We start from the raw sequence: 57671 nt of genomic DNA, 5'->3' as shown, positions 1-57671 counted from the left end.
CAACTCTTTTAACTAGTTAAATTATTTGTAGCATTCTTTTTTAGACCTCATGTTATATACACTATCGAATAATTGAAAATTAACAACAATTAATCGGTATAAAAATTGATATTTTAGTTAGTTAAGTAAAATTGCAATTGTATAACCCTGAAGTAGATTGCTTGAATTATCCATTATTGAAGGATAATAAATAATTACCTCTCCCTTTTAGGGAGAGGATTGACTAATAAGGAAAAAATTTATTTTTTGCCCCTTTCAAAGGGAGGCTTTAAACCTGAATTATTTAATTATTTAATTGTTTAATTGTTTCGGTAAAATTAGTTATGGATATTCAAAACGCTGAAAAAAATTTTTACCGAAAAATAAAGTCTAAAGCCTCTCCTTTTTAAGGAGATAAAAAAATATTTGGTTCATTAATTTCAATCCCGATGGTGAGCGCCGTGAGTTACTGATAACTGATAACTGATAACTGAAATGACACTGGTTTGTGGCTTAATTTTCAACATCTTCATCTTAAGGTTTATTGATATACATCTAATTAATAAATCTTATTTAAAGCTATCAGTGAGTCTAGATGATTTTTAACTTATAGTGATGATTAATTATTTATATAAATTCAGATTTTGAGTTTCTCAGTCGATGATTTCAGAAGCTAAATCTAATGGTTTTATGCCTACAAATACAAGGATTTGGCTGAATGTTGTGATTGATACTTTGCACAAAAATTCTATCAGTTAACCTAAAGTATCTGGTATAGAAGGCCAGTTGAAATATGTGCTAAAAATATAATTAGGTTTATACTATTTCACAAAGTTAAACATCAAAAATTTATCAAAACTTAACAGACTCTAAAATCTTAGGGATGTGGTGATAGGAGGATAACTGTGTTTCTGAGACTTGCAGAACAACATCGTCAATTTGTACAAGACCTAGTAATGAACTTACAAGCTCTAGCAATTGTGCTGGAGAAGAGAGGATATTTGGCATCCTGTTACACTTGTGGAGGTCAAATGAATAGTGCATCATTTATGGTCAGTCTAGGAGAAAATCATCTGATTCGCTTTCTCGTATCAGATTATGGTATCACATGGACAGAGATGCGGGATGACCGAGAATTAATGAAATTAGAAGGAGCTGAAGCTATTAGTCAGCTACAAGAATTAGCTGATTTGCTGAAAAATCAGATTCACTCTTCTGAAACACCCAATCAAATTCGGCAGGAAGATCTAAGCTTAAATAAGGCCATTTAGTGTAAGAGTTATCCTGCGTTCAACCTTGGAGTTATAACGCAGACTTAACATCTCAAGGAATTTACCACCATGTAGATATAGCTAAAATAAGTATACTTTACAAAAATTAATAAAATTTATATTTCTATGAACTATATATTAATATTTTATACAATAAAAATCAAAAATTAACCAAGATTAATGAATAACGATGATTCCATCTACGGGAAAATGTCTTGAGTAAGTATAAAAATTTGCAAGTGAATAACTCTTATAACCCAGACAATCAAAGCTAGTTAGTTGCTAAAGTTAAAACTTGGATCAACCGGATGTTAATCTATAGATATAGGTGCGACTCGTTGGCTAGTCAAGATTGCTGAAAAGCAAGTATATCTAGCCGTCCATGACTAATCTTAAAGGAGGTTAAATATTTGGTCATTGGATAACTCTTATCTCCTTCGAGGTGAAATTCCTCCGCCCCGTTGTCTGGGTAGAAAGCATAGACCACACGGTAGCGACTGAACATCAATCCGTGAAGCTGGTTTAAAAGCGGGAAAATACCAGTTACCGAGGAACGATACCGCAAGCAAAGGCTGACAAGTGGACGAATAGGAAGGTAATTAAACTCTCGTTAATAGAGACCACTCCAAAGGTAGCTATGGAGTGTAGGACGAAAGTCAGGGGGTCAATGGATAACTTTATCTATGTGAGGTTGTCAGCAACCATATCGAATCCTTCGGGAGAATTTACCCCACTAAATCAGCCGTAATAAAGGAATAAGGGAACGAGGAAACCTCTCTAAGACACCTAAGAATATAGGTCTAAATCTTAGGAAACCATTCAAGGTCAATCTACGCTATGGACGTAGGTTTTAGAGAGAGTAGGATTGGGTAAAAAGCTTACGAGCAGACGTACCCACTGTTAGACGTAATGTAAGGTAGCAATTAGCGATGAATATAGCTAAAACACTAAAAAGACGTTTAGGAAACCCTAAACCATTTTTAAGCGTGGCATGGGATACAGACGATATACCAGACCCGGTTTGTATTAATCCAAATCTTAAATGGAGAGATATTAATTGGAGACGGGTTGAGAAGAATGTATTTAAGTTGCAAAAGTTAATTTACAGGGCATCCAGCCGTGGCGAAATCCGCACGATGCGTAAATACCAACGACTTCTGACCAAAAGTTATTACGCCTTGTTGCTAGCTGTTAGGCGCGTGACCCAAGATAACCAGGGTAAGAAAACTGCCGGAATAGATGGTATAAAAAATCTACCTCCTATGCAGAGACTTAACCTAGTTGAAATGTTGAATTCACGCTACCTCAAAGCAAGTCCAACCCTGAGAAATCTGGATACCAAAACCAGGGAGAGATGAAAAACGTCCATTAGGCATACCCACTATGTATGATAGAGCGTTACAAGCTCTGGTTAAGTTAGGTATGGAACCAGAATGGGAAGCACACTTTGAACTTAACAGCTATGGTCTTTTCCGGAGGTCAACACATGATGCTATTGCAGCTATCTATCTCAGCATCAACAAAAAGCCAAAATATGTGTTGGATGCGGATATATCCAAATGTTTTGACCGAATTAACCATGACGCACTTTTGGAGAAAGTGGGTCGAACACCTTACAGACGATTAATCAAACAATGGTTAAGAGCTGGTGTGTTTGACAATAAACAATTCTCAAACACTGTGGAAGGTACACCACAGGGAGGGGTAATTAGTCCCCTACTAGCAAACATCGCCTTACACGGTATGGAGGAAAGGCTAAAAGAATTTGCCAAAACTATCAACATGAAAGACAAAAAAGGTTGGCAGATAAATCAGAAAAGTAAAATGCAAAGCCTTTCCCTAATACGCTATGCTGATGACTTTGTTATCCTACATGAAAACATCAAAGTAATCCTGCAAGCTAAAGCCGTAATACAGGAATGGTTAAGTCAGATAGGATTAGAACTAAAACCAGAAAAAACCAGAATTGCCCACACCCTGAAGGAATATGAAGGAAACAAACCTGGATTTGACTTCTTAGATTTTACAATCAGGCAATGGAAAGTTAAGTCAACCGAACAAGGATTTAAGACACTTATTAAACCATCTTCCAAGAGTATTAGAACTCATTATCGGAAATTGGCGGATATATTTGACTCTCACAAAAACGCCTCTACCAAGGCTTTAATAGCCAAATTAAACCCGGTAATAAGAGGATGGGCTAACTACTTCTCCGCTGTAGTCAGTAAAGAGGCATTCAGTAAAATGGATATGCTTATATGGAAAAGATTATGGAGATGGACAAGTAGAAGGCATCCAAATAAGTCGGCTAAATGGGTGAAGAAAAAGTATTTTCCCAAAATTAAGGATGACAACTGGCTGCTTAATGATGGCGATTATATACTAAACCGACACTCTGATGTTCCCATTGTAAGGCACATCAAAGTTAACGGTAATAAATCCCCATTAGACGGCGACTGGACTTATTGGAGTAGTAGAATTGGCAAACATCCGGGCGTAAGGAAAGAAGTCACAACTCTGTTAAAACGGCAGAAAAATAAATGCGCATTTTGTGGACTAACCTTTAGTCCGACTGACCTTATGGAAGTTGACCATATAAAACCAAGGTCTGAAGGTGGTGACAACACACTCAAAAACAAAAAATTGTTGCACCGACATTGCCACGACAGTAAAACTGCTTTAGATAATAAAACATATCCAAAATTTAAGGCACAGGACTTACCTGATCAGTATATATGGATTGACGATATGTTAACTTTGAAACAGGATGTACCCATGAAAAGGGACGTTTAAGAGAGGAGCTGTGATGAGGTGAAAGTCTCACGTCCAGTTCTGAAGACGAGTCGGTTTGGTAACAAACTGGCTTAGTTTAACTATTAAGTTAAAAATTTAACATTAGCTGGACACAAATTACTACTAAGGAAGTATACAGACGTCTGGCAAAATAGGAGAGTTGATTGCAAAATATGAGTCTTTTAGAATCTCAATGGCAACATTTCTTTGTAGACACCAATAATATTCGCCTACATTGTGTTACTCAAGGTGAGGGAGAATTAGTCGTACTCCTTCATGGTTTCCCAGAATTCTGGTATTCTTGGCGGTATCAAATGCCTGCATTAGCGCGTCATTTCAAGGTTGTAGTTCCAGATTTACGAGGCTACAATGATTCCGAAAAACCAGATAATGGTTATGACTTAGATACTTTAGCTGCTGACATTCAAGGACTAATTGAACGTTTAGGTTATGTTAAGGCCCATATTGTTGGCCATGATTGGGGAGGGGCGATCGCATGGCACCTAGCTCAAAAATTTCCTCAATATTTGAACCGTCTAGCAATTTTGAACGCTGCTCATCCACAGAAACTGATTCAAGAATTGTCGGGAAATGTAGATCAAATACGCAGAAGTTGGTATATATTCGCTTTTCAAGTTCCTGGAATTCCAGAATGGGTAATTCAGCAAAACTTAGGAGAATTTATCAAAGGACTTTTCCAAGGACAAGCAATTCGTAAAAGTGCCTTTACTACTGAAATTACTCAAATTTATCAAGCAGCTTTGGAAAAACCAGGAGCTTTAGTCGCTGCAATTAATCACTATCGTCAATTTCTTTTACCTCAAAACTGGCTGAGAAACTTTAATCCGAAGCCACAAAAAGTTACAGCACCTACTTTAATTTTATGGGGTAAAGAAGATTATTTTTTAAGTCAAAAACTTACAGAAGGTTTAGATAAGTTAATTGCTGCTCCTTTCAGGTTAAAAGTTATTCCGGATTGTGGTCATTGGATTCAGCAAGAAGTACCCCACATAGTAAATCGAGAGTTGCTGAATTTCTTGGGGAAAAAATAATCAAAAACCTGGTTTGTATTAGTATATATCAGTATTGTAGGATATCTCAATAGGGCTTGCTGAAAAAGTCTAATTGTAAAGGCAGGGAGTAGGGAGTAGGGAGTAGTTAAGACTCAAGAGTTGGAGGGAGTTATAGAGAAGCTCGTTGGAAAAATCATCCCTTAATTTTTCGGCCTCCCGTTAGCCTAAAATCCTAAATTTTTGAATCTTCAAGACCTAATAGCTGGCACTTTTTCGATACGTAAAAAGGCTGAAAGCTCTATCTTGAAAAGCTTTCATATTTAATCAGCAAACCCTAAATAGGGTTTACAGAAAAAGTCTTATAAGTAAGGGTAGGAGTCAGGAGTTAGGGGAATTATCTCAACGTTGGTTGAAGACCCGCGCTCTCCCGTAGGGGAGCTAGGGCATGAAAACCAATCAATCTTGCGGTTTTACAAAAAGTATTTTAAAATACAAATGTTACTCAACCAAAAACCAAGGTTGAGACTACTATGTGCGACTCGTTGGTTAGTCAATCAAGTCGCCGTTCGCGTAGCGTCCCGGAGGGAAGGGACACCCGGAGACGTTAAACGGACACAGAGGAAGCTTGATTACTGGCAAGCCAGCATTTTCTTCCGGTGAGGTGTCAACCCGCCTTGAGTCATTCGTTCAGCAAAGGTCAGTTTGGATGATGGATGGGAATCCCCCGCTGTCTCCTAAGAGCAGCGTCGGGAGGATGTCAAAGAGCAGGTAGTTAGAAGATCCCTTAATTTTTCTGTCCTTGTCTGCCCAAAATGCTAAGAGACTATTGATAGAAGGAATATTAAATCGAGGCGTAGTAGGGCGTCTAGACTAAAATTGTGTGTAAAAAACCTAACCCCCCAACCCCACAACTCAGGGGTTGGTTAACTTCTGACATCTGACATCTGATTTCTGGCTTCGTTAAGTATCATAGGGGGTTTGGAGACCAAACCCCTACAAAACTTGGAATTTTTGGCAATATCGTGTCCTACCCCTACCAACCAAATTTTTCAGCAGACCATAGATATAGTAGAGGGTTTGGAGACCAAACCCCTACAAAACTTGGAATTTTTGGCAATATCGTGTCCTACCCCTACCAACCAAATTTTTCAGCAGACCATAGATATAGTAGAGGGTTTGGAGACCAAACCCCTACAAAACTTGGAATTTTTGGCAATATCGTGTCCTACCCCTACCAACCAAATTTTTCAGCAGACCATAGATATAGTAGAGGGTTTGGAGACCAAAACCCCTACAAAACTTGGAATTTTTGGCAATATCGTGTCCTACCCCTACCAACCAAATTTTTCAGCAGACCATAGATATAGTAGAGGGTTTGGAGACCAAACCCCTACAAAACTTGGAATTTTTGGCAATATCGTGTCCTACCCCTACCAACCAAATTTTTCAGCAGACTATAGATATAGTAGAGGGTTTGGAGACCAAACCCCTACACAACTTGAAATTTTTGGCAATACTGATGGTAAAATTCACTTCTCTTGCTTAATCAATCAGAAAGTTGCCCGCTTATGTGGGAGCTTTTAAAGCCAATTTTTCGGTCAAGCTAAAATTTACTCTTCCTCTAGAATTTCATCTTCGTCATCTTCGTCCTCTTCTATTTCATCAACCCGTGCCACAGAATTAGCTGAAACCACAGCACCCTCACTTAACTGTGCCCGGACTTTATCCTCAATTTTTCTAGCAAAGTCAAGATTTTCTTCCATATAGGCAATAGCTTTTTCTCTACCTTGAGCAAAATTACTTCCTTCGTAGCTATACCAAGCACCTTTACGTTTAATTACATCTGTCTCTTCTGCTAAGTCAATAATACAACCAACATTAGAAATTCCTTTACCAAAAATAATATCAAATTCAGCAATGCGGAACGGAGGAGCAACCTTATTTTTAGCAACCTTTACCTTGGCATGAATACCATATTCCTCTGAAGATTTCTTCAAAGTTTGTGTACGACGAATATCAAGTCTGACCGAAGCATAAAATTTTAGAGCATTACCACCAGTAGTAGTTTCTGGATTACCATAAACAACACCTATTTTTTGGCGAAGTTGGTTGAGGAAAACTACTGTACAACCAGATTTACCAATATTACCTGTAATTTTTCGTAGTGCTTGACTCATTAAACGAGCTTGGAGACCCATGTGAGAATCTCCCATATCTCCCTCAATTTCAGCTCTTGGCACCAATGCTGCTACTGAGTCAACAACCACAATATCAACAGCTACAGAACGAACCAGGTGATCGACTACTTCCAAGGCCATTTCACCAGTATCAGGTTGAGATACCAATAAATTTTCAATATCTACTCCTAATGCAGCAGCATAAGTAGGATCTAGAGCGTGTTCCGCATCTACAAAAGCTGCTATACCTCCAGTTTTCTGAGTTTCGGCGATCGCGTGCAATGCCAAAGTCGTTTTCCCAGAACTTTCTGGCCCATAGATTTCAATAACTCTGCCCTTGGGTAAGCCTCCTCCCAATGCCAAATCTAAGGTCAGTGCCCCACTAGGGATTGTTTCTACCTTCATGCGGGTAGCATCTCCCAAACGGACAATTGACCCTTTTCCAAAACTTTTTTCTATGGTTTTGAGGACTGAATCTAAAGCTTTTTGTCTTTCTTTATTATCTGTAGCTGAAGGCATTTGTTTTTTCCCTATTTAAAATTAATAACTATATAATAATGGCTACCCATGTAGGTAGATGTAATTTTTCGGAATTAATTATCAGTTCGATATTCCATAATGTCTATTTTTTTGTTTTTTTATGTAGATTTATGTAGAGCTAAACAAACAAAAAAATTCTCAGGGAAATTACTTCTAATACTTAGCTTAACCCTAAAGGGGTGACAAGCAAGGTGAAAACTTTTTGGGATCAAATTTTTAGCCAACCTGCCTCCAGAAAAAATAAGGGGAATGGGGAATAAGGATGGAGTATTAATTTACTTACTGGCGATCAACTCGCTTGAATACTCTCCTGGATCTTCTGAATTCTGAAGCCAGTTACACAAGCGCATCTATCAGAATAATATTGCTCAAAACCATTGTTAACTAAGACTTACAGACAGTCTCTCACCATACCCATAACTTAACCAAAAACTTTTTCTACCAATAGTTGACTTTCTTTGTAAAAATGCTATATCCTATAACTATGCGCTATTTTTATATCAAGTAGAGTACACATTTCTAGGCACTCGAAAAAGTTTGGCGACCCGACGAGTGCCTTATTAGCCATAAATAAAAGTTTTTAAAGCTTTTATCTCAATTTGAATAGAGCATTTGCAAATACCGTAAACAGTATTTTAGGAAATGTGTGTATACCGAGTGAACCTGGGTATATTATTAATTTACCTATCTTTTACGTGTTTGGCAATAGAGAAATTACTGAATTTATAGGTAAATTATGCTACCCAAGAGAAAGCTTGCTTCAATTATTATAGACATTGTTGAGTTAACAGCAGCAATTCTAGCCTTATCTGTTTACACCACTTGGATTTTAGGCTTTTTGCTTTTTCCCACGTGTACAATCTGTATAGTCTATAAATATTTTAGGTAGATATACGGTCAATATATCTAAAATCAGATACAAAATTAATGTATCAAATATAACATCAAGGCCCTAAAAGTAGGCAGTAAAAGTTATTAATGCTGCCTACAAATAAAAAAAATAAATGTAGCTACTTTGGATAAATGTAGCTACTTTGGATAACTATCAAATACATATTCTTCAAAATTAAAGCGTATTTCAGGTTAATTCTGCCTACAAATAAAATAAATGTAGCTACTTTGGATAACTATCAAATACATATTCTTCAAAATTACAGCATATTTCAGGTTTATGAGATACAGTACCAACAGTGAAAAATAGTGTTTGAAGTGATTAGTATCTCTAACAAGAGTGATGCTAAGTTGTATTATATTGACCATCTTTGCCGTGATAGGCTAAAACCGAAATCAAAAAAAATTTAGTTCTGACCATCATAATTCTGTGGAGTTAAACTATGGTGAGTAGACAGATCACAACTAATTAGGTCAGGTCGGTGTTAAAATTTGTTGCTATGTAAAAAAATGTAAATTACCCTCAAATTATCTGTAGATCAAAGCTTAGAGTTAATTGACAAAACTTAATGTAGTTAAGCTTTTTTGTGCATACCTACTTATATCCTACTAAATTGTAAGGTACATCCAGAGTTGGCAAAAGAAATAAATGCCACAATGGAAAAATTTGCAAATGGTCAGTAAAAGCTAACTATGTGGGATATAGTGAAGAGCTACGAAAAGCTAGCATCATAATTTTTAATTTAATGCCTGGTAGTTTACCCATTAATATTATCTGAACATAATGCCAAAAAATATTCCATTTGTTGACCTCAAACTCCAACATCAACCACTGAAAATTGAACTAGAAAATTCTATTCAGGAAGTATTAGAAAGAGGAGATTTTATACTCGGAAAAGCAGTAGAAAAATTTGAGTCTTCATTTGCAGCAGCTTGTGGAGTTGAAAATGCCATTGGAGTTGCTTGTGGCACAGATGCCATAAAACTTGGACTTCAAGCTTGTGGTGTTGCTCCAGGAGATGAGGTAATTTTACCAGCTAATACATTTATTGCTACTTTAATAGGTGTACTTCATTCTGGTGCTACCCCAGTGTTAGTAGACTGCCATGCTGAAACTGCCTTAATTGACTTGGAAGCTGCTCAAAAAGCTGTTACATCTAAAACTAAGGTAATATTGCCAGTACACCTTTATGGTCAAATGGTAGCTCCTACCGAACTTAAAGATTTTGCTCAAGCTAATAATCTAATTATATTTGAAGATGCAGCCCAAGCCCATTTAGCAGAAAGAGAAGGATATCGTGGTGGAAGTATCGGTATTGCTGCTGGGTTTAGCTTTTATCCCAGTAAAAATTTAGGTTGTTTTGGGGATGGAGGAATGGTTCTTACTAACGATCTAGAGGTGGCAAGTAAAATGCGAAGTCTCCGTAATTATGGAGCGCCTCGTAAATATGTCCATGAGGAACCAGGTACTAATAGTAGATTGGATACTATACAGGCTGCCGTACTAAATGTCAAACTTCCTTACTTAGAAGGTTGGAATAGCGATCGCAACCAAGCAGCTCAAAAATACGATACCCTCCTCAGTCCCATGAAAGAGAAAGGTATTATTCCAATACAGAATTTGAGTGGTACTGGTCATATTTATCATTTATATGTGATTCGAGTCACTGACAAATCTCCAATTGACCGGGATACGCTGAAAGAGAAATTAGGAGCAGCAGGAATTTCTGTGGGTATTCATTACCCTATACCCTGTCATCTCCAACCAGCTTACGAAAATTTAGGGTACAAAAAAGGAGATTTTCCTAATAGTGAAACTTTAAGTCAACAGATTTTGTCTTTACCTATCTATCCTGTAATTAGCGAAGAACAAATTAATCACGTTGTTGAAACAATTACTCAAATTATTGATAAGTAATCGTTTCACGAAATTCAAAAGTCAAAAGTCAAAAGTCAAAATTCACAAAAAAGGAATATTTCACGAAATTCAAAATTCAAAAGTCACAAAAAAGGAATATTTCACGAAATTCAAAAGTAAGAAAAAAGGAATAATTTAAGCAAGGAAATTATTTAAGATTATAAGTGGTAAGTATTCAGCCATCAGCATCAGGTTTATAGAACCTATTTAAAATCTCCTTGCCTAATTATCGAACTTACAGTTTCTTGGTTTAATAATTATTGGCATAATAGTTCTCACTTGGCTATTACTAAAAAATCAGGTCTAAAGCCTCTCCCTTTTAAGGAAAAAAAAGCTGTTTATTCAGCATGAAAACTGAAATAGTAACTGCGAGCTAGATTAATGCTTAAAGTAATTATTAACTGCATTGATTTTCAATTCAGGGTGTTATCATAAAACTATAATCTAAAACTAAGTAATTTTAATTATTCTATTAATAAATAGAGAAATATAATATTATTTTTCATAAATATAAAAGTTCAAAAACAGTTTAGTTTATGTTTGATTTTAAATCCAAAAATTAACTGTTTAAATAGTAATCAATAGAACCAAAAAAAATGCAAACTCCTCGAAAATTTCCTATTGCCATTGAGCAAAATTTACTGACAATAGCGATCGCTGCTTTAATATTTCTGATGTATGCTCCGCTCATCATATATTGGTATGATGGGTGGCTAAATAAAAGTATCAGCATAGAACATGAATACTTTAGTCATGGAATAATAGGTTTACCTTTTGCTGGTTATATTGCTTGGAATAATCGCCAAAAATGGGAAAACTTACCAGATATTTCTCATCCCTTGGGAGGAGTATTATTAGGAATTGCAGGAGTTTGGTATATCAGTGGGATTCCAGACTTAATAAACTTATCTTTTCCAATAATATTGGCGGGAATTTGCCTTTGGTTTAAAGGGATACCTGGTTTAAAATTAATGGGTATGCCATTACTCTTTATTTTGCTTGCTAGTCCTAATTATATTCCCTATTTAATTGAACCTTATGCCTTACCTATACAGAAGTTTATTGCTACAGTTGCCGGGTTTATTTTGACTCAGTTGAACATGGAGGTTATTGTTGAGCAAATATATTTATATGTCGGGGATAGAATTGTTGAGGTTGCACCCCATTGTGCAGGTTTAAAAATGTTATTTACCAGTCTCTATGTTTCTCTAATGTTACTTTATTGGACTGGGGCTATAGCGAGTCGCGCTAAGACAATTTTTTTACTGGTTAGTACAGTATTAATTAGTGTCAGTGCAAATATTGTGAGAAATACTGTACTAACAATTTTTCATGGTACAGGACAGGATGAAGCTTTTCATTGGTTACATGATGGATGGGGTGGAGATATGTATTCTGCCTGTACATTGATTTTATTGTTTCCAATTATGAATTGGATAGATGATTATTTCACAAATTCAGTTGATTCTCCAAATGAATCTGATACATAGACTAATTTACTAAACTAGACTGACGCACCAAAGGAAACCGGTTTTATTGCCCTGATAATTCTTTTTCAAATCAATAAATTTCGTTGGTAAACCCGGTTTTTGCGTAAGTCATAATTAAATTAAAAGTATATTTTTGAGATTTGCTTTAACTGAAGTAAATCTCAAAAAATTGATAAAATTCAAGAGAGTTTTATGATGATTTATAGTTTAAAAAAATTACATAAATATCAACTTTCAAAAGTAATATTAGTTGTACTTCTGTTAATTGTTTTAGTAGTAGGCGCTGTTCCTGGTTATATAACAGGAAAATGGTCATGGAAAAATACACCCCAAATGACTAATTTCAAAGACTTAAAACAAATAAGAGAAAACGGATTAACTATTTCTGATTGGGAAACAATATCCCATCAAAAAATACCAATTGCTGACCATAAATGGTTGCTACAAAAAGTTGAACAGGATAATCGATCTGTAATTTTGTTTCTGTTAACTCCCAGTGGACCAAAAGACAAACCTCAAGTAGAATGGATGGATATAAACGGCTTTAATCGCTGGAAAACAGATTCCCATAAACGAGTTAAATTTACTTTGGAAATAGCAGACAATGGGAATGTAACTACAGTCTCAGAAAAGCAATCTTCTAATATAGAAGCTAGATTCTTTCGAGGTTGGACAAATAAACAAACTTATGCAGTGATGCAGTGGTATGCTTGGCCTGGAGGCGGAAGTCCAGAAACTGGTGATTGGTTTTGGCAGGATAGATCGGCTATGCTATCTAAAAAACGCTTACCTTGGGTAGCAGTAAATATTCTATTTCCTATCGAACCGTTAGGAGATATTGAACCCTATCTGCCACAACTTATATCCATAGGGCAAAAAATTCAAGCATCACTGATGATAGAAGCGTTCAAATAATCGTTAGACGTCTCCGAAAATTAAAAATAGAATCAATTCTTATCCAGAAATTATCAATTACTTCTTCCTGTTCCCTGTTCCCTGTTCCCTGTTCCCTGTTCCCTCTTTTCCGGAGAGGTCTGTTAAATATGACGAACCAAAATTAGTTATATCGTTTCACAAAAGTCAAAACTCAAAAGTCATAAGTTAAGATTATATTGGCTGAAAAGTTTAAATAACAAAAATTTTGGCGATTATTTCTGATAATCAAGGTCAAATTATTTATCACATTTAAAATTTCCTATGGTTTAATTTGGCTGATATTTAATATTATAATTATTTTCTTTGCTATAAATTTTCAGATATTTTTACCATTTTTTATTTTGGCTATGTTTGAATTAGTAATTGGAATTATTTTTGTGTTCTTAAAGATCGCTTTTGAACAGATTATTTGACATTATAACTTTGAAACTATTTGTGACATCCTGAAAGTAAAATGGTATAACTCTGGCAAGATACACGATTTTCATGGGATAGGATTGTTATAATATATAGATACTGGGGGATAAGAGGGAGAGAAATCAGGTTAGGAATTTAAGTTTTTTCCCAAAATTTTAGCCTAGACTCCTGATTAGGGCGAGCAAATATTTGCCGACCCTACAACAAAAACTTAATTACACAAAGCAACTTCAAAGCTTATGATTAATCACCATTCTCGAAAGTTAATTTCTTTATCCTTAGCCAACTTTTACTCTAGTACAATAATATTTTCCTTATCTGGGTTAGTGTTTCCCAAAACTGCTTATGGGCAACTCCAATTACCTAATAACTCTCAACAAAATATTCCACAAACTAACATAAAATCTCCATCTATAGGTTCTCCACCCTTAGATCCTAACTTCGACTCAGACCCAGATTTACGATTAAGACGTTACTTACTTGGACCAGGAGACCAACTTTCGATTCAAGTTCAAAGATTTCCTGACCTAAATGCAGCAACAATTATAGGTCCAGAAGGTACTATTCAAATGCCTCTCATCGGAACTATATTACTGCAAGATTTAACTATATTAGAAGCAATAGCAAAAATTACCTCTGAGCTAAGTAAATTTATCATTAATCCAGAAGTATCTATATCTTTAGTTGTGCAACGTCCAGTCCGAGTTACAATTGCTGGAGAAATTACAAGACCTGGTTATTATCCAGTAGGAGGAAATTATCAAATTTCAGATGCTTTATCAGCAGCAGGTGGCACAACTTTTACAGCAGACCTACGGAATATAGAAGTGCGTCGAACATTAGCTGATGGTTCTGTAGTTAGTCAGATAGTAAATATTTTAACCCCACTACAAGAAGGTGGTTCTCCTCCTGATTTACGTTTAGAAGATGGGGATGTGGTAATTATACCTTCTCAGAGATCTATTACACCCCAAGAGAAAGACAGAGAATTACTCACTAATTATAGTCAGGCAGGAGCTGTAGCTACTGGTATTGTTACTGTGAATGGAGAAGTAACTCGACCTGGTTATTACCCTGCAAATCAGGTATCTTCTGCTTTATTAGCTGCTGGTGGTGCTTCTCTGACTGCTGATCTACGACAAATTTTAATTCGCCGTACATTAGGTGATGGTAGTGTAGTTGAGGAAACAATTGATTTATATACTCCTTTGCAAAATTCTACTGAGTTGCCCAATATTCCTTTAAAGGATGGGGATGCTGTGATTGTACCCACATTACAACGAGGGTCAGACTTTGGTTATGATCGGGAGTTAGTTAGTAAATCGACTTTGAGTCAACAACAAATTACTATTCGTATTTTTAGTAATCCTAATGATACCTTGGCGACTACTAATCTCCCGAATGGTAGCAGATTAATAGATATTCTCAATGGTATAGTATTAGATTCGGCAGATTTGAAAGGAATTAATTTAATTCGATTTGACAAAGAAAAAGGGAAAATAGTTAGGCGGGAGCTGAATGGAGAAAAAGCCATATTTGGCGATGATTCTCAAAATATTTTACTTCAGAATGAGGATATAATTGTTATCGATCGCACTTGGATAGATCAAATTACCAATCAATTTGAGAAATATACACTTCCGATCAGAAGTTCACTGGAATTAGTGTTGTTTTTCCGGTCTTTACAACAAGATACCTCTAACTTATTCTTTGGTGGTGGTGGTGGTGGTGGCAATAATCGTCGTAGAAATAATAATTAGGGAGTAGGGAGTAGGGAGTAGGGAGAAGTAATTGATTTTATTATTATCGGATATGAGCTTTGTTGCATGAAAGTAGCGATTACCCACAAACTCTTTCTACTCCATGTGTTGGCTTGAGAACAGTCTGTATACAGCGACGATTATTGCACTTACTACAATTATAATTCTGGTGATCATGCTTTGATTATCTAGCTTATTTTAAATTTTGTTACCATACAACAAAGTTGCAGTGTTACCGTATTCTAAGCCTTCTTTATTTTCCCAGGCTAAGTTAATTGCTATACGTTTGTATTGATCGCTATTTAATTCAGTAACTGCTTCATAAAACCGATATAAAACGTCACATAACGTGATATTTTACTGTTTACTTCCTGCTTCAACTGAGGCCGTCGGCGGTTACTCATCCACAGACATTGACGGTCAAGCCGACCGCATTTCTTAAATTTATACTTGCGTTCAAATCTCGGTCTATTGACAACCCACACTCTGGGCAATCATAAGTTCTCAGGTTTAATGGCATATCTTGGACGTGACCGCAGTTAGAGCAAGTTTTTGATGATGGAAAAAATCTATCAACAACTACTAGCTCAGAGCCGTACCACTGAGTTTTATACTCAAGCTGTCGCCTAAATTCATAAAATCCTTGATCTGCAATTGATTTAGCTAGTTTGTGATTAGCTAGCATTCCAGATACATTTAGGTCTTCTATGACAACACTGCCGTGGTTCTTGGCTAAATGTGTTGTTAATTTATGAAGTCCATCTTTACGGATGTTAGCTACTCGCCTATGTAGCCTAGCTATCTTCTGTTGTGCTTTTTGCCAGTTAGCTGAACCAACCTTTTTATTGCGGTTAAGGTATTGTAACTTAGAGAGCTTGCTTTCAAATTTCTTGTACGATTTAGCACCAGGAAAAACAACTCCTGTGCTTAAAGTTGCTAAGGTTTTTACTCCTAAATCAACACCTACAACTTCAGTAGTTTTTGGAGTTGAAATTGGAGTAAATTCATAACTCAAACTTAAGTACCAATCACCTGCCTGTCTACTAATGGTAATTTTTTTAGTTGTTGCTTCAACGGGTTCATAAGTTTTGACCATACCAATAAAAGGTAATTTGTGATTCCATCCATTTAGTTCTATTAGTTTTGCACAATTATCTATTGTGAATGAATCATGTTTACCTTTCTTCTTAAACCTTGGGTGTTTTCCTAATCCTTTAAAGAACCTCTTAAATGCTTCACCTAAGTTTCGGAAAGCATACTGATAAACTTTAGACGACAAGTTTTTCATCCAAGGATAAAGTGGTTTTGTGTGATTGGTAAAAACCTCTCTCAACTTACGAGCATTTGGCTTGTAACCTTTCTGATAGGCAGCATTCCACAAACTTAAACCCCAGTTATAACACCACCTCGAATAGCCAGCGTGTTGAGCCATTAGAGTTTTCTGTTTATTATTAAGTTTCAGCTTGGTTCTGATGGATTTCATGTATGCTTGAGTGCAGTATAATGGTATGCTTTTTAACGTATTATATCGTTATTCTTGGATTAAGTCAATGCTCTATGAAGATTTTTGTCTGCTCTTAAAATATAAGCATCTTGCTTTTCATGCCAATGTTGATGAACATAGCCAAGCTTTTTTGCCTTCTTGACTGCTTGCTCAATGTCTTTGTAAGGATGAAAATCATTTCTTTTGCAAAAATCTTTCCAATCAGAAATGAACTCTAATAGTCCTCCGTCACTATAGCAGGAAGGAGATTCAATAAATATGATCAGTGCATATGGTGGATCGTCTAAATGCCATCCGTGGGTTGATCTTTTATTTAACAAAAAATTAATTACCATAAATTCTTCTGGATGCCTACATTCAACAATCTTTTCATCAACAATTTTAGTTAAAACAGATCTAACTTCAGAACTGTAATAAAGACTCAGTAAAAAAGGGGAATTATTGACTATTTGTGAGCCACCTATAACCGAAAGTTGTCTTGGAGTGTTATATGGTTTCATAGTAAAGTTCTTGTGTGTGGCTATTTGTTCTAAAATACTTATTTCTTCCATAATTAACTGATAAGGTTTTAGTCTTATAAAATTTTTTAGTTTCACATAGCCATCCTTTTTGAATTTCTGACTTAGTTCTTTCAGTAAATTATCTTGATAATGGTCATTCACAAAATTTATTTCATTTTGAGTGTATGTCTCTAAATTCATTCTTATTTACCTCCTATTAAAGTCTAAAATATTATTGATAAATAACTTTGTATTTTTTATAAACGTACTCTCCATATTTTATTGGCGTTCCAATCTCATTTCGTCCTCGGTTAATAATTTGACACGGCTGAAGTATTGTCTCGTAGTTAGGTTGATGAAAAAATGCCATAGATATCCTTTCATCCTTAGTTATGACTCGATGTTTAGTGGCTACATATAAACCATTAGTCCAATACTCTATCATATCACCAATAAGACAAATAAAGGCTCCTTCCAATGGCTCGATACTAAACCATTTTCCAGACCTACTTTTCACCTCAAGTCCTTTTTTGTTCGCTAGTAGTAGTGTAATACATCCATAGTCTGTGTGTTCTCCACAACTATAATCACTATTTATCTCTATCTCAGATTTTCTCTCATTGTTATTGTTATTATCTAGTCCTAAATAATGGATACCTTTAGTGCTTTGCTCTGGGTAACAAAGTATTCTAAAGAGCCAATATGGATCTTCAATAAATTGTCTAATGAAAAAATCTTCTTGCATTCCTAGACTTATACATAAACCCCTTAGTATTGCTGTACCTAATTCCTTTAAATAAAAAATATAATTTGTAATTACGTTTTTGTAATCTGGTAGTTTTTCAGGCCAAAGATTAGGACCATACATAGGTTTGTTTCCCCTAACACGAGGATCGCTATTTGATATATCTACTCCAAACTCAACCAGCTCAAACCAGTTTCGTTGATTATCAGCTATTTATCCAAAAATTGGAGAATAACCACGAAAACATTTACTGTACTTCTTCATTGAGATTTTCATCTTTTCCTCAAAAGCTTGAGAAAAGAAAAGCTTAGATTGTTCAAACGCTTTCAATATTAGTTCATTTGGTACTTTCGTGTTTACAACGTAGAAAAAACCTGTATCTATACATAACTTTCTCATAAGAAAAGCCAGTCTTACTTTTTCTTCTACATTCCCTGGTTCATACAAACAACTGACATCAACGATTGGTAATTTTTGTAAAGTTTTAGTCTTCATTTTATCTTACCAAAAAATTAAGGTATAAAGCCTCTCCATTCATGGAAAAAAAGCGGTCGGTATCCAATGGACCAAGACAAGAAAAAAAAATCCTTTAGCCAATCCTCTTGTTTTTTATTTTTTATAAGAAGAGGTAATTATTAATTGTTGAACTAGCTTTCAGTTTTAATCAGCAGGCCCTAAATAAATTCTTGGATATCATAGCGATAATTTTATCTCAATCATTAGCTTTTGTTACCCTTTCTTTATTTTTAGTTAACAACAACCATAAGTTAACCAAAAAGTGGCTTTGTTGCACAAAGAAAGGAAATAGAGTAATATAAAAGTGATAGCACAAAAACCTACACTAATGTAGATATGAGTAAGTTCAAATTCAACAAGGGCTTGTAACTGTTGCCTAAAATCTGGGATTATCTGTTTATGCTACTTGGATTCAAAACTGAACTGCACCCAAATAAGCAACAAAAAATCATGCTGGGTAAACACGCCTTAGTTTTATTAAGGTCAGACTACACATAACTTGAAAACTTAATAAGATGTCAAGTTTGATAGATTACTTTTATAGTGCTACGTAAATAGGTTAGGACATTTCCCTGTTCTCTATTCCCTTACAACTCAAATTTATTGTCCTAATCAAAGGAGGTAATGCTATACAAGTGAAGTTTTAAGTTTATGAAATTGGTATTACCTGTCAGTTCTTAGCAACAAAACCCTACTTTTGTAGTAAGATTTAATTCTGGCTCAAAAAGCCTTGATCGCACAACCAAAAGCAATAGTTGACAGCTGAATGCTTACGAAAGTTGTAAATATATTCTATATATCAGAGAAATATCAAGAAAAACAGGATTATGGCTATACCAATTGTTAAACGTTATTTAATTGCTTTAGGACTATACAAGTGGGTGGGAGTGGCGACTTTTACACTAGGACTAGGTGTTTCAGGAATAGTTGCTTTGCAGCCAACTCCTGAAGCAAAACATACAATTCTAGGTGCATTAAGGAGTATTCGTCCTGCTATACTATTCTCTAATACTGGTAATACAATTCAAGAAAGAGCTGCGGCAGTTACCCCAGATATGTTACTAAATAATAATGATGCAGTTAAACAGGCAGCAGCAGAAAAAGTCTTGGTAACTCCAAGAAAGCTGAAGGGAGCAAAATTAAGATTAAAAGAAGGCGTATACCTTCTATCTTATGAAGATACAGATTCAGAAAAAGCTGTAGAAGTGGTAGATGCACTGATGGCAGAAATCATCAAGGAAAGCCGAAAAATTAATGCTACTTATCAAACAAGTATTATTAATGAAGTTAAAAAACGTTTGCCTCCAGCAATTGAAGAATTGAGAGATGCTCAACAAAAACTACAGAAATTTGAAAGAGACGAAGAAGCTTTGTTGATAACATCAAGAGCAGCCGGTTTACCAGGACAAATTGCAGCTAGTAGACAACAACAAACTCAGATTAATTTAGAGTTAGAGGGAGTAGAAGCTCAAATTAATAGTTTGGAGGAACAGTTAGGGTTAAGTGCAGATCAAGCTTATGTAGCGCGGGCACTTGCTGCCGATCCAATTATAGCGAATCTCCGAGTGCAGTTGTATCAAGTAGAAAATGAGTTAAATAAGTTATTATTAGATTTTACAGAAGAATATCCACCTGTAGTTGAGTTGCGTAGACAAAAACAAGTTGCAGAACAACAACTACAACAACGTGCTGCAGAAGTTTTAGGGGGTAATGGTATTGCAGCGCCATTGAGACAAGTCGATCAAATTCGAGTTGATGCTTCTTTAGATCCCACAAGACAACAGTTAGCAGAAACTCTTATTGCTTTAAAAACTCAGAAGGAGCAATTAGAACGACAGCTACAAACAACAATTGAAATTGAGCAGAAATTAGAAGTTGAGTATAGAAATATTCCCGATAAGCAATTAGAATTGACTCAGTTGCAAGAAGAAGTTGCTGTGAAAAAGTCTCGTGTCGATCAGATGCGAGCTACTTTAGAAGATGCTGAGGCAGCAGAGGCAGAGATAACTAGCAGTCTAGCTGTTGCTCAAAAAGCTTTTGTTCATAAAAAAGGTGAGGCAGGAGAAAAAAGTCTACCTTTAATGATGGCAATAGGGGGACTAGCAGGTATAGTTGTTGGTGGTGGCTTAATTTTTGTCTTGGGAATGCTTTCGGGTAAGTTCTATTCTTGGGAAGAAATCAAAACAACTTTAAAGGAAAAAGATGTGCCTTTATTGGGTTTGTTGCCTGATGTGATGCTTTTTGACCCAGATATAGATATAGATATAAAGGCATTTCCTTTATTATTAGAGCGTAATTCACCTTATCTAGAATTTTATGAAAAGTTGCGGACAAATTTGCAGCGTCAGGGAAGTCACGCTCCAAAAGTTTTGGTCTTGAGTAGTGGAGCTAAAAAAGAAGGGAAAACATTTTGTGCTTATAATTTGGCGATCGCTGCTGCACGAGCGGGTAAACGAACACTTGTCATTGAGGCGGACTTAAGGTCTCCATCAAAAGCTAAGTCTCTCAAAATTGTTCCTCATCCATATAGTTGTGCTGAACCACTTCGTTATTATGGGGATATTAATGATTGTATTCAACAAGTACCAGAGATAGAAAATCTTTATATGATACCTAGTCCTGGTGTTTTCAAACAACCAGGAGGAATAATTGAGTCAAGTGAAATGCAAAGACTACTTTCAGACTCGCGACATCGTTTTGACTTTGTTATTCTAGATGCTCCTTGTATGACTCAGAACAATGATGCTTTTATTCTAGAACCCTATACTGATGGGATGATTATTGTGACTCGGCCACATATAACTGTATCAGGTATGCTGGCAGAAGTTATAGAACAGCTAACAAATGATGAAGAGGATGAATCTAGTAAATCTGGTCCTAAGTTTTTAGGAGTTGTTATTAATGGGGCAGATATTCCTGTAGAATTTCCATTGGAACCACTGGATGATTTGGATTTCTCGGAACCACAGATTGCTGACTCACCCAGACCGAGTATAGGAGCATCTACAGCAGGAGTCTTGAAGTCAGAAGTCAGAAGTTAGAAGTTAGAAGTTATATCATGTCCGGTAGCATCGTTTGTGTATAATAGAGGAGGAAGAAAAATAATTGCCCTTCGCTATCGCTACTCTTCAAGCACTTGACAAATCATCAGTAGGCCACCAACGAAAACAAGTGAGACCTGTTTGGGAGCGATTGCCTCCGGCACGTTTCACGAACGCTGTTTCATGATTGTTGATACATCGCTCAAAAACGATATCTTCCATCTGGGATAAATTTTCTTGCAGTTTGATTACAGATCGGTTCATTAATTATTGGCCAGAGTCGTTCGGCTGTTTGTAGTTCTGGTGTATGGGCTCTTATTAACTCCAAATGCAATCCAAGATTGAACTTTCAGTTTTTTACATCTCATGCCAACCTGCTCTGTCTAGCACTAATATCATGTGCTTATTTTTTCCTAAACCAAAATGTCGAGCACTCGTCAGCCAACACTTGGCTAAAAACAATAATATTGACCAAGGGCCTAAGCCACCAGTATGTTTCTCCTGACTGGGGATGTACTTGCCCCATAGAGCCAAAACCACTGAAAACGCCAATTTACCTCTGCAGTTGGTTGTACTCCCGCAGGTGTCCATACTCGTCGGAAAATTGGCTTGAGACCCAAACGATGTTCATCCATTGCCCAGAGTTCTACAGTGGCCTCTGGATACTCGGCTTTAACAAGTTCAAATCGATGAGAGAGTTTTCTTGCTCCGTCTTTACGGCGAGGAGACCTCGCCGCAGGCGGTGTGCTTTTTTCCATTTCTCTTGTTCGGTTGGAGTTGCCGACTTTTGATGCTGTGGTCGGGGGATTCGTAATCTATATTTCATTGACCGTAAATATTCCCATACACAGCGTCGATCAACTCGATGGTCAAAAAATTGCTGTTAACCAATCCCCCACCTTGCGCCCATTCCATAATCCTCCATCTGGTGCTTTCTCCTGGAGGGCCATTTCTAGGTAGGCTTGCCTTTCATCTGAAAGGAATCCCTTTTGCCCTGGATGTTGATGGCGACGATCTACCAATCCTTCTTTACCTTGCCGATTGTAGCGACGTGCAATTTGACGAATGGCCTCCAAACAATAGCCTGTGACTGAAGAAACGATTAGAGTGTTGTTTTTCCTTTTGCGCTTAAGCCAAATTATTTGGTATCTAGTCCTTTCTATTGGGTCTTGAGTGAGCTCGGTAGTTTCTTTCTAGTTCATCTATACTTAGGTGTTCTTGGATACTTAAGCGTCTTGGCTTGGAGGGCGTTCGCGAAGCGTGCCGGAGGCAATCGCTCCAGGGAATTATTTTTCTCCTCTTCAATTATACACAAACGATGCTACCGGACATGATATTAGTAGTTAAAATAGCTTTTTTCCTTACTATCTATAAATCTTATTTCAATAGGAATTTCATACCTTATTTCACCAATGCCAGATTTATTTCCTTGAAGAATAGAACGCTTGGACATAATACCAATTGAATAAATTTTTGCTAGACTTTACTTGAGTAGGGGGAGTGGAGGACTAGAGAGTAGGGGAGCATTTCAGTAGTAGATTATTTCATCTAAAAAATATAAAAATCATAGCCAAAATCACCAACGCCAAAATATGAAATCATTAATAGATGATTCCAAAGAGCTGATTAAAACTGTCAGTACCGATTTCGGAAGAGTATTTTATTCACAACCAAAAGGTTGTGCCATTCCCAAAAGCCTTAATGATTTGATCGAAGTGGTCAAAGGATGTTATGATTCTCAAACACCCATCATCCCAAGAGGTATGTCCCATTCTGCTAGTGGACAATGTTTGAGCCAGTCTGGAGTGGTTATTGACATGAAACAAATGAACAATATTCATGACATTGAATTTGATGGTGAGAAAGGTTTTATTAAAGCGGATGCAGGAATTACCTGGGAAAGATTGATAAAGGCTTGTTTGGAACAGAAAGCCGCCCCTCCTGTTCTCACGGACTGGCAGAAGCTTACCGTAGGGGGCACAATTTCCACAGGAGGACTTGGGTTTATGAGTCACCTTTACGGAATTCAGGCAGATATTGTTGATTAGTTAGAAGTGGTGACTGGAAAAGGAGAACTTGTGAAATGCTCATTAACAGAGAATCAAAACCTTTTTAAATTAGTAAGAGGTGGATTAGGTCAATATGGAATCATTGCTACTGTAACGGTTCAACTTAAAAAAGCACCCAAGGTTATGCATGTGCATAAGGCTCTAATTGCCGACACGGAAGAGTTTTCTCAGATAATGAATACAATTCGAGGTAGCCATCAATTTGAATGCATTCATTCTTTCTTAATCCCTCACGAAACCCATGAGTTTGTTAAAAAATTTGGACAAGAAGGCTATGAAAAGAACAAAGCGAAGTTTGATAAACTTTCCGAGAAAAAGTCTTTTAGCTACTTTATAGAAGTAGTTCAATATGAATATGAAGGCGAAAATTTTTCACAGGAAAAATTCATTGACAATGAATTCTCATTCTATGAACAAATAGATTTTTTTGAATATGTCACCAAGGAGCCACCTTTAATCACTACACAAAAAGAAAAAGGTCAGACGGCACATCCTGAGTTAGCAGTATTTATACCTGTCAATAAGTTTGAGTTGTTTATGACTCATTTTTTAAAAAAACACAAATCTGAAGACATGGGTGACGGACCGGTGCTGATAATTCCGATTTCGTCCAAAGTCATTCAAGAGAGTGCTTTTGTAGCTTTGGAGGAAGATTTTTACTTCATAGGTATCCTTCGGAATGCCTTTCCCGATACGAAAGAAAATATAGCGTACTTAACGGCTTTAACTTTCCTGGCGGGAAGTCCCGCGCTCTCCATCCCCCCTAACCCCCCGTGCATAGGGGGGAGGGGGAGCGTCGGGATGAAAGCCTGGGCCCGGATTCGGATACCTTCATAAGCTAAACGTTGATATGCCCTTGACACTTTTAGGAGCATTTTGTTATTGTCAAAGTCAAAACAGGGGGAGGACATCACCTCTGTCATGCGCAGCGGTCAGGGTTTCCCAGACTGAAGAGTTCCGCGTTGTCCCGTAAGGGCAACGTCGGGAGTATGTCAAATGAAGACCTCTATGCATATACTCTTAGTGTAGGCGGAAAACGATATCCTTGTGATAGTTTAGTGTTTCCCAAAACAAATGAAGAATGGAAAGAGCATTTTGATGAGAAATGGGACTTTGTGGACGAGGGGAAAAACAATTATGACCCAAAACATATTTTGAAATCTTTACTTACTGTTCACAATAATATCTGTTAGCAATAATCCTATTAGAGTTTGTAAGTTCACAGGGTGACAAGCTGTCTTTAAGTCCTACCTAACAATGCTTTGAGGCAATATTCTTATGAAAGATACGCTTCTGCATTTGGCCTTGAGATTTAGAAGATTAACGAAGAAATAGGGTATTCACGCAAATTGCTTGCTAGTTATAGCAATGAGCGCTGGTGTGTTTACATGGTACAAATAATGATCAATATGTGCGACTCGTTGGCCACTAAACCAGGAACACTGGGTATAAATGGCCGTCCCAAGTCAACACATGAGGGGAACCTCGACTTGTGGATAACTCTTAATTCCTTAGTGGTGAAATTCCACCGCCTTGTTGTTGGGTAGAAAGCATAGGCCACGGGGTAGCGACTGAACATCAATCCCCGAAACTGGTCTAAACGGAATCAAAGCTTTAACTATCAAATAAGTGAGATTTCTAGCAGAGACTGACAAGTTGACGAACAGGAAGGTAGTCTTAAACTCTCGTTACGATAAGCCATCCCAAAGATAGCTATGGGGTGTAGGACGAAAGTCAGGGGGTTTTTGGATATTACTATGTATTGGGTAATATCGACAACCTTAATGAACCCTCCGGGAGACTTTACCCCACTTAAGTTAGTCGCAATAAAGAAATAAGGGAACGAGGAAACCTCTCGCTTGACACCTAAGAATATAGGTCGAGAACGAAGGCAAGCCATTCAAGGTCAATCTACGCATTTGGACGTAGGTCTTAGGGAGAGTAGGATTGGGTAAAAAGCTAAAATAATTGATAATTGATAATGAAAGAGTTTTTTTTAATCTCTAATTTTCTATCTAACTCCCTGATACTCTAATTATCCATTATTCATTATCCATTATCCATTAATTGCTGACGTACCCACTGTTAGACGTAATGTAAGGTAGCAATTAGCAATGAATAAAGCTAAAACACTAAAAAGCAGTTAACCACTAAGGACTCATTGAGTCCAAGGCGGAATTTTAAGGGTGTAGCCATGACAAGGGAAGTTTAGGAGAGGAGTCTTTTTGGAGGTGAAAGTCTCAACTAGAGGTTCTGAAGACGAGCAGACCCTATAAAGGGCAACCGGAAATGGGTTTGCTTAGTTTAACAGTATATTTGAAAGTATTGGTAATATTAGTAGAGTATACACTACACTTAATTACAGCAGTAGTGTATAAATATGTGAGCGCTCATTGCTATAGTATAGCGCTACGCGAAGCGTGAATAGGGAATAGTAAAGTGTCAAAGGGTTTTTCTTATAGGGAAATGCTCCGCAAACAGGATTTAGAAATGTCCTAACCTTTACTTCGACTGCTATACCTTAATATCCCATCCTCAACCCCTAATTTTTTCTGAAGGTAGGTTTGCTAAAAAGCTTACTCAAAAAGCTTTTCACCTTGCTTGTCACCCCTTGAGGTTTGTAAGTTTCTAGACAAATATTCATCTATCTATCAACTCACTTTTCCAGGTGTTAGTCGAGGGATGGATGGGTTCCCTAACGATATCCAATCGACCAAGAAAAAATAAACTTCAGTATTTCAATCCCGATGCTGAGTGCTAGAGGTACTGATAATATCATGTCCGGATCAGAGCCTGATAGAACGACCTTCCGCTTACGCGACCAAAAAACTTTTTCCTCCTTATACATTCAAACTCTCTTCTCTTCCCTCCTGACTCGGTCCTCCTGACTCGGTCCTCCTGACTCCTCCTTATTTATAACTATTCAACCGGACATGATATAACTGATAACTGATAACTGAAATGACCTTGTTCTCAAATTCATCTAAGCAAGGCAAAGATATTCTCAATATCCACTAATCTCCTTGAGGATATTCTTCCCACAAATTAGTTGTTTGGCGCAGACTGGAATGTTCTCCATTACCCATAATGATATGGTCAAGTAGAGGAATGGCTAAAAATTGCGCTCCTGCTAACAGTTGTTTGGTTAAATTGATATCTTCAGGACTTGCTTCCACATTTCCAGAAGGATGATTATGAGAAATAATTACTCTGCTTGCACCTTGACGAATCACTTCTCGAAAAATTTCACGGGGATGAGCTAATGTTTCTGTTGCTGTACCGATAGTAATTACCTGAGTTCCTAGTAGACGGTTATTTACATCCAAAAGTAACACAGCGAATTTTTCTTGAGTCTGCCACATTAAATCTTGACTCAAAGCATCAGCAGCAGCTTGGGGACTGTCAACAACTGCTAATTCTGGAGGGCGAGATTGAAATACTCTTTTTCCTAATTCAATGGCAGCAAGAATGGTTGTTGCTTTTGCTGTACCAATACCATGAATTTGAGTCAATTCTTGAACCGTAATATTGCGTAGAATTGAGAGGGGGTCACGCTGATATTGACTTAATTGATTTAATATGTATTGTCCGAGACCTACAGCAGAAAGTTTACCTTTTCCTTGACCCGTACCTAGTAGAATAGCAATTAATTCTGCAGTAGAAAGACTTTTCGGACCAGAGGCAATTAATCTTTCCCGTGGTCGTTCATTACTAGGTAAGTCTGCTATTCTGAGACTGTAGGTCATTTTAGTTATCAGTTATCAGTTATCAGTACCTCTAGCTGAAGTCGGAGGTTTGAAATACGATTATGTCAAGTTGTTAATTAGCCCAAGCATCAGCTTTTTGTGCAGCTCTTAAAATAAATGCGCCCATTTTTTCTACTACCTCTTGAGACATCCAATTTTCAGTAACTTGACGACAGAAAAATGTATAATCGCTACCATCATATATCATCGGATTTCTCAAAAAAGCAACTAAATTATTCAGATTATCTCGTGGTGGTGTTGCACCTTTTAATTTTTCCAACGATAGAGACACTGAAGGGTTTACTAAATTTGCTCCTCCCACATGACAATTTAGGCAATTTTTAGCAAATATTTGTTTACCCTCAGATAAATCTTCAGCAGAAAATTTCTTGGTTTCACCTTGTTCATTTACTTGAATTTCTACTGGTGTTTCTGCTTCTAAATATCTTTTTACATAAGAATCTACTGCAGCTTGAGCTGATTGAGTATCAAAAATTATTACTTGAACTATAATCAATATCATTAGTAGAAAACGAATCAGTAATGATTTATTCAACATACTACTTTTATTACTTTGTTAACTATAAATATCAAAGATAAATAAGAGATTTTAGATTAGGTTTAATGAACAGAGAACTAAATTTTTTTGTTTCCCTATCAAAAAACCAATAATCTAAAATCATCTATCAATATTTCAAAGACAAAAAATTTTAACGGTAGATTTTACCGCCTCCCCACTGTTTGCCTAGAACTTTAGGTTGTACAAGAATGTAACCAGCGATCGCGTATAAATCATCCTCTGTGAGATTTCTCATCTCTGGGAAAATATCAGCACTCTTGATACTTGGGTGTTCTTCAGATATCTCGGTAAACCCATCATAAGTAGTAGGGTTTTCCATATAGTCTATAAGACCTTCTATGTTATCTCGTGATGGATAGGCCAATGATAAAACTTCTGGATCTAAGGAAACATCGGGATTAGTTTTTGTGATTCCTCCGACATGACACTGAGAGCAAACATTATTAAATTCCTTTCTGCCTCTGGTGTATTCCTTAATAGTAAGTACAACTTCTTCACCATCCTCATTGAGAGGCAGAGTCCGATCGTTATCCGTTAATTCGGCGGCAGTGGCACTGTTGATGAACGTTTGAAATGTCAAGAATAGTATAGCAACTACAGCTATGAAAAATTTTTTCAAGTTTCTTCTCCTTAAAACTGGCAAGTTAATCAACTAAAACAGGTATGTTCATTACTGGAAATATTTCCGTAGGAACCTAAAGTAACAAAACTTCAGATTTATTGAACTTTAATCTAATTTTTATTTATCAGTGTTCAGGTGTCAATTAGTCAAGTCTTGAGCAAGTTTTCTTAGGAATCAGACTTTTGTTGTTGAGCTAATAAATGAGACATGATAGCTTTGGCATCCTCTAAGGCCAAACGAGTCTGAGAATGCTTATAAGAAATCCTCATTTGGTCACAAATACGAAGTATCTCATCTACATGGACATTAAAGTCTTCTGCTATTTCTTGGATTGATATGTCAGCAAAACCCATAACATTATTGAATTTAGAATTTAGAATTTAAAAATTTAGAATTTAGAATTTAGAATTCTAATTATTTAAGTTGAATATTATTATCAGTTGTTAATATATTATCTGGCTCTGTCTGAAAGGGTAAATGAGAATATAGTCCAGCTTCTAATGACTCAGCAGAACTAATAGTGGTAGAAAAAGGTTTATGGAGGCGGATTAACTGAGCCAGAGTTTTCTTTAATTGGGTACGAGGTACAATGGCGTCTACAAAACCATGCTCCAATAGATACTCAGAGGTCTGAAAGTTGTCGGGTAACTTTTCACGGACGGTTTGTTCGATCACTCGTCGTCCAGCAAAACCTATTGTTGCCTTTGGTTCGGCGATAATAATATCTCCAAGCATGGCAAAACTTGCTGTTACTCCTCCTGTTGTAGGATGAGTTAAAACGGGGATGTACAGGAGTTTAGCTTCTCGGTGTTGTTCGAGGGCGCCGGATATCTTGGCCATTTGCATTAGGCTTAACATTCCTTCTTGCATTCTTGCTCCACCAGAAGCACAAATAATTATTACAGGTAAATTTTCTTGAGTGGCCTTTTCAATTAATCGGGTCAGTTTTTCTCCCACAACTGAACCCATACTTCCTCCCATAAACCCAAAATCCATAACTCCCAAGGCCACAGGTTCAGTTTCAATGTTACCGATACCTGTTTGTACAGCATCTAGAAGTCCAGTTTTTTTCTGATATTCTTGGAGGCGATCGCTGTATGGTTTGCGATCGCGGAATTTCAAAGGATCTGTCCCTCTTACTTGTTCGTTTATTGGTATCCAGGTGTTACTATCTATCAACTGCTGAATTCGCTCATTGCTAGATACTCGTATATGGTGTCCGCATTCTAGGCAAACCATTTGATTTGCTTGGAGGTCTTTTGTGTAAGTTAGAGCGCCACAATTTTCACATTTAATCCAAAGTCCATCAGCAATTTCTCGTTCAGGTCTTTGTTCAGAGTTATGGGTAGATTTTCGGCGATTTGCAAACCAATCGAATAGAGACATTAAAATATATTTGAATTATTAGGTGATTAAAATTTTGTTTTGGTTAATTTGTGTATTTTACAGCTATTTAGGTAATACGTCTAGCAGTATATTTATGGCATTCATTAATGGATAATGGATAATAGATAATGGATAATTACCTCTCCCTTTTAGGGAGAGGATTGGCTAAAAGGAAAAAATTTATTTTTTTCCCCTTTACCCAAGAGGCTTTAAACCTGAATGATCTAATTATTTAATTGTTTAATTGTTTAATTATTAATTATTTCGGTAATAATAAAGATTAAAGATTAAGGTTAAAACAATGCTTTCAATTTGGCATTAATACACTGATGAAATATAAAAAACTGGTTGGAGGAAAGTTATTATACTAAGTTTCAATAATTAATAATTAACAATTAACAATTACCTCTTCTGTAATAGAAAGATTTGGTTAAAAGGAATTTTTTTATTCTCAAGGGGAGATTGGATATGGCGCCGGTAATCCATCCATCCAAGAACCAGTTTTTCTCCATGAATTAAGAGGCTTTATACCTTAATTTTTCGGTTACGTCAAAACTAAGAATTCAGAATTCAGAAGTAATCCCTGACTGAATTTCAGGATTTGCTCAAGTCTACACTCTTTGGTTCGACTGCTATACCAGAAGTTTTCATGGTTACTTGAATCAGGACTTATAGATTTTAAGTTGGGGTCATTTCAGTTATCAGCTCCAAGGGGAGACTTGATATTTTATTTTTGGGTCAATTTACTATCATTTAGATTGGTACTGACACAATGAAATTTTATAGTTAAGTTATAGAATTATTGCAATTATCGTGGAAACTTATGTTTGGAAATTGGTAGTGTGGCAATCAAAATGAGGGTTGAGAATTTAGGGAAAAAATAGATTTAAGTAAGTAGATAATATATCACTACCCCAGATAGCCGTCAAACCGGCTCCCATTCCTAAAAACGGTCCAAATGGCATTGGTTGTCGTCTATCTAGTAAAGATAAGGCGATCGCTGCTCCACCTACGAATGCTCCCATACCACAGGCAAGAAAACAAGCTAATAGTAAATATTTCCAACCTAACCAAGCTCCTATCATTGCTGCTAGTTTGGCATCTCCTCCACCCATAACTGTTTGCCCAAAAGCTATGGAACCTAATATAGAGATTAAGTCAAACAACCATAGACCAACTACTGCTCCGATAACACCTATCATTAGATAATTGATTAGATTATTTACTTGAAAATTTGTCTCTAATGTGGTAAGGATTTGAAAGCCTAAACCTAAGATTAATCCCGATTGGGTTAGGGGATTAGGCAAGGTCATGGTGTCTAAGTCAATCATAGACAAAGCTAGTAGCCAACTAAAAAATGCCCAATAGCCTAGGGTGGAGATGGTAATTCCAAATTTCCAGAAAACAATTAAAAATAGTAAGGCTGTGATTAATTCTACCACTGGATAGCGGATAGAAATAGGACTTCGACAATGCCCACAACGTCCGCCCAACCATAGCCAACCAAATATAGGGACATTTTCTGTTGCTTTTAATCGACTATGACATTTTGGGCAGTGGGAGGGAGGCCAAAGTATAGATAGTCCTGCGGGTATCCGATAGATAACAACGTTGAGAAAGCTACCGATCGATGCACCTAGGGCAAATACAATTAGAGTCATAACAATTCAAAATTCAAAATTATCAATTCAAAATTAAAGACAAATAACAATTCAAAATTAAAGACAATTAGTGTGGGCAAGTAAGCGCCACTATATTGAAGACCACCAAATTAAAGATTATGGTGGGGGTTGGTACCCAAAATTAATCAATTAAAAATTACCTTTTCCTAATGCCTGCATTTGGCATTTTTAATTTTGAATTCAAAAAATGGTCATTTATTTCAATTATCAGTTATCAGTATCTACAATCTGAAATAGGAGGCTGGAAATACTGAAGTTAATTCTTTTTATCCCTTATCCAAAGCTTATCAATTATCTACATCTTCATCAATAGACCTCTTGCAAAAGTTTAAATTAAATCAATTCAATATCTGAAGTGAACAATTTCATTCCCCTATTCCCTCCATACCTATTCCCTATTCCCTGACTTGTGCAAGAAGTCTAATAAATTTTTGATTCCATTAACTCTACAGGGACAAAAAATTCACCTGGCAATAATATTGGTTGTTGGGAAAATATTAGACCAGCTCGATAAGTAATGGGACTAATGGCCACACCCTGGGGCAGTCTAACTTGGTTAGGATGGGTCTCTAGATAAGTGCGATAGAGTAGTTTTGCTAATTTTTGTAGGGATGGAGTTAGTAATAGGGCAATATTTGAACCTGCGTACTTTGTGTACTTTACTGGTCTTTTTTGTGTAGGGTTTACCACGAGCAATCCTGATAGATATTTTATATAGCAGGGAACAGGGAAAAGGGAACAGGGAACAGTTGGAAAAGTATTTCCTAGTCTAAGATTCATCATCAGTCCATGTCCTAACCAATTCTTTCTTAGCTATAGAACCCAAATGGGTTCTATTTAACAAATTACAAGTCTAGTACCCATCTGGGTTTTATGATTATGGCAATCATTTTTCATAATTTTTCAGTTTCCTGAACCCTTATAGTTTTTAGGCTCCTTAAAACGGCTTTCCTGAAGTCTTTGTATTTTCAGAAAAGATCCTAAATGGGTTCTATATATTTGCTACTTTATTGGTATGGCGGATTTTATCTCAGTTAGGTAGAACTGTGAGGCGCAAAATGTCGGCACTACTGTCGTGTCTAGCCCTAAATTTTGCTTTAGTAAAGATGATACGATGTGGTTCCCTATTCTAAATTCTAAATTCTAAATTCTCTCTGAGATTATTATGGAAAAATTTTGTTTACAAGCTCCTTTTAAACCTACTGGCGACCAACCTCAAGCGATCGCTCAATTAACTTCTAATATCCAGACTGGACATAATTTTCAAACATTACTAGGAGCTACTGGTACGGGTAAGACTTTTTCTATAGCTTCTGTAATTGAAAATGTTGGCAGACCGACGTTGGTTTTGGCTCATAATAAAACATTGGCTGCTCAATTGTGTAATGAGTTAAGGGATTTTTTCCCTGATAATTCTGTGGAATATTTTATTAGTTATTATGATTATTATCAGCCGGAGGCTTATATTCCGGTGACGGATACATATATAGAAAAAACTGCTGCTATTAATGATGAGATTGATATGTTGCGTCACTCGGCAACTCGGTCTCTTTTTGAACGGCGGGATGTAATTGTTGTGGCTTCGATTAGTTGTATTTATGGTTTAGGAATTCCGGGAGAATATTTAAAAGCAGCTATTCCTTTGCGAGTAGGAGAAGAAATAGATCAACGACAAATTTTGAGGGATTTAGCGACAGTTCAATACACCAGAAATGATTTAGATTTAGGTCGAGGAAAGTTTAGAGTTAAGGGCGATGTTTTGGAAATCGGACCTGCTTATGAGGATAGAATTATTCGGGTAGAATTTTTTGGGGATGAAATAGATGCTATTCGTTATGTTGACCCTGTAACTGGAAAAATTATCCAAAGTTTAGAATCTTTAAATGTATATCCAGCGCGTCACTTTGTTACTCCTGAAGAAAGATTAGAAGAGGCTTGTAATGATATTGAAGTGGAATTAAATGAGCAATTACAGGAATTAGAAAAAACAGGAAAGTTGTTAGAAGCTCAACGTTTAGAACAGCGTAGTAGATACGATTTAGAAATGTTGCGGGAGGTGGGATATTGTAATGGAGTGGAAAATTATTCTCGGCATTTAGCAGGTAGAAAAGCGGGGGAACCGCCGGAATGTTTGATTGATTATTTTCCAAAAGATTGGTTATTAATTATTGATGAATCTCATGTGACTGTTCCGCAAATTCGAGGAATGTATAATGGTGACCAAGCTAGGAAAAGGGTTTTAATTGAGCATGGTTTTCGTTTGCCTAGTGCAGCAGATAATCGACCTTTAAAATCTGAAGAATTTTGGCAAAAAGTTAATCAATGTATTTTGGTTTCTGCTACTCCTGGAAATTGGGAAATAGAAAAATCTGAGGATAGAATTGTTGAGCAAATTATTCGTCCGACTGGTGTTATTGACCCGGAAATTTTTGTGCGTCCGACTGAAGGTCAGGTTGACGATTTATTAGGTGAAATTAGGGAAAGGGTTAAGTTGGAAGAGAGGGTTTTAATTACAACTTTAACTAAGCGAATGGCTGAAGATTTGACTGAATATTTGCAGGAGCAAAATGTGAAGGTTCGTTATTTGCATTCTGATATTAATTCTATTCAAAGAATTGAGATTTTGCAGGCGTTGCGAGAGGGAGAATTTGATGTGTTAATTGGGGTGAATTTATTACGGGAAGGTTTGGATTTACCAGAGGTTTCTTTAGTAGCTATTTTAGATGCGGATAAAGAGGGATTTTTACGAGCAGAACGTTCTTTAATTCAGACTATTGGTAGGGCAGCACGTCATGTCCGGGGTCAGGCTATTTTATATGCAGATAATTTGACAGATAGTATGATTAAAGCCATAGATGAAACGGAAAGAAGGCGAGGAATTCAGTTGGCATATAATAAGATGAATAATATTACGCCGAAGCCTGTTGTGAAAAAACAAAGTAATGCAATTTTGGCATTTTTGGATGTGTCGCGACGTTTAAATTCTCAACAGTTGGAAGAGGTTTATGAACAGGTAGATGAGTTGTCTTTGGATGACGTTCCAGAGTTGATTAAAAAGTTAGAAAGTCAGATGAAAGAAGCGGCGAAAAATTTAGAATTTGAAGAGGCAGCTAAATTGCGGGATAGAATTAAATATTTGCGGGATAAATTAGTTGGTCATTAGGTTAAATAGATTTCTGTACTAGAAAAGTTCTGAATTTAACAAGAGCAGATTAGTAATATGGTAGTTATCAGGTTATATCATGTCCGCTGGTATCGTTGGTGTAAACTCAAGGGTGAATTTTACCGGAAATTTAAGTTTTTTTCTGGCTCTTAAGTATTCCTGCCAGTTAAGTGTTCCCTCCTCCCTCCTCCCTGTTCCCTGTTCCCAGTTAAGTGTTCCCTACCTTTGCTATACAATACCGATGCTACCGGACATGATATAATTTCTGGATCAGAATTGATTGGATTTTTAATTTTCACCAGATGTCTAATGCATGAATTTAGAATTTAGAATTTTGAATTCCGCGTAGCGGCACTAAGCGGATTTGGTATAAAATATATTGAGCGTTCGATATAAACTATCCACTATCCAAATTAGTCACAGCAAAAATTTAACTTCTGACTTCAACTTGGCTAAAGATGAAACATTTTTTTATACCGAATTAAGGAGATTTGATATAATATCATGTCCGGTAGCATCGGTATTGTAAAAGGGTAAGAATTCAGAATTTCCTACGGAATGCTCCGCAAACAGAATTCTGAATTTAGAATTTAGAAATTTGGGATGAAAACTTTAGTATTCTTGGAATTAAGGGTATTAACCCCGAAACAACTTAAATTTCCTGTAGATATGAACCCTGTGGAATAGGCATCTTGCCTGCGGCGGTTTACACGGGACAATACCAGCGGACATGATATGACATAAGATTTTCGGGACATTGATTAGAAACTCATCATTGATTTTTTTATTTTCCTACCTTAAATACTTCTTAATAGCCCTCTTGAGCTTTTTTTTTACAAACAGTCTCTTAACTATAGCAATTCCCAAGAAGCGTGAGGTACAAAATTCCTTGGTTTTAGGGAACACTTAACTGGGAACACGAACAAATAAAGATAGGTGTACCTCATTAGGCTGAGAAACGCTATATACTTTTTTAAACTTAAAAGTTTAAATTTAAAACAAATCCTAACAACTAGATTTTGCAGCAGTTTTCACCCGATTTGGATTCATTGCTGCTTTGGGATAAGCAATACGTTTGTGATTGTACTGTTCCCATACCTGTACAAAAATTTCTGCAATACTCGACATCTCTCCCCTCGTCAAACCAGAATCAACCAATTGATTATCTTGCCAACGTGCCCGCATAATTTTCTTCACCATCTGTAGTGCATCCTTATGAGTTGCATCCTTGAGCGATCGCAACGCTGCTTCACAAGAATCTGCCAACATCACAATAGCTGTTTCCCGTGACTGCGGAATCGGCCCTGCATAGCGAAAAAGCTCTTCCTTAATCACCTTTGCTTTCTTCTCAGCCCTTTGCTTGGCTTGGTAATAGAAAAAAGCAATTAACATTGTCCCCTGATGTTCGGGAATAAACGCCCTAATAGCCTTTGGTAATCGATGCCTACGAGCCATCACCAACCCTTCAGTAACGTGCTTTCTGATAATTTCTACACTCACCCACGGATCGTTAATTTCATCATGCTTATTCGGTCCACCCATTTGATTTTCAATAAAACCTAATGGATCGTGCATTTTACCAATATCGTGATACAAAGTACCCGTTCTCACCAATTCCACATTGCAACCAATTTCTCGTGCTGCTGCTTCCGCCAAACTTGCCACAAACAGAGTATGCTGAAAAGTACCAGGTGCTTCCGATGCCAAACGCTTCAACAGAGGGCGATTAGGATTAGCCAACTCAGACAAACGGATCGGAGTAATCAAATCAAATAAATGCTCTAAATATGGACTCAAACCCAAAGCAACAATACTCCAAACCAGACCTGTTAGTGCTTGCAAACCTACCGGAACTACGATCGCATACCATAATAATCCTGGAGTAGCACGAACAATTAAAGTTGTCAACAAATACACCGTACCTTGAGTTAACCCCACCCCTACTCCTAAAAGTGCTTGTTCCTCACGCGATCGCATTTTTTCTGCTACCAAACTACCAACAATACCAGCAGCAGCACTAGCAAACCAATCTATTTTGCCAACATCCATACCAATAGGCAGTACCACAGATATCAAAGTCACCAATGTTACTCCCATAGTTGAACCGTAGAAATTTCCCACCAACAAACCAATTGCTGGCAAACTACTACTCCAAGGTACTCTCAACGCCACCAGTAATGGCGAACTCAAACTCAACAACAATAAAAGTATATGATCTCTGCGCCTCAAACAGGGTTTAAATTTTCTTCCTACTATAACTACTATACCTACAGATCCACTCACAATGCATACAAATACTACCAAGCTACGCCAATTCACTCTACGGCGACTCAGAGCAAAATAATCCAAGAGTACAAATGCCTTACGGTTAATTCTTTCTCCTGTTTTAACAATAACTTCTTTCTTGCGGACTTTATACTGTACAGGTTTAACATTTTGTGCTGCCAACTCTACTAATTCCTTACTTTCATCTTGATCTTTAGCTAAATTAGGCTCCAAAATATTCTTCAAAATCTTAACTGTTAAATCTTCAGTTTCCAACGGCACCACACCCGCGACTTGCACTTTTAGCCCCTTAACCCATTCCTGTTTAGGCAAATTTGGCGATATTCCTTGAGTCAACATTCGCTCTTTTACTGTTTCAATACCTATCTGAGTTTTTTGCCAAACCGCATCAGACAACTCTAGTAAAGTGCGATCATATACCTCATACCCATCATTTTCTTGCTCTTGAGCCAAAAAATTCGTTGCGTTTTCATAAAAATTGCGAGCTTGTGATACTTCCTCTAAAACTCTCAAATAATTTTCAAATAAACTCTTTTTGCGATAAGTCAGTAACTCGGAAATTGCTTTTTGATCTCTACTAGCGATCGCTATAGAACTATTTTCTTGATTACCTGCCGATCTTGATTTTACCTCTGACAATTTCTCCTCTGTTGAAGTTTGCCATATAACATTATTATTTTCACTTGTAACTTTTACTGCACTTGGAGTCGAGCTAGCAGCAGCAGTTCTTTCTAAGGATGGTCCAGGAGGTCTTTCTTGTAACTCTTCCTCCACTATTTTTTGAATAGCTTGCCACTTTTCTTGAGAAACTTGACGTAGATATTGTTGAGTATTTGTTGATAATATACCTGTGTTTACAAAAGGAAAATTAGCAACTATCTCCCTAGCTCGATCGCCCAGCGTCAGTATTTCTGCTAATTCTTTGTCTACTCTCTGATTAACCGAACTATCGATCGTCAATACAGTTATATCCCCAAGTCTAGCTGACTCGCGTTTCTCATCAGTAAGTTTACGATCGATAACCGTGGCATCTTCAGGAACCCGGATAGTTTTAGGAGCAATAGTTCCTTCTTTTAACTCTGGCTGGTTATAATAACGTTGACCCATAGTAGCAGTTAGAGATACTATTGCTACTAGAATCAACATTGGCGAAGTTGCCAATGTTGACCAACGTGATATTTTTTCTTTTTTCTGGGGTTTAAATAAAATCCCAATTAAACGTGTCAGATACATATTTCTTGATGTCAAAACATCATAGAGTTTTCAATATCCACTAGCTGGGTGAGAGCGAGGACGAATTACATTGCTTGCTGCAACCGCAGAAACTAGATTTTGTGTAACATTATTTAGATCGTAAACTCCACACCAAACTGCCCAAAGGGTTTTTGCCAACTTCATAATCTCCACTTCATCCTTCATTCCCAAAAGTTCAACCCCCATTTTTTGTCGCCATTCCACAGGAAGTCCAGCACTACTGTTATAAGCTCCTGATAAAATACCTACTATAGTACAAGTCTGAGTTGACCATGCTGTTCTTGCAGAACGCAATACTGCTAAACCAAAGTCTTCCGGGGTACTTAGGAAACAGTATAAGGCCAAAGAAATAGGTATAAAAAAAGCAGAAGATAGGGATCTTTGTTGACCTTCATCAAATATTTGCTGTTTCTCAAGAAATTTAAAATTTTTCGACAAATGAGTTATTGCTGAATCTAAATTTGCTCCCTGATGAATTAATTTTTCTACTTGTCTAAGTTGCCCTACTAATGGTTCTTTTTCTCCAATATAGTCGATAATTTTGGGTATGAGAGTCAAAGGGTCTAATCTCTCTGTCAAGGCTTGGGCTATTATATACCCAACTACTAAGTTGCTGAGATTTATTTCTAAACAATTTTGCCAAACATTTCCCCATTGCTGCAATTTTTCTTGCAGTTTAAATTCATCTTCATGGTAAATCAAGGAAACTGGCAAGCTCGCAATAATTGTATTACCGACTTTATTTATATAGTTAAAATTCGACTGCTTATTATTAACTCTCCCTACTAATTTTTCTAATTCTATTTCAGAAGATTTTATTGGGTTCAACTCATAAGTTGAGTCTTTTTGATTCTCCCACTTATATTGCCATTCTCTATAAACTTTTTGCCAATCCTCTTCATTAAGTTCCTTTTTTCTAATTAAGCTCTCTGCACAATTAACTGTAATTTCTCCCCATTTTTGTAAGTAGTTTTTCTCTAACTTTGATAGGTTAAATTTATTCCAATCTACAAATAATTTATAATTTTCTCTATTTTTCTCTAGTTGATAATTAAATTGAGAACCTACATAATTTCCTAAAGCTGCTCCTAATAAAGCTCCTTGAAATTTACTTAAGAGAGAATGCTGCATTATTTTTTTATTAATTTTGTATTTTACCTATTCTTTATTATTTAATTTTCTTATACTATTTATACTATTTATACTTTTATATTACTACTCACTCACAAACAATCTTCTACATCCATAATAATTTAATTCTTATCAGGAGTATATAATATACTTAAATCCTAGTTATAATTGTATCAGTATAGTTTTTTTTATAATAGTTATTCCATAATAATGATTAGTTATAAGTCAGCTATATAGTTTCTTCTTTTTTTGATTGTGCCAAGATTTAGTTTGATTTACTTTATCTCATCGACATCAAAAACACGGAGTTGGTAATTGGTAAGACCAATTTTATCAATGTTTTCTACAAATAGTTATGGTATTTATTAGAATTATGAATTCTAAATTCAGGAGTTAGAATGAATATATTTAATACCATTTTTGATTTTTTAAATCATTTTTTTCATCAAATATACTTTCATATAAATAAAGTTTTTTTATGGTACTTATTATTTTTAACATTCTTTTTTCAAAATGGTATAAGATGATTTTCAACTAGGGGTGATACCCATCACTTACTCTGGTTAGATATTTAGAGGTATCAGAGACAGGTTTTCTTAAAGTTTCATCTTTTGATTTACCAACCCCAAAAACACTATATGGTTTCCTTCTTCAATAAATAGGCATAATCAACAAACGTTTGGCAAAAGTTGTCATCTTTTATCATTAGAAGATAGGAGAATAGATAAGGCATTATGTAGGCAAGAAGCAATAATAGAATCAACCAGTACATCATTTGAATTAGTGGTTGTGTTTCCTTTCTTGCCAAAATAAAACATAAAATGGCAGGTTAAAATCCCTACCACCATACACCTTGATTTTGCCTTTAATCTATATCTTAAGTGATTTGAATCAAAAAATTTTTAGCCACATTTTGGATAACTATTTTTTAACCCCCCCTATTTTGAAGATAATTAACTATTGCTTTTAGTCCCAATATATAGCTATCTTTGCCAAAACCACTAATTTGACCAATAGCTACTGGTGCAATAAAAGAATGATGTCGAAATTCTTCTCGACGATAGATATTACTTAGATGAACTTCTACTGTGGGAATATTAACCCCAGAAATAGCATCTCTAATAGCAACACTGGTATGGGTATATGCACCAGCATTAATAAGTATGCCTTGGTGTTGATCACTGGTTGAGTGAATTGCATCCACCAAGACACCTTCATGATTAGACTGCAATATAGAAATTTTTACCCCAAGAGCTTCAGCCTCTTGTTCTAACAGTCGATTTATATTATCTAAAGTTACAGAGCCATATATTCCTGGTTCCCGCAGACCCAGGAGATTCAAATTTGGCCCATGTAAAACTAAAATGCTAAACAAATAATCTATGGGTTGAACTATCGGGTTATCAACGACGGGAGCGGTCGTTTACTGGAATAGGAATAAGTTCTGGTTCTGGTTCTGCTTGTGGGCCTAACAAAGCCTCAACTAGCTTCCGAGTCCATTCCTTTAATTTTTCTAAGACTTTTTCAATGTAATCCATCAATATTTTATTCCCGCTGGGTACTCTCACCATACTTATTTTTTTGTATTTATATAGTGAGGGGTAAGCGGGGCGGGAGCTACCGCTTCCCTTTTCAGATAAAGTTATTGGAAGATTCTCACAATTTAGCCAGAGAAAATACTCATCGTGGCCTTTTGTTTGTTTATCTTTACTTTTATATTAACACTATTTTTATTGTGGGTTTAGATGGCCATTTAGTAACAATCGGTTTATTTAATAAAATTTTGGACTAAAACCCAAATCTCAGCTCTTTTTTGTTACTGTTATATAACTTAATTATAATCAAATTTTCTGATGTTGTTCTGTTTACTTAGATAGCTGTAACTTTCTTCTCAAAAGGTCAAGAGCTGTAGAAATACTAACTCTTCTAATCCAATCGCGATCGCGTAAATGACTGAAACGGTATTCAAAACTTTCTACTTCATCTTTTGAGCTAGCTATGCCAATATAAACTAAGCCTACAGGTTTAGTATCAGTTCCACCTCCAGGTCCAGCAACACCAGTAATACCAATTCCCCAATTAGTTCCTAACTTCTTAACTACTCCACTTGCCATTTGCTTTGCTACTCGATGACTAACAGCACCTTCAGCAATTAAATCTTGCTCACTAACATCTAAGAGAGTAATTTTTACTTGATTTTCATAAGCAATAACTCCACCATAAAAATATTTTGAACTGCCTGGAATAGAAGTCAACATACTACCTAAACCACCACCTGTACAAGATTCTGCTACAGCTAAAGTTTCACCTCTATCTAACAATAATTTCCCTACTACCGAAGCTAGAGATTCATCGTTCATCCCATAACAATCAATTCCTGCAATATCTCTTATTTCTTGTTCTACAGGAATAATTAATTGATCTGCTAATTCTTGAGACTTAGCACGAGCAGAAATCCGTAATTTTACTTCTCCATAATTAGCATAGGGGGCAACAGTAGGATTTTCCATTTCTAACAATGGAGCTACCTTTTCTGCTAAACCTGATTCTGAAATACCCCAAAATTTCAAAGTTCGACTATATATTGTTTGGTCACACCAACCTTGACTTTGCATATAAGGTATGGCAGTTTCTTGCCACATTGACTTCATTTCCGTAGGAACTCCGGGAAAAGTCATTATTGTTACATCTGCTACTGGTTGCCAAATAATTCCAGGAGCTGTACCTATAGGATTTGGTAGAATATTTGCACCTTGGGGAATTAAAGCTTGTTTCCGGTTACTGGCAGTCATAGTTCGACCCCGACGGGCAAATTTTTTGGTAATATCTTCTATAATTTCGGGTATTTCTATCAATGGGGTATCAAAAAAGTCCGCGATTGTTGCTACGGTTAAATCATCTGGCGTTGGGCCTAAACCTCCTGTGAAAATTAATATTTGGGAGCGTTGAGTGGCGATCGCTAATACTTGTTTAATTCTGTCTGGATTATCTCCTACTACGGTTTGATAGTAATGAGCTATGCCTAAATTTGCTAATTGTTTGGCTAAAAATTGAGCGTTACTATTTAAGATATCTCCTAATAGTAGTTCTGTTCCAACACATATAATTTCTGCAATCATGTGGTTACCCTTATTTATTTTTTAAATTTTTCTTGGTAAAAAAACTGCTAAATATCCAGTTTAAGATAACTCTAGCCTTAAGAAATGATTTCTGAAAAAAAACTGTAGGGGGAATGAAAATATTTTTAGTTTTACACGCTCGGATAGATGGAAAGATTTGATGAGAGAAAAACAATCATTTATGGAGAGCTTCACATTTAGGAAAATATTTCTGGTCTTGCTTGTCGGGAAATTTTCTAAATACTTGATTGTCTATGAACCAGAAAAATTGATTGAATAAAAAGTCATGTGTAGGGGCGAACGACCCCTTATAATCTTTATGATATCACAAAAATTGCGAGGATAGTGCCGAAAATTTTTTGAGCCGCCGATTTTTTTTGGGTGCTTCAGAAAATGAAAATGTTTTTAGTTTTACACGCTCGGATAGATGGAAAGATTTGATCGGGGAAAAACAAGCATTTATCGAGAGCTTCACATTTAGGAAAATATTTCTGGTCTTGCTTGTCGGGAAATTTTCTAAATACTTGATTGTCTATGAACCAAAAAAATTGGTTGAATAAAAAGTCATGTGTAGGGGCGAACGACCCCTTATAATCTTTATGATATCACAAAAATTGCGATGATGGTGCTTCAGAGAATGAAAATGTTGGTAGTTTTATATTGAGGATAGATGGAAAGATTTGATGAGGGAAAAACAATCATTTATGGAGAGCTTCACATTTAGGAAAATATTTCTGATATTGCTTGTCGGAAATTTTCCTAAATACTTGATTGTCTATGAACCAGAAAACTTGATTGAATAAAAAGTCATGCGTAGGGGCGAACGACCCCTTATAATCTTTATGATATCACAAAAATTGCGAGGATGGTGCCGAAAATTTTTTGAGCCGCCGATTTTTCTAGGGTGCTTCAGAGAATGAAAATGTTGGTAGTTTTCCATTGAAGGATAGATGGAAAGATTTGATGAGGGAAAAACAAAAACATTTATCGGAGTTTCCCGCCAAAAAGTTAATTCAACCCCCCTACTTGTAGTTTCTTCCTGCACTTCCCACACTCTGGTTTTTTCAGCAAACCCTAAATATTGCTTAGAGCTATACTACAAACAAAAATTATAGCTGAATGTTTATATCTAAGCTTGTTTTTGTTTCCAAACTTTCCAACTTGTATAAGCTAGTAAACCTGTAGCACTAAAAGCATAAATTGCACCACTAGGAAGACCTGAAAAAGCCATTGCTAAACTTCCCACCCAAAGCGTTAATGAATAAATAAAAAAAACTGTCAATCTTTGGGATAAACCAGCATCTAATAAACGATGATGTAGATGACGTTTATCTGCAATAAAAGGAGATTTACCATTTCGTAAACGGTCTAAAATTACAGCCGACATATCTAAAATTGGTACTGCTAAAATTAGATATGGCAAAACAACAGAAGTAACCGCCGTTGTTTTTACTAAACCTATTACTCCTACTCCTGCTAAAGTAAATCCTACATAATAAGCTCCTCCATCTCCCATAAATATTTGGGCAGGATTAAAATTATAACGGAGAAAACCTAATGCTGCACCAGCTAAAGCAGCAGCAATTAAAGCTGCTGCAGGTTGATCCATAAATATACTAACAATTAACATTACAAAAGCTGCAATACCAGAAACACCGGCAGCTAAACCATCTACACCATCAATCCAATTAATAGCATTTGCCATCCCTACTAACCAAATCACAGTTATGGGCAAGCTCAATATATTAATATGTACTAATCCATAAAAAGGAATAGTCAAAAACTCAATTTGTACTCCAACTATCCAGGCCATACTAGCAGCAATTATTTGGGTAAATAACCGAAATAGGGGTGATAAACCAAACAAATCATCTGCTAAACCAATAACAAAAAAAGCTACACCACCCACTGTGACACCCCAGATTTCAAACTCTTTTTCAGGAGGTAGAATATTGCCATTAGTATCTATAAATCCACCTAACCACCAAACAATTAAAAGGGCGATTAGGCTACTAATAAAAATAGAAACTCCTCCCAAACGTACCATTGGTTGTTTATGAATTTTACGACCGCCAGGAGGGTCTACAAATCCAATTCTGAGAGCAATTTTTTTGATCATTGGTGTAATTAAAAGTACGAGCAAAGTCGAAATAACTAAGGTAATTAAATGGTAGAAATAATTAGGTATCTGAAGTAATGGAGGGTTAAGAGTTAATAATAAATTATTAGTTTGGGATAGTATCATCAGAATATTTTGCCACTAGAAGTCAATAGGTTTTGATTGTATAAAATTAATTTTTTTTTCTAATAGTTGGGCAGTTATACCAAGAAAGTATTCTGTAAAATAAATCTAAATAAATGCCTCACATATCTAGTATTCGGTGGGTTACGGTAACTAGAGAAAATTATTTTATTTTGTGAGATTATTCCCGCCAATTCAAGTCGGCGACAGCCGAAACTAACCCTAAATAAAGGTTTAATTTTTGATTTATAGATGCCCTATAAATATAATTATTTAAAACTATAGTGCTATCCTATTCAGTGATCAGTATCTTCTACTTAAATAGAAGGGTTTAAATCTGAAGTTTCCTTTTTTATATCCATGAAAGAGGAGACTTAAAACTTTAATTTAGGGCTTGCTAATTAGGGTTTACTGAAAAAGTATGTTGGTGAAGGCAGGGAATGGGTAATGGGCAATAGGCAATAGTTACAGCCGTTAATTTTTCTACATTTTTCCAATTTTTTCGGAGTAAAAATTCAAAGTTTTCAAGATTAATTTAGTAATTTTTTGACACTTTTTTTGAGCCGAAAAAGCCTTGAAGCTTGAGCTATCAATGCTTTCAAATTTAATCAGCAAGCCCTAATTAAATCTTAAAGCATTTATCAATAAATATTTTACCCTTTTTAGGTATTTTAAAGAGTACCTGGTTTTCAGCTCTTCATGCTCAAAAAGTTAGCATTTTTGGCGCATTGTTGGGCAAAAAAATTACTCCCGTACGGACGTTTAGCTAACGCACAACTTTCATATAGGGAATGCTCCGCAAACGTTAACGCTGCGCGACATTTTTGCGGAGCATTCCGGAACGGAAAACGCATTAATGCTCAAGCAACGTCCCTACCCGCTCCCCTACTCCTTAAAAAATACTTTTTCAGCAAACCCTATTTATTGCTTGGAGGAAGAATGTTAGCTGATTTATCCAGAATAAAAAACTACTTCAGTACCAAGTCTATTAAGCATTCTCAAAGCAAACTTAGCCCATAATATTGCTCACAAAGGAGCAACTAATAAAGCGGTGGTCAAATGACTGCCGTTTTATTATTATTTACACTGATTTACTCCTATCTAGTTGCTAGATGAAACTAGACTAGACTAGGAACTTTAGCCATCAGATGAGGATAGAGAGGAAAGCGATCGCACAATGATGCTACCCTGTCTCGACACTTTTGAGCTACCCCTTCATCTTCTGGATTTAGTAATCTTTCAGCAATAATATCGCCTATTTCTGTAAATTCAGCAGTTTTCAACCCTCGACTTGTCATTGCTGGAGAACCTAGTCGGAGGCCACTGGTAACAAAAGGAGACTCTGGGTCAAAAGGTACAGTATTTTTATTAGCAGTAATATTTACCCCACTCATCAATTTGTCTGCTTTTTTGCCTGTCATACTTACTGATCTTAGATCCACTAACATAACGTGATTTTCCGTACCGCCAGAAACTATTTTCAATCCGCGTTTTTGCAGTTGGGTTGCTAGAGCAGTAGCATTTTCGATAACTTGGCCGGAATAAGTCTTAAATTCTGGCTTTAAAGCTTCCCCAAATGCGACTGCTTTGCCTGCAATAACGTGTTCTAAAGGACCGCCTTGAGTTCCGGGAAATACTGATTTATCGAATTTTTTCCCTAATTCTGGGTCGCGGGTCAGGATTAAACCGCCTCGTGGCCCTCTTAAGGTTTTGTGGGTGGTAGTTGTTACTACGTCACAGTGAGGGAGTGGGTTAGGATGATGACCTGTTGCTACTAACCCGGCAATATGAGCAATGTCCGCTAATAAATAAGCTCCTACTTCATCGGCGATCGCCCGGAATTTCTCAAAATCAATTATCTGAGAATAGGCAGAGTAACCGCAAATCAAAAGTTTAGGTTTATGTTCCTTTGCCAATTCTAGAACTTGGTCATAATCTATAGCTTCTGTTTCCTGACTTACACCATAATGATGAACTTTGAACCATTTACCAGAAATGTTCACTGGGGAACCGTGGGTCAAATGTCCACCGTGGGATAAGTCCATTCCCATGATGGTGTCCCCTGGTTGTAACAAGGTGAGGAACACGGCAAGGTTCGCCTGCGCACCAGCATGGGGTTGTACATTGGCATGGGCAGCTCCAAATAATTCTTTTGCACGATCTATGGCTATTTGTTCGATTTCGTCTATAAATTCACAGCCGCCGTAGTAACGTTTACCTGGGAGACCTTCGGCATATTTGTTGGTGAGTACGGAACCTTGGGCGGCCATTACTGCTGGTGAGGTAAAATTTTCACTGGCAATTAGTTCTAGGTGGTCTTGTTGGCGTCCGTATTCTTTTTGAATTAGTTCGGCTACTAAGGGGTCAGTATCAGCTAGAAAGTTAGCGTTAATCATATTTGGTATTTTTTGAGGTTACATTACTACATTATTAAATATATGCCCCACACTAGCACTTAAATTTCTAGTGTGGGGTGGAGGAATTTAGTTGATCGGGACTTACGCATAGACACTATATATAGCGTTCTAAAACTAAGACGTTATAGATATATAGTGTTTAAGACTCAAAAATGCGTAAGTCATGTTTATATTAGCGGAACTATGGTTAATTGACTTTTAGAATTGGTTTTCAATAACTAATTCACTCAATGGTAACTGTCCAGGTTTTGGCCAAGAATCTTTAACTTTTTTGCCAATAGCTACCATAGGACCCATTACATGATCTTTGGGTAAGTTAATTAATTCTGCTAGTTTCTCAATATCAAAACCAATCATTGGGCAGGAATCATAACCTATGGCTTTTGCTGTTAACATTAAGGTTTGCATTGCCATACCTATTGAACGTTGAGCTTCATCTCGCTGTAGCCATTCACGTCCTTGATGGAAAGGTTCTATCATACCTACAAGTTGCTTGGCGACTTGCTCTGGAGCATTTTTCCAGTAGCGTTCGGGTTCTTTTTCCCAAGCTTTCACATCTGCTGTAAAGAGAATTAGCAAGGAAGCTTCTGTTATTTGTGCTTGATCGAAACCAAGTTGTCGGACTTGTTTTCGTAGTTCTGGGTCTCGAAGAATAACGAAACGCCAATGTTGAATGTTAAAACTGGTGGGAGCTTGAATTGTTGTCTCCAGAAGTTTTTGTTCTTCTTCGGGTGTTATTTTATGGTTCGGATCGTAATGTTTTACAGCGCGGCGTTGATAAATTGCGTCTAGAGCATCCATTGAGTAAAACTCCTCTTGATAAGTTTAAGATTCAGAAACTAAGTTTTTCTGTAAAATGAAAAACTCAGTCTCCCAATTTGGGTTCTCTCTGTTAGGCAACGGTTGTGTTAAATTCTACCTGAAATTAGGATCGAAAAATCTACTTAATTTTTAAGTCCCAAAATAGCGGGTCATTTTCAGTTATTAGTTATTAGTAGCGATCGCTAAAGTCTCTAGATATTGAGGAAAAAACCCGGTTTCTGGGTTCGCCTGGGTAAGTCCTAATAATGCTCGAATTGTAGCAAACATTTATTAAGCTATCTTATGTCAAGTATGAATATATATTATATTAAGTCCACAGGAGCTATTGCCTCTCAGCAGGTGGACTGAAACGAATTTCTATTCGCCGTCTTTGTTGCTGTGGACTGCGCTCTACTCTCGCATATTCTCCTGAAGGTAGATAAAGTTGTGCTGCTGAATAAGCTCGGAATTTTAATCCTAGTTGCTTTAAACGAGGGTTTTTTTCAAGTTCTTTTACTACTGCTAGAGCGCGCATTAAACCTAAGTCTGCATTTGAACCTGGCGTGAGATTACTAATATTGTTATTACTAATAGCAACTCTTTCTAACTCATCATCTAAATTACCTCCTTGAAAAAGATTTTGTTGACCATCAGTATGACCAATTACTTGTACGATATAGCCTTCTTTTCCTTGAGCATAATTTTCGATTTGCTTTACTAAATCGTTGCGAATAAAATTAATTAATCCATCAGATAATTCGGCACTACCAGATGCAAATTTGCGGTTAGATGCTTCTGTAATTTCAATTGGTGGCTGGGATTTTAAGCTAGAAATTTCTGATTTTAAGCTAGAAATTTCTGATTTTAATCTACAAATTTCTGAGTCTTTTTTTATTAATTCATTATTCAATATTTTATTCTCTCTTATAACCTCTTGAAGTTGAATATTTACTATACCAATATTTTTATTTAACACTCCCGATTTAAGTAGTGCCAGGAACAAAAATAAGCTCAAAATTATAAAGGCGCTAGACATCAAATCTGTAAAAGATTGCCAGACATTGAGAGTTTTATTTAACCTTGAATATCGTGAGCGGCGACTCATAATTTTTACTCCTCAATATTTGCTTAAAAATATAATTTTTTTTGAGAATTCAATACAACTACAACAAGTAATAATTATTGCTGTTTGCCTTCTAAAAAATGAGAAAACCTGTTAGCTTATTACTGACTTTTTCTTAATAGATTTCGGATATTACTCACAAGATTTTGTGACTCTAAAGTTGATTCTAGCTGGTCAAGCTTAGATTTTATGTCACTCAAATAACCTACAGATTCTTCAATTTTTTCTAGCAGTGTTTGAACCTCCTGATTGTCACTGCCGAACTTTTCTACTAAAGTCTGATATTTTTGATTGTTATTACCCACCTGTTCAACTAATTTATCAATTAGATTGCTACCAAAATTTTGAATCTCTGTATTGACTTCTTGGGAATTTTCTTTCAATGTTTCTACAAGATTAGCTAGTTCTGATTGTATCTTTACCAGACTTTCTTCTCTAACCTGAATCTGATTCTGTAGGTCTTGAATTATTTGGGATGCTGACTCAAAATTGTTTGCTCCTTCGTTAAGTTGAGGAATAATTTCTTGGAGAGATTGTTGGTTGATTTGATGTGATTCTAGTACCTCACGATAATTTTGATTAAGGTTGATAATTTCCTCTGCTAAACTTCCTAGAGTCTCGCTGTTGTTATTCAAGGTAATTGATGATTCTTTCATAACTTCTACTGTTTCTTCTAAAGCAGAAGTTGAGTTAGAAAAATTTTGTTGGATGGTAGCTAAATTTTGAGAAGCTTCTGATAATTTTTTAGGAAATTGACTTTGTTTAAATGTTTTAGATGCTCGATTAAATTTTTTTACCGTAGGTTTCATCTCATCAGCAATAATATTTTGAAAGTTATTAATAACCGATTCAAATTCACTTGCTGCCCTGGATATTGTTCCAGAAGATTCAGTAAATCTTTCATAAATTTGTCTGGCGAGGTTAGCTGCTTCTCTGTTACCTTGGGAAATTTCTCTTGCTATTTCTCCCAAGGATGATTCCACTGCATTTGTCACATTTTCATGAAATCTGTTTAAGAAGTCATTTTGCTGTTTTACCATGAGGTTAACAGATTTATCGAGTCTGCTTTTACCTTCTATTCTTGGTTGTAAAATATTATCTAGGTAATCTTCTAAATAGCTGATTAAATCTTCTCTTGCCAAATTAGTATTCCATTGGAGATTAATTACTGTTAATAAGGAACTACAAGCTACAGCAATTAAGCTAGTAATAAAAGCAATTCCCATACCTTGGATTGGGTCTTCTAATTGCTCAAGTAAGTTATTTATATCGGTTGATTCATTTGTATTGGTTGTTTTAACTTGATTAATTTTTTGAATTAAGCTTGATAAGTTGATTGTCATTCCAAGAAAAGTACCTAATAATCCAAAGGATATTAATAGGTTAGGTAATGCTTGAGAGAAGTAATCCCATTGGTGGCATCGTAATCGAAATCCTAAAAAATCAAATTTTTCTTGGCTATAAATTCCATCTACTAATGCTGCTGTATTGACTTCTTCTAAATTTTGACTTGCTTTCTCAAATCTGGCTTCTAAATTCTCAATTATTCTGGTTTTTTTTCCTGGACTTTCCCCATTAATTAGTCTTCTAACTCTATCATTTAAAAATATTAAATGCTTGTAGAGTCGAATACGCACTATAGCAGTAAATATAGTGGGAAATATTACTAATACTATACTCAAAATAAGCAATGGGAATGGAATTAGCTGGAATAATTCAATCATAATTAAAACTCCTTTATCTTAAATTCCTAGTATCTTTTTCTTAGCTGCCTCGAACTCTGCATCTGTCAAAGTTCCCTTTTCTTTCATCCTTTCTAAATCCTTTAATTTTTCCATCAGGTCATCTCCTGAAGTCTGTTGGTTATCGCGATAATTTGGAGACTTCTCGAAATAATAATCATCATCAATGTCAATAATTTCATCTTTTATGACTTCCTGATTTTCCTTTCTTACAGTAGACTTTGACTGAAGTAATTGTACATTTTTTACTTTTTCTTGTATGCGACGGCGAAAGCGATTGATAACTCCTTCCTTTCCAGGATTTTCAGTTGTTGGTGGTGTTCCAACTACTGTATCTTTATAAGGATAATTAAGATCATCTTCTGGTAAATTATCAATTTGTTTAACAAATTTTTGCAACTTCGGTAAATAATGGTTTTCCCAGAGTTGTTCGTCTATTTTTTCTACTTCTCGATCCAGAATACTTTTCAACGCTTCAGTCATATCCTGTCGATTAGCTAATTTTTCTAAAGCTTGATTCCAAAATGAACTAAGTTCGGCAGTGTAATAAGCATCTCGCATATCATTGTAATATGGAAATTCAAACTTATCACCATTTTTTTGAATTAATTCTAAAGCCAAACAAGGATAAAAAATATCTTCTAACTCTTCTATTATTGCTGCATCTGGAGGAATAATATCGGCAAAGAAAATCCAATTGTGGTTATGGAGAAAAGAAGTAGGAGAATTCATTTCTCGAATGTAAATATTTCTCATTTTCTCGATATTAGCAATTAGTCTCAGGGGAAAACCTGCATATTCTTTAACTATTAAAATTTGGTCTTCCGCTTGAGTTGGTTTGAGAGTATGATCCTTAATTCCTAAATCTTGCACCAAGATATTTTTAAATTGTTTAACTTCTTGATCATCGGTATCTTTAAATCCTATTAATTGACTGCATTTAGAATCGTCATCTTTGAAGTAAGGAGCATTAAAATCTAAAGGTAAAAGTGATTTAGCTTCCTGCATAATTTGTTTGAAGCGATCGCTCCTTTCGGTACTAGAATAGTTTTGCAGAAAACGCTTAATTACAGAATTAACAATATTAGTACTCCGAACTCCAAATAACCGATCTACTGTGAGATTAATTTCTTGTTTTGCTTGCTCTTCTTCTCTGACTTTTTCTCTGAGAAAAATTGCAATTGATTTTCCGTCTCCAGATGGTTTAGTAATTTCCGAACTTAGTCGTACCAGTTGTGACTTTAGCTCTTCGGGAGGGAGTAAAATTTGAGAACAGTTATTGATATCTTCCTCGGCAAAAATAGCTTCTCCACTCATCTCATCAAAATCTAGTTGTTTTAAATCTGCCTGTTCTTTTTCATAGTCGCTTTTAAGGTTATTGATTAAGTTGCTAAATTCTCTTAGTTGGTTAGCAATATTTTCAACATGATTTTGTAAATCTCTTACTATTTCGAGAGTTTCTTGGAAAACTACCAAGTGGAAATTATGTTTAATTAAATCGCAAATTTGTCTGACTATTCTTTTAGCTTCAGCTTGAAATTCTCTATTCTTACCTCCCAATAAAGGCAGTTCAAATTTATTCTCAATATCTGCGATTATCTGTTCCCCGTCTTGCCATTTTCTTTCTAGGTCTTCTAATGTCTTACTGCCATTAAAATCTACAATTTGTTCTTCAATTTCTCGTTGATAATTATTTAGTTCGTTTTTGATTGCTTCTAGCCACTCCCGACTACTTCTAATAGAAAAATTTTCATTACTCGGACTTAGCAAATCCAGAATAAAACTATCAATATTTTGTTGAAAGTCTGCTGTAATTTTCGGACAAATTTGTTGCAACCTTGTCAACCAAACTCCTCTACTACTATCAGTTGTTCCGGGAATAACCTTTCTAAATTGCTCTCGAAACTCTCTCGGCAATTGTTGTGGTAATGCTATCCGGTCATCCTTGTTTTGAGACTCAGAAATTGCCTTGTCTAATTTATTTCTCCAAGCATCAATTGTACTTTTAAAATTCTTGTTATATTCTTCCACAGATTCAGCTAATCTTCTACTCAATCCATCTCGTTTTTGCAAGTCATCATGCCAGCGAAATTGAAGTAAAAATCTTTCCAATAATAAAACCGGATCTGGGCTTTGACCTTCACCATTTAACCAGAAATCAACTAAATTCAAACTAATACGATTTAAAGCTATTTGAACAATTCTATCCCGTGGAAAATAAATAGCTGCCATGCCAAAAGTTAAGTAACGTTGAATATTAGGACGAGGGTGACTATCATACTGGATTAAATGTTGTAAAAAATTATCTCTCATCCCTTTAACTACAGGTGCTAATTCTCCAGAAAAATCCAAAGCAATTTTACGAGCAATAACATTACATAATTTACGTTGCTCAAGAATTTTATATCCTCCTGCTGTCTCGTTAGAAACCAAATAAGCATAATCATAAGGAGGTCGTTCTTCTTCAACAATTACTAAGTCTTGTATATCGTAACAAGCTTCAAATTTTGTACCAGGAGTAGTGTAATGATTTAGTTCTTTTAAAGCTGCATAAGTATTAGCTTTCATATTAGCATTGTTGCCATATAACTCAGGACTAATTACTAAATAACCAACAATTTTAGTATTTTGCTTACCGTAGGTATGTCTCAAACTATAAGCAACATCTAAAAACATTCCACTGCCAGTACCTCCACAAAGAGAACCGACAATAAAAATATTTACTCCTGCATCTACCCTTAACCCCGCTTTTAGTAAAATACCCTCATTTCCTCTAGTTTTTTGTTCCGCTATTTCAATTGCTTTTTGAATCTTGCGATAGTTATGAAAAAAAGCTAATCTTCCTATTGGTCTAATTCCTTTTGCACCCTCTTCTATTGCCTTAATATTCCGATTAAGTTGAGGAGGAAACCATCGACGAATATGGTCGTAAGGTCCTGTTCTTTCAGAAGTGGAAGGTCTTTCTAATTCTTGAGTAAAATTATCCACATCTCTGCTACTCATTGTGGCACTAACCTTCTCAGATTCTTTAAAACTAAGGTCAACTCCGTGATATGTACTGCCAGTTCTTAAACCAGATATTTGACTAGCTGATTTGTCAGTATCAATATGAACAAAACTCACAATTGGCAGTTTTTCCAAATCTCCATAACTATCTACAATTAATCTACGAATTCGCATCAAAATATCTCTACCAGTACCTCCTATTCCGATACAAATAGTGCGATTAATTCCTCTAGACTGGCGTTCTTTACTGGTTGATTGAACCATGGTTTTTATCTCCTTTAATATAAGTATTCAGCTATTAGCTTTTAACTCTCAGCTTATACAGCAGATTCTATCTTAGTATGATACATCTATGAAAGCATAAAAGGGTGTGTTACCGAAAAATTCTGGTTTAAAGCCTCCCCTTGGATAGGGGATAATAAATAAAAATTTTCATGATTAGTCAATCCTCTCCTTGAAAAGAAGAGGTAATTATTAATTATTAATTATTCATTATTCATTATTAATTGTTGAAGAAGGTTTTATCATTAATATTTGTACAACATAAATTTGGAATCCGCTGTAAGTATTCAGTTATTAGTTATCAGCTATCAGCAATAATATCATTTCTCTTTCAAGAACCGCAATAAAAAATTTTAGGGAATAGGGAGTAGGGAAGAAAAGAAAATTTGTTTACTTCCCATAACAAACGTAAAAAATATTTTATCTCAATAGAAAAACATTTTGACCGAAAAATTGTGGTCTAAAGCCTCCCCTTTTAAGGGGATAAAATAAAGAGAATATTCCTAATGTCAAGCCTCCTTATTCCATAGAGGTACTGATAACTGAAATGAACACTTATCTTTACTTTTACAGCAATGCATGAGGATAAATGAGGTATAGTTCAAGGTTGATCTCTGTCTCTGTAACACAGGCTTCCAGCCTGTAATAAGCAAGATGCTTGTGTTACCAAAATTAATAACAAGCTTCTAGTTTTTAACAATAAAATTTTGTACCTCACGCACCTCCGAAATTGCTGTAATTATTTGAAATCTCTCAACCCTAATTCTTGCTTAAAAAGCAATAAAGCTGATAGCTGAACGCTGAATCATACCTTGTAACACAGGCTTCCAGCCTGTAATAAGCAAGATGCTTGTGTTACCAAAATTAATAACAAGCTTCTAGTTTTTAACAATAAAATTTTGTATCTCACGCACCTCCGAAATTGCTGTAATTATTTGAAATCTCTCAACCCTAATTCTTGCTTAAAAAGCAATAAAGCTGATAGCTGAACGCTGAATTATACCTTTTAATACTATTTTTTTATTTTGATAATTATCTCATAATCGCGATTTCTTCCGTAAGGACAATTAAGCCTCACTTGAGAACTAGATATTAAAGTACGAATAGAAACTTTTTTCCCATTAAGATAAATTTCTGCATCTCCAGTTGGTTCCAGATAAAGTCGATTTCCTTTTCTGATTAAAAAACCTCTGATTTCTGGTCCGGGAGTATCTATTGAATCAACACAAAATTCATCATATTCACCAATAGCAATTCTTTTATTATTCGGCAAACGACAAACTTGGTCTTCCTCAATTTTAGTAGCAGTAAAATCAACAACTAACTCCCATTTTTTTTGCAGACTCATCCATTTTTTCACCCCCACTATAAACCCTATAAAAACCAACAAAAAAATTAACCCAGGTAGCCATAATAATTTCCCTAAATAAGAATTAACTAAACAAGTTTCCCTGCCTCCCGGTGCTGGCGTACAAAATTCTTGAACAGTAGGAGCAATATCCACAACTGCTAGTTGATATTCTTCACCATTTTCTGTTCTAATTAACAGCTTTCTATTATTTAAAGGTAAAGCATTAATCCAAGATATTCGCCGTTCACTTTCCTCAGAATTTTCTACTCGAAAAGGGCTATCTCTCGGAGTTTCTATCCACACATTTGAATCAATTCCTGCTGCAGTTAAAAGTGGAGCATCAGTAATCCAAATTACCGACTGAGGTTTAATCGCTTGATTTTTTTCTAAGCGACATTGATTAATCTGAGCTAGGTTTTGATAAATAAATAATTCTGCTCTTTGAACATCCGTATTTTGTAGAGTTAAATTTGCTTTAAACGGTATTAACTCCAAAATTTTACTAATATCTTGTTTGCCATTAAATTTAACCGCCCCTTCAACTGTCAAGGGATTAATTTGTGGTTTGAGGGGATTAACAATTGTCGCAAAAGGTACAACATAGACTTTATCTCCAGGTCGCAAACTATCTTGAACTATCTGACGCAAGCGGATACGACCTTCATCATTTAAGCCTACACTTTCTGTTAAGTCAATTGCTAATACTACATCTCTTCCACCATAAATATTGGCAACTAATTCTAACCCTGTTTTTTGCCAAGATTGGAGATTTTGTCCTGGACTAACTATGGAACAATTCACTATGAATAAAAATTTAGGAAATGAGTATAAAGTGATTAATAATCGAATTAATTAAACTATAGTCTATCATACCAAATCCGCTTCAGGGTAAGCCGATTTAATAATGAATAATAGTGTGGTATTCCTGTATATGTAGCGATAAAATTACGGTGAAGCGATCGCTTAGTTTAGTTAACAATTTTCTTCAAAAGTTAAGTTATCCAATAAGCTAGCTATTTTTTCCCTTTTTCCTTACATAAGAAGCGATCGCTCATATGCAGGAATTTTTCCCAGGAGCAATACCAGAAATATTGTCCTAAATGTAAAGCACCAAAAAATGGGAGTTTTTCCCTCATCGAACTTTTCCATCCATCCCTCCTAGGGTGGAAAATTACCAACATTTTCATTTTCTGAAGCTTAAACAAAAAAATCGCGCGTCAAAGGATTTTTGGCGGCAAAATCACAATTTTTGTGATATTATAAAGATTAACTGGGGTTGTTCGTCTATACGCATGACTTTTTATTCAACTAATTTTTTTTATATTCAGAAGCGATCGCTCATATGCAGGAATTTTCCCAAGAGCAATACAGAAATATTTTCCTAAATGTTAAGCATCCAAGAATGGGAGTTTTTTCCTCATCAAACTTTTCCATCCATTTTTCTTCAGCCGAAAATCATCAACATTTTCATTCTCTGAAGCTCCTCAAAAAAATCGCGCGTCAAAGGATTTTTGGCGGCAAAATCACAATTTTTGTGATATGATAAAGATTAGCTGGGGTCGCTCGTCTATATGCCTGACTTTTTATTCAACTAAAATTCTTTAAATAATAAGCGATCGCTCATATGCAGGAATTTTTCCCAGGAGCAATACAGAAATATTGTCTTAAATGTGAAGCACCAAAAAATGAGAGTTTTTCCCTCATCGAACTTTTCCATCCATTTTTCCTAGGGTGGAAAATCATCAACATTTTCATTTTCTGAAGCTCCTCAAAAAATCGCGCGTTAAAGGATTTTTGGCGGCAAAATCACAATTTTTGTGATATGATAAAGATTAACTGGGGTCGTTCGTCTATATGCCTGACTTTTTATTCAACTAAAATTACTTAAATAATAAGTGATCGCTCATATGCAGGAATTTTCCCAAGAGCAATACAGAAATATTGTCTTAAATGTGAAGCACCAAAAAATGAGAGTTTTTCCCTCATCGAACTTTTCCATCCATTTTTCCTAGGGTGGAAAATCATCAACATTTTCATTTTCTGAAGCTCCTCAAAAAATCGCGCGTTAAAGGATTTTTGGCGGCAAAATCACAATTTTTGTGATATGATAAAGATTAACTGGGGTCGTTCGTCTATATGCCTGACTTTTTATTCAACTAAAATTACTTAAATAATAAG

Annotated in this window: 36 protein-coding genes and 2 pseudogenes; 13 read left to right on the top strand and 25 right to left on the bottom strand. The window is 35.9% G+C overall.

Annotated features, from left to right (window positions below; genetic code table 11):
- Positions 1–884: 884 nt before the first annotated feature.
- The 4 genes and pseudogenes from F6K40_RS00990 (at position 885) to F6K40_RS00970 (ending at position 6640) form a co-directional block, all read left to right on the top strand.
- The gene (locus F6K40_RS00990; protein WP_293130105.1) at positions 885–1250 is read left to right on the top strand and encodes a DUF1815 family protein; all 366 of its coding nucleotides are present in this window, start codon (positions 885–887) and stop codon (positions 1248–1250) included.
- A gap of 929 nt (positions 1251–2179) precedes the next feature.
- Positions 2180–4043, top strand: a pseudogene (ltrA, locus tag F6K40_RS00980) (group II intron reverse transcriptase/maturase).
- A gap of 173 nt (positions 4044–4216) precedes the next feature.
- Positions 4217–5095, top strand: a complete 879-nt coding sequence (locus F6K40_RS00975; RefSeq protein ID WP_293130096.1) for an alpha/beta fold hydrolase — start codon at positions 4217–4219, stop codon at positions 5093–5095.
- A gap of 939 nt (positions 5096–6034) precedes the next feature.
- On the top strand, positions 6035–6640 hold the full coding sequence (locus F6K40_RS00970; RefSeq protein WP_293130093.1) for a hypothetical protein: 606 nt from the start codon (positions 6035–6037) through the stop codon (positions 6638–6640).
- A 26-nt stretch (positions 6641–6666) separates the two neighbouring features.
- Here the strand turns inward: F6K40_RS00970 and recA are convergent, their stop codons facing one another.
- The gene (gene recA / locus F6K40_RS00965; RefSeq protein WP_293130090.1) at positions 6667–7752 is read right to left on the bottom strand and encodes a recombinase RecA; all 1086 of its coding nucleotides are present in this window, start codon (positions 7750–7752) and stop codon (positions 6667–6669) included.
- Positions 7753–9448: 1696 nt separating this feature from the next.
- Here recA and F6K40_RS00960 point away from each other — a divergent pair.
- The 4 genes from F6K40_RS00960 (at position 9449) to F6K40_RS00945 (ending at position 15185) form a co-directional block, all read left to right on the top strand.
- A complete protein-coding gene (locus F6K40_RS00960) occupies positions 9449–10582 on the top strand; it encodes a DegT/DnrJ/EryC1/StrS family aminotransferase (RefSeq protein ID WP_293130087.1) in 1134 nt (377 codons plus the stop codon).
- Between the two features lie 596 nt (positions 10583–11178).
- Positions 11179–12072, top strand: a complete 894-nt coding sequence (gene crtB / locus F6K40_RS00955) for a cyanoexosortase B (protein ID WP_293130084.1) — start codon at positions 11179–11181, stop codon at positions 12070–12072.
- Between the two features lie 192 nt (positions 12073–12264).
- Positions 12265–12987: a cyanoexosortase B system-associated protein gene (locus tag F6K40_RS00950; protein ID WP_293130082.1), complete on the top strand. Its 723-nt coding sequence runs from the start codon at positions 12265–12267 to the stop codon at positions 12985–12987.
- A 677-nt stretch (positions 12988–13664) separates the two neighbouring features.
- Positions 13665–15185: an SLBB domain-containing protein gene (locus F6K40_RS00945; protein ID WP_293130080.1), complete on the top strand. Its 1521-nt coding sequence runs from the start codon at positions 13665–13667 to the stop codon at positions 15183–15185.
- A 400-nt stretch (positions 15186–15585) separates the two neighbouring features.
- On the opposite strand, the gene F6K40_RS00940 is transcribed toward F6K40_RS00945, so the two are convergent.
- The 4 genes from F6K40_RS00940 to F6K40_RS00925 all read right to left on the bottom strand — a co-directional run bounded on the left by F6K40_RS00940 (position 15586) and on the right by F6K40_RS00925 (position 18429).
- Entirely contained in the window at positions 15586–16668 is a 1083-nt protein-coding gene (locus tag F6K40_RS00940; protein ID WP_293130077.1) for an RNA-guided endonuclease InsQ/TnpB family protein, read from the bottom strand.
- Positions 16669–16727: 59 nt separating this feature from the next.
- Positions 16728–17390, bottom strand: a complete 663-nt coding sequence (locus F6K40_RS00935; RefSeq protein WP_293130074.1) for a HalD/BesD family halogenase — start codon at positions 17388–17390, stop codon at positions 16728–16730.
- Positions 17391–17421: 31 nt separating this feature from the next.
- Positions 17422–18057, bottom strand: coding sequence for a 2OG-Fe(II) oxygenase family protein (locus F6K40_RS00930; protein WP_293130071.1), 636 nt, complete (start codon positions 18055–18057; stop codon positions 17422–17424).
- Positions 18058–18147: 90 nt separating this feature from the next.
- On the bottom strand, positions 18148–18429 hold the full coding sequence (locus F6K40_RS00925) for a 2-oxoglutarate and iron-dependent oxygenase domain-containing protein (RefSeq protein ID WP_293130068.1): 282 nt from the start codon (positions 18427–18429) through the stop codon (positions 18148–18150).
- 848 nt (positions 18430–19277) lie between these two features.
- Between F6K40_RS00925 and F6K40_RS00920 the strand changes: the two genes are divergently transcribed.
- Complete coding sequence (locus F6K40_RS00920; RefSeq protein WP_293130065.1) at positions 19278–21491, top strand: GumC family protein; 2214 nt, start codon at positions 19278–19280, stop codon at positions 21489–21491.
- 195 nt (positions 21492–21686) lie between these two features.
- On the opposite strand, the pseudogene F6K40_RS00915 reads toward F6K40_RS00920, so the two are convergent.
- Positions 21687–22778: pseudogene (locus F6K40_RS00915) on the bottom strand (IS630 family transposase); the annotation flags it as partial.
- 305 nt (positions 22779–23083) lie between these two features.
- On the opposite strand from F6K40_RS00915, the gene F6K40_RS00910 reads away from it, so the two are divergent.
- The 3 genes from F6K40_RS00910 to F6K40_RS00900 all read left to right on the top strand — a co-directional run bounded on the left by F6K40_RS00910 (position 23084) and on the right by F6K40_RS00900 (position 24753).
- Complete coding sequence (locus F6K40_RS00910) at positions 23084–23539, top strand: FAD-binding oxidoreductase (RefSeq protein WP_293130062.1); 456 nt, start codon at positions 23084–23086, stop codon at positions 23537–23539.
- A 6-nt stretch (positions 23540–23545) separates the two neighbouring features.
- A complete protein-coding gene (locus tag F6K40_RS00905) occupies positions 23546–24397 on the top strand; it encodes a hypothetical protein (protein WP_293130059.1) in 852 nt (283 codons plus the stop codon).
- Positions 24398–24549: 152 nt separating this feature from the next.
- Positions 24550–24753 (top strand): hypothetical protein, encoded by a 204-nt coding sequence (locus tag F6K40_RS00900; RefSeq protein WP_293130056.1) that lies wholly within the window; start codon positions 24550–24552, stop codon positions 24751–24753.
- Between the two features lie 1821 nt (positions 24754–26574).
- Here F6K40_RS00900 and radC read toward each other — a convergent pair.
- The 7 genes from radC to F6K40_RS00865 form a co-directional block, all read right to left on the bottom strand.
- Positions 26575–27306, bottom strand: a complete 732-nt coding sequence (gene radC / locus F6K40_RS00895) for a RadC family protein (RefSeq protein WP_293130053.1) — start codon at positions 27304–27306, stop codon at positions 26575–26577.
- 73 nt (positions 27307–27379) lie between these two features.
- Positions 27380–27865 (bottom strand): photosystem II cytochrome PsbV2, encoded by a 486-nt coding sequence (gene psbV2 / locus F6K40_RS00890; RefSeq protein WP_293130050.1) that lies wholly within the window; start codon positions 27863–27865, stop codon positions 27380–27382.
- 151 nt (positions 27866–28016) lie between these two features.
- Positions 28017–28505: a photosystem II cytochrome c-550 gene (gene psbV / locus F6K40_RS00885; RefSeq protein WP_293130047.1), complete on the bottom strand. Its 489-nt coding sequence runs from the start codon at positions 28503–28505 to the stop codon at positions 28017–28019.
- Between the two features lie 170 nt (positions 28506–28675).
- Positions 28676–28861, bottom strand: coding sequence for a translation initiation factor IF-2 (locus tag F6K40_RS00880; RefSeq protein WP_293130044.1), 186 nt, complete (start codon positions 28859–28861; stop codon positions 28676–28678).
- 61 nt (positions 28862–28922) lie between these two features.
- Positions 28923–29894, bottom strand: a complete 972-nt coding sequence (accD, locus tag F6K40_RS00875; protein ID WP_293130041.1) for an acetyl-CoA carboxylase, carboxyltransferase subunit beta — start codon at positions 29892–29894, stop codon at positions 28923–28925.
- Between the two features lie 869 nt (positions 29895–30763).
- Positions 30764–31555, bottom strand: a complete 792-nt coding sequence (locus F6K40_RS00870; protein WP_293130038.1) for a prepilin peptidase — start codon at positions 31553–31555, stop codon at positions 30764–30766.
- Positions 31556–31996: 441 nt separating this feature from the next.
- Entirely contained in the window at positions 31997–32266 is a 270-nt protein-coding gene (locus F6K40_RS00865; RefSeq protein WP_293130035.1) for a hypothetical protein, read from the bottom strand.
- A gap of 475 nt (positions 32267–32741) precedes the next feature.
- Here F6K40_RS00865 and uvrB point away from each other — a divergent pair, with 475 nt between their 5' ends.
- Positions 32742–34739, top strand: coding sequence for an excinuclease ABC subunit UvrB (gene uvrB, locus F6K40_RS00860; RefSeq protein ID WP_293130032.1), 1998 nt, complete (start codon positions 32742–32744; stop codon positions 34737–34739).
- A gap of 1005 nt (positions 34740–35744) precedes the next feature.
- Here the strand turns inward: uvrB and F6K40_RS00855 are convergent.
- From F6K40_RS00855 to F6K40_RS00800, 12 genes are all read right to left on the bottom strand, one after another.
- A complete protein-coding gene (locus F6K40_RS00855; RefSeq protein WP_293130029.1) occupies positions 35745–38273 on the bottom strand; it encodes an HD family phosphohydrolase in 2529 nt (842 codons plus the stop codon).
- 15 nt (positions 38274–38288) lie between these two features.
- A complete protein-coding gene (locus F6K40_RS00850; RefSeq protein ID WP_293130026.1) occupies positions 38289–39410 on the bottom strand; it encodes an ADP-ribosylglycohydrolase family protein in 1122 nt (373 codons plus the stop codon).
- A gap of 928 nt (positions 39411–40338) precedes the next feature.
- Entirely contained in the window at positions 40339–40785 is a 447-nt protein-coding gene (aroQ, locus tag F6K40_RS00845) for a type II 3-dehydroquinate dehydratase (protein ID WP_293130023.1), read from the bottom strand.
- A 28-nt stretch (positions 40786–40813) separates the two neighbouring features.
- Complete coding sequence (locus F6K40_RS00840; protein ID WP_293130120.1) at positions 40814–40981, bottom strand: hypothetical protein; 168 nt, start codon at positions 40979–40981, stop codon at positions 40814–40816.
- Positions 40982–41275: 294 nt separating this feature from the next.
- Positions 41276–42529 carry a competence/damage-inducible protein A gene (locus tag F6K40_RS00835; RefSeq protein WP_293130020.1) on the bottom strand — a complete coding sequence of 418 codons (1254 nt, stop codon included), beginning with the start codon at positions 42527–42529 and terminating at the stop codon, positions 41276–41278.
- Positions 42530–43658: 1129 nt separating this feature from the next.
- Positions 43659–44717, bottom strand: a complete 1059-nt coding sequence (locus tag F6K40_RS00830) for a glycosyltransferase family 4 protein (protein ID WP_293130117.1) — start codon at positions 44715–44717, stop codon at positions 43659–43661.
- 1172 nt (positions 44718–45889) lie between these two features.
- Positions 45890–47167: a serine hydroxymethyltransferase gene (glyA, locus tag F6K40_RS00825; protein ID WP_293130017.1), complete on the bottom strand. Its 1278-nt coding sequence runs from the start codon at positions 47165–47167 to the stop codon at positions 45890–45892.
- Between the two features lie 219 nt (positions 47168–47386).
- Entirely contained in the window at positions 47387–47989 is a 603-nt protein-coding gene (locus F6K40_RS00820) for a nitroreductase family protein (protein WP_293130014.1), read from the bottom strand.
- A gap of 343 nt (positions 47990–48332) precedes the next feature.
- Positions 48333–49094 carry a hypothetical protein gene (locus F6K40_RS00815; RefSeq protein ID WP_293130012.1) on the bottom strand — a complete coding sequence of 254 codons (762 nt, stop codon included), beginning with the start codon at positions 49092–49094 and terminating at the stop codon, positions 48333–48335.
- 119 nt (positions 49095–49213) lie between these two features.
- On the bottom strand, positions 49214–50836 hold the full coding sequence (locus F6K40_RS00810; protein ID WP_293130009.1) for a hypothetical protein: 1623 nt from the start codon (positions 50834–50836) through the stop codon (positions 49214–49216).
- Between the two features lie 18 nt (positions 50837–50854).
- Positions 50855–54124, bottom strand: coding sequence for a tubulin-like doman-containing protein (locus F6K40_RS00805; RefSeq protein ID WP_293130006.1), 3270 nt, complete (start codon positions 54122–54124; stop codon positions 50855–50857).
- Positions 54125–55154: 1030 nt separating this feature from the next.
- Entirely contained in the window at positions 55155–56294 is a 1140-nt protein-coding gene (locus tag F6K40_RS00800; protein ID WP_293130003.1) for a vWA domain-containing protein, read from the bottom strand.
- Positions 56295–57671: the final 1377 nt, after the last annotated feature.

Source organism: Okeania sp. SIO3I5 (assembly GCF_010672085.1).
In the GTDB taxonomy this organism is placed as follows: Bacteria; Cyanobacteriota; Cyanobacteriia; order Cyanobacteriales; family Microcoleaceae; genus Trichodesmium.
Note: the sequence above shows the minus strand (reverse complement) of the source record. Positions and strands in the feature narration are given on the sequence as shown.

Coding starts and splice junctions, on each gene's coding strand:
- F6K40_RS00975 (WP_293130096.1), top strand. CDS start 4,217: ATGAGTCTTTTAGAATCTCAATGGCAACATTTCTTTGTAGACACCAAT.
- recA (WP_293130090.1), bottom strand. CDS start 7,752: ATGCCTTCAGCTACAGATAATAAAGAAAGACAAAAAGCTTTAGATTCA.
- F6K40_RS00960 (WP_293130087.1), top strand. CDS start 9,449: ATGCCAAAAAATATTCCATTTGTTGACCTCAAACTCCAACATCAACCA.
- crtB (WP_293130084.1), top strand. CDS start 11,179: ATGCAAACTCCTCGAAAATTTCCTATTGCCATTGAGCAAAATTTACTG.
- F6K40_RS00950 (WP_293130082.1), top strand. CDS start 12,265: ATGATGATTTATAGTTTAAAAAAATTACATAAATATCAACTTTCAAAA.
- F6K40_RS00945 (WP_293130080.1), top strand. CDS start 13,665: ATGATTAATCACCATTCTCGAAAGTTAATTTCTTTATCCTTAGCCAAC.
- F6K40_RS00940 (WP_293130077.1), bottom strand. CDS start 16,668: ATGAAATCCATCAGAACCAAGCTGAAACTTAATAATAAACAGAAAACT.
- F6K40_RS00935 (WP_293130074.1), bottom strand. CDS start 17,390: ATGAATTTAGAGACATACACTCAAAATGAAATAAATTTTGTGAATGAC.
- F6K40_RS00930 (WP_293130071.1), bottom strand. CDS start 18,057: ATGTATGGTCCTAATCTTTGGCCTGAAAAACTACCAGATTACAAAAAC.
- F6K40_RS00925 (WP_293130068.1), bottom strand. CDS start 18,429: ATGAAGACTAAAACTTTACAAAAATTACCAATCGTTGATGTCAGTTGT.
- F6K40_RS00920 (WP_293130065.1), top strand. CDS start 19,278: ATGGCTATACCAATTGTTAAACGTTATTTAATTGCTTTAGGACTATAC.
- F6K40_RS00910 (WP_293130062.1), top strand. CDS start 23,084: ATGAAATCATTAATAGATGATTCCAAAGAGCTGATTAAAACTGTCAGT.
- F6K40_RS00900 (WP_293130056.1), top strand. CDS start 24,550: ATGTCAAATGAAGACCTCTATGCATATACTCTTAGTGTAGGCGGAAAA.
- radC (WP_293130053.1), bottom strand. CDS start 27,306: ATGACCTACAGTCTCAGAATAGCAGACTTACCTAGTAATGAACGACCA.
- psbV2 (WP_293130050.1), bottom strand. CDS start 27,865: ATGTTGAATAAATCATTACTGATTCGTTTTCTACTAATGATATTGATT.
- F6K40_RS00880 (WP_293130044.1), bottom strand. CDS start 28,861: ATGGGTTTTGCTGACATATCAATCCAAGAAATAGCAGAAGACTTTAAT.
- accD (WP_293130041.1), bottom strand. CDS start 29,894: ATGTCTCTATTCGATTGGTTTGCAAATCGCCGAAAATCTACCCATAAC.
- F6K40_RS00870 (WP_293130038.1), bottom strand. CDS start 31,555: ATGACTCTAATTGTATTTGCCCTAGGTGCATCGATCGGTAGCTTTCTC.
- uvrB (WP_293130032.1), top strand. CDS start 32,742: ATGGAAAAATTTTGTTTACAAGCTCCTTTTAAACCTACTGGCGACCAA.
- F6K40_RS00850 (WP_293130026.1), bottom strand. CDS start 39,410: ATGCAGCATTCTCTCTTAAGTAAATTTCAAGGAGCTTTATTAGGAGCA.
- F6K40_RS00840 (WP_293130120.1), bottom strand. CDS start 40,981: ATGGTGAGAGTACCCAGCGGGAATAAAATATTGATGGATTACATTGAA.
- F6K40_RS00835 (WP_293130020.1), bottom strand. CDS start 42,529: ATGATTGCAGAAATTATATGTGTTGGAACAGAACTACTATTAGGAGAT.
- glyA (WP_293130017.1), bottom strand. CDS start 47,167: ATGATTAACGCTAACTTTCTAGCTGATACTGACCCCTTAGTAGCCGAA.
- F6K40_RS00820 (WP_293130014.1), bottom strand. CDS start 47,989: ATGGATGCTCTAGACGCAATTTATCAACGCCGCGCTGTAAAACATTAC.
- F6K40_RS00815 (WP_293130012.1), bottom strand. CDS start 49,094: ATGAGTCGCCGCTCACGATATTCAAGGTTAAATAAAACTCTCAATGTC.
- F6K40_RS00810 (WP_293130009.1), bottom strand. CDS start 50,836: ATGATTGAATTATTCCAGCTAATTCCATTCCCATTGCTTATTTTGAGT.
- F6K40_RS00805 (WP_293130006.1), bottom strand. CDS start 54,124: ATGGTTCAATCAACCAGTAAAGAACGCCAGTCTAGAGGAATTAATCGC.